The organism is Grimontia sp. THUN1695, assembly GCF_059704325.2.
The window spans coordinates 1,384,114-1,441,784 of record NZ_AP046577.1 but is presented as its reverse complement, the minus strand read 5'-3'; the positions used below and the strand labels follow the sequence as shown (position 1 = coordinate 1,441,784).

Annotated in this window: 52 protein-coding genes and 1 pseudogene (2 of these 53 only partly in view); 39 read left to right on the top strand and 14 right to left on the bottom strand. The window is 49.3% G+C overall.

Features of this window, described 5'->3' with window-relative positions:
• Positions 1-1,339 carry the 5' end (the start) of a hybrid sensor histidine kinase/response regulator gene (locus AC6IB1_RS10060; RefSeq protein WP_497568916.1) on the bottom strand. Its footprint begins 1,544 nt before the window's first position, so the window shows 1,339 of its 2,883 coding nt (coding positions 1-1,339); its start codon is at positions 1,337-1,339; the stop codon falls past the left edge of the window.
• Entirely contained in the window at positions 1,332-2,603 is a 1,272-nt protein-coding gene (locus tag AC6IB1_RS10055) for an acyl-homoserine-lactone synthase (RefSeq protein WP_497568915.1), read from the bottom strand. The genes AC6IB1_RS10060 and AC6IB1_RS10055 overlap by 8 nt, the downstream gene beginning before the upstream one ends.
• A gap of 309 nt (positions 2,604-2,912) precedes the next feature.
• Here AC6IB1_RS10055 and AC6IB1_RS10050 point away from each other — a divergent pair, with 309 nt between their 5' ends.
• Positions 2,913-3,122 carry a hypothetical protein gene (locus tag AC6IB1_RS10050; RefSeq protein ID WP_497568914.1) on the top strand — a complete coding sequence of 70 codons (210 nt, stop codon included), beginning with the start codon at positions 2,913-2,915 and terminating at the stop codon, positions 3,120-3,122.
• A gap of 50 nt (positions 3,123-3,172) precedes the next feature.
• On the opposite strand, the gene AC6IB1_RS10045 is transcribed toward AC6IB1_RS10050, so the two are convergent.
• Both AC6IB1_RS10045 and AC6IB1_RS10040 read right to left on the bottom strand, forming a co-directional pair.
• Complete coding sequence (locus AC6IB1_RS10045) at positions 3,173-3,382, bottom strand: substrate-binding domain-containing protein (protein WP_497568913.1); 210 nt, start codon at positions 3,380-3,382, stop codon at positions 3,173-3,175.
• A 339-nt stretch (positions 3,383-3,721) separates the two neighbouring features.
• Positions 3,722-4,756 (bottom strand): AraC family transcriptional regulator, encoded by a 1,035-nt coding sequence (locus tag AC6IB1_RS10040; protein WP_497568912.1) that lies wholly within the window; start codon positions 4,754-4,756, stop codon positions 3,722-3,724.
• A 263-nt stretch (positions 4,757-5,019) separates the two neighbouring features.
• Here AC6IB1_RS10040 and AC6IB1_RS10035 point away from each other — a divergent pair, with 263 nt between their 5' ends.
• The 3 genes from AC6IB1_RS10035 to AC6IB1_RS10025 are packed head-to-tail and all read left to right on the top strand — an operon-like array spanning position 5,020 to position 10,488.
• Positions 5,020-8,121, top strand: a complete 3,102-nt coding sequence (locus AC6IB1_RS10035; protein WP_497568911.1) for an aldehyde dehydrogenase family protein — start codon at positions 5,020-5,022, stop codon at positions 8,119-8,121.
• Between the two features lie 11 nt (positions 8,122-8,132).
• Positions 8,133-9,812 carry a GMC family oxidoreductase gene (locus AC6IB1_RS10030; protein ID WP_497568910.1) on the top strand — a complete coding sequence of 560 codons (1,680 nt, stop codon included), beginning with the start codon at positions 8,133-8,135 and terminating at the stop codon, positions 9,810-9,812.
• Entirely contained in the window at positions 9,802-10,488 is a 687-nt protein-coding gene (locus AC6IB1_RS10025) for an OmpW/AlkL family protein (RefSeq protein WP_497568909.1), read from the top strand. The genes AC6IB1_RS10030 and AC6IB1_RS10025 overlap by 11 nt, the downstream gene beginning before the upstream one ends.
• 129 nt (positions 10,489-10,617) lie before the next feature.
• Here AC6IB1_RS10025 and AC6IB1_RS10020 read toward each other — a convergent pair whose 3' ends face one another.
• Positions 10,618-11,658: a substrate-binding domain-containing protein gene (locus tag AC6IB1_RS10020; protein WP_497568908.1), complete on the bottom strand. Its 1,041-nt coding sequence runs from the start codon at positions 11,656-11,658 to the stop codon at positions 10,618-10,620.
• 228 nt (positions 11,659-11,886) lie between these two features.
• Here AC6IB1_RS10020 and AC6IB1_RS10015 point away from each other — a divergent pair, with 228 nt between their 5' ends.
• The 9 genes from AC6IB1_RS10015 to ehuA all read left to right on the top strand — a co-directional run bounded on the left by AC6IB1_RS10015 (position 11,887) and on the right by ehuA (position 21,571).
• Positions 11,887-13,191, top strand: a complete 1,305-nt coding sequence (locus tag AC6IB1_RS10015; RefSeq protein ID WP_497568907.1) for a M24 family metallopeptidase — start codon at positions 11,887-11,889, stop codon at positions 13,189-13,191.
• A gap of 91 nt (positions 13,192-13,282) precedes the next feature.
• Positions 13,283-14,269, top strand: a complete 987-nt coding sequence (locus AC6IB1_RS10010; RefSeq protein ID WP_497568906.1) for a thiamine pyrophosphate-dependent dehydrogenase E1 component subunit alpha — start codon at positions 13,283-13,285, stop codon at positions 14,267-14,269.
• Entirely contained in the window at positions 14,257-15,240 is a 984-nt protein-coding gene (locus AC6IB1_RS10005; RefSeq protein ID WP_497568905.1) for an alpha-ketoacid dehydrogenase subunit beta, read from the top strand. The genes AC6IB1_RS10010 and AC6IB1_RS10005 overlap by 13 nt, the downstream gene beginning before the upstream one ends.
• Positions 15,237-16,697 carry an NAD-dependent succinate-semialdehyde dehydrogenase gene (locus AC6IB1_RS10000; RefSeq protein ID WP_497568904.1) on the top strand — a complete coding sequence of 487 codons (1,461 nt, stop codon included), beginning with the start codon at positions 15,237-15,239 and terminating at the stop codon, positions 16,695-16,697. The genes AC6IB1_RS10005 and AC6IB1_RS10000 overlap by 4 nt, the downstream gene beginning before the upstream one ends.
• 11 nt (positions 16,698-16,708) lie before the next feature.
• Positions 16,709-18,118 carry a dihydrolipoamide acetyltransferase family protein gene (locus AC6IB1_RS09995; protein ID WP_497568903.1) on the top strand — a complete coding sequence of 470 codons (1,410 nt, stop codon included), beginning with the start codon at positions 16,709-16,711 and terminating at the stop codon, positions 18,116-18,118.
• A gap of 397 nt (positions 18,119-18,515) precedes the next feature.
• Positions 18,516-19,349, top strand: coding sequence for an ectoine/hydroxyectoine ABC transporter substrate-binding protein EhuB (gene ehuB, locus AC6IB1_RS09990; RefSeq protein WP_497568902.1), 834 nt, complete (start codon positions 18,516-18,518; stop codon positions 19,347-19,349).
• 69 nt (positions 19,350-19,418) lie between these two features.
• Entirely contained in the window at positions 19,419-20,084 is a 666-nt protein-coding gene (ehuC, locus tag AC6IB1_RS09985) for an ectoine/hydroxyectoine ABC transporter permease subunit EhuC (protein ID WP_497568901.1), read from the top strand.
• A 3-nt stretch (positions 20,085-20,087) separates the two neighbouring features.
• On the top strand, positions 20,088-20,756 hold the full coding sequence (gene ehuD / locus AC6IB1_RS09980) for an ectoine/hydroxyectoine ABC transporter permease subunit EhuD (protein ID WP_497568900.1): 669 nt from the start codon (positions 20,088-20,090) through the stop codon (positions 20,754-20,756).
• Positions 20,757-20,785: 29 nt separating this feature from the next.
• Positions 20,786-21,571, top strand: a complete 786-nt coding sequence (ehuA, locus tag AC6IB1_RS09975) for an ectoine/hydroxyectoine ABC transporter ATP-binding protein EhuA (protein WP_503693180.1) — start codon at positions 20,786-20,788, stop codon at positions 21,569-21,571.
• A 62-nt stretch (positions 21,572-21,633) separates the two neighbouring features.
• Here ehuA and groL read toward each other — a convergent pair whose 3' ends face one another.
• On the bottom strand, positions 21,634-23,244 hold the full coding sequence (gene groL, locus AC6IB1_RS09970) for a chaperonin GroEL (protein ID WP_497568898.1): 1,611 nt from the start codon (positions 23,242-23,244) through the stop codon (positions 21,634-21,636).
• 433 nt (positions 23,245-23,677) lie between these two features.
• Here groL and AC6IB1_RS09965 point away from each other — a divergent pair, with 433 nt between their 5' ends.
• The 15 genes from AC6IB1_RS09965 (at position 23,678) to AC6IB1_RS09895 (ending at position 39,458) form a co-directional block, all read left to right on the top strand.
• Complete coding sequence (locus AC6IB1_RS09965) at positions 23,678-24,481, top strand: SDR family NAD(P)-dependent oxidoreductase (protein WP_497568897.1); 804 nt, start codon at positions 23,678-23,680, stop codon at positions 24,479-24,481.
• 72 nt (positions 24,482-24,553) lie between these two features.
• Positions 24,554-25,489, top strand: a complete 936-nt coding sequence (locus AC6IB1_RS09960) for a sugar ABC transporter substrate-binding protein (RefSeq protein WP_497568896.1) — start codon at positions 24,554-24,556, stop codon at positions 25,487-25,489.
• 113 nt (positions 25,490-25,602) lie between these two features.
• On the top strand, positions 25,603-26,610 hold the full coding sequence (locus AC6IB1_RS09955; protein WP_497568895.1) for an ABC transporter permease: 1,008 nt from the start codon (positions 25,603-25,605) through the stop codon (positions 26,608-26,610).
• A 23-nt stretch (positions 26,611-26,633) separates the two neighbouring features.
• Positions 26,634-27,584, top strand: coding sequence for an ABC transporter permease (locus AC6IB1_RS09950; protein ID WP_154124227.1), 951 nt, complete (start codon positions 26,634-26,636; stop codon positions 27,582-27,584).
• Between the two features lie 2 nt (positions 27,585-27,586).
• Positions 27,587-29,107 (top strand): sugar ABC transporter ATP-binding protein, encoded by a 1,521-nt coding sequence (locus tag AC6IB1_RS09945; RefSeq protein ID WP_503693160.1) that lies wholly within the window; start codon positions 27,587-27,589, stop codon positions 29,105-29,107.
• 27 nt (positions 29,108-29,134) lie between these two features.
• Entirely contained in the window at positions 29,135-30,043 is a 909-nt protein-coding gene (locus AC6IB1_RS09940) for an NAD(P)-dependent oxidoreductase (RefSeq protein ID WP_497568893.1), read from the top strand.
• Positions 30,043-30,747, top strand: coding sequence for a ThuA domain-containing protein (locus AC6IB1_RS09935; RefSeq protein WP_497568892.1), 705 nt, complete (start codon positions 30,043-30,045; stop codon positions 30,745-30,747). The genes AC6IB1_RS09940 and AC6IB1_RS09935 overlap by 1 nt, the downstream gene beginning before the upstream one ends.
• Before the next feature lie 158 nt (positions 30,748-30,905).
• Positions 30,906-31,808, top strand: a complete 903-nt coding sequence (locus tag AC6IB1_RS09930; protein ID WP_497568891.1) for a LysR substrate-binding domain-containing protein — start codon at positions 30,906-30,908, stop codon at positions 31,806-31,808.
• A gap of 378 nt (positions 31,809-32,186) precedes the next feature.
• Complete coding sequence (locus AC6IB1_RS09925; RefSeq protein ID WP_497568890.1) at positions 32,187-32,849, top strand: isochorismatase family protein; 663 nt, start codon at positions 32,187-32,189, stop codon at positions 32,847-32,849.
• A gap of 14 nt (positions 32,850-32,863) precedes the next feature.
• A complete protein-coding gene (locus AC6IB1_RS09920; RefSeq protein WP_497568889.1) occupies positions 32,864-33,730 on the top strand; it encodes an oxamate carbamoyltransferase subunit AllH family protein in 867 nt (288 codons plus the stop codon).
• Between the two features lie 26 nt (positions 33,731-33,756).
• Complete coding sequence (gene fdrA / locus AC6IB1_RS09915) at positions 33,757-35,301, top strand: acyl-CoA synthetase FdrA (protein ID WP_497568888.1); 1,545 nt, start codon at positions 33,757-33,759, stop codon at positions 35,299-35,301.
• A gap of 10 nt (positions 35,302-35,311) precedes the next feature.
• Positions 35,312-36,733, top strand: coding sequence for a YlbE family protein (locus AC6IB1_RS09910; protein ID WP_497568887.1), 1,422 nt, complete (start codon positions 35,312-35,314; stop codon positions 36,731-36,733).
• Positions 36,730-37,680 (top strand): carbamate kinase, encoded by a 951-nt coding sequence (arcC, locus tag AC6IB1_RS09905; protein WP_497568886.1) that lies wholly within the window; start codon positions 36,730-36,732, stop codon positions 37,678-37,680. Before AC6IB1_RS09910 ends, arcC begins: the two co-directional genes overlap by 4 nt.
• 51 nt (positions 37,681-37,731) lie before the next feature.
• Positions 37,732-38,118, top strand: a complete 387-nt coding sequence (locus tag AC6IB1_RS09900; RefSeq protein WP_497568885.1) for an allophanate hydrolase-related protein — start codon at positions 37,732-37,734, stop codon at positions 38,116-38,118.
• 89 nt (positions 38,119-38,207) lie between these two features.
• Positions 38,208-39,458 (top strand): cytosine permease, encoded by a 1,251-nt coding sequence (locus AC6IB1_RS09895; protein ID WP_497568884.1) that lies wholly within the window; start codon positions 38,208-38,210, stop codon positions 39,456-39,458.
• A gap of 89 nt (positions 39,459-39,547) precedes the next feature.
• Here the strand turns inward: AC6IB1_RS09895 and AC6IB1_RS09890 are convergent, their stop codons facing one another.
• Positions 39,548-40,303, bottom strand: a complete 756-nt coding sequence (locus AC6IB1_RS09890) for a DeoR family transcriptional regulator (protein WP_497569125.1) — start codon at positions 40,301-40,303, stop codon at positions 39,548-39,550.
• A gap of 270 nt (positions 40,304-40,573) precedes the next feature.
• Between AC6IB1_RS09890 and ltnD the strand changes: the two genes are divergently transcribed.
• From ltnD to AC6IB1_RS09865, 5 genes are all read left to right on the top strand, one after another.
• On the top strand, positions 40,574-41,479 hold the full coding sequence (gene ltnD, locus AC6IB1_RS09885; protein ID WP_497568883.1) for an L-threonate dehydrogenase: 906 nt from the start codon (positions 40,574-40,576) through the stop codon (positions 41,477-41,479).
• Between the two features lie 2 nt (positions 41,480-41,481).
• Positions 41,482-42,738, top strand: coding sequence for a 3-oxo-tetronate kinase (gene otnK, locus AC6IB1_RS09880; RefSeq protein ID WP_497568882.1), 1,257 nt, complete (start codon positions 41,482-41,484; stop codon positions 42,736-42,738).
• Positions 42,735-43,367: a 3-oxo-tetronate 4-phosphate decarboxylase gene (otnC, locus tag AC6IB1_RS09875; RefSeq protein ID WP_497568881.1), complete on the top strand. Its 633-nt coding sequence runs from the start codon at positions 42,735-42,737 to the stop codon at positions 43,365-43,367. Before otnK ends, otnC begins: the two co-directional genes overlap by 4 nt.
• Positions 43,367-44,143 (top strand): 2-oxo-tetronate isomerase, encoded by a 777-nt coding sequence (gene otnI / locus AC6IB1_RS09870; RefSeq protein ID WP_497568880.1) that lies wholly within the window; start codon positions 43,367-43,369, stop codon positions 44,141-44,143. Before otnC ends, otnI begins: the two co-directional genes overlap by 1 nt.
• Positions 44,144-44,239: 96 nt before the next feature.
• Positions 44,240-45,691, top strand: a complete 1,452-nt coding sequence (locus AC6IB1_RS09865; protein WP_497568879.1) for a GntP family permease — start codon at positions 44,240-44,242, stop codon at positions 45,689-45,691.
• A gap of 120 nt (positions 45,692-45,811) precedes the next feature.
• On the opposite strand, the gene napF is transcribed toward AC6IB1_RS09865, so the two are convergent.
• Positions 45,812-46,360, bottom strand: a complete 549-nt coding sequence (gene napF, locus AC6IB1_RS09860; RefSeq protein WP_497568878.1) for a ferredoxin-type protein NapF — start codon at positions 46,358-46,360, stop codon at positions 45,812-45,814.
• A 3-nt stretch (positions 46,361-46,363) separates the two neighbouring features.
• Positions 46,364-46,945 carry a molecular chaperone TorD family protein gene (locus AC6IB1_RS09855; RefSeq protein WP_497568877.1) on the bottom strand — a complete coding sequence of 194 codons (582 nt, stop codon included), beginning with the start codon at positions 46,943-46,945 and terminating at the stop codon, positions 46,364-46,366.
• A 301-nt stretch (positions 46,946-47,246) separates the two neighbouring features.
• Here AC6IB1_RS09855 and AC6IB1_RS09850 point away from each other — a divergent pair, with 301 nt between their 5' ends.
• Genes AC6IB1_RS09850 through AC6IB1_RS09840 form a run of 3 tightly spaced genes read left to right on the top strand, consistent with a single transcriptional unit; the run spans position 47,247 to position 51,163 of the window.
• Entirely contained in the window at positions 47,247-49,691 is a 2,445-nt protein-coding gene (locus AC6IB1_RS09850; RefSeq protein ID WP_497568876.1) for a DmsA/YnfE/YnfF family dimethyl sulfoxide reductase, read from the top strand.
• 10 nt (positions 49,692-49,701) lie between these two features.
• The gene (locus AC6IB1_RS09845; RefSeq protein WP_497568875.1) at positions 49,702-50,316 is read left to right on the top strand and encodes a DMSO/selenate family reductase complex B subunit; all 615 of its coding nucleotides are present in this window, start codon (positions 49,702-49,704) and stop codon (positions 50,314-50,316) included.
• A gap of 1 nt (position 50,317) precedes the next feature.
• Positions 50,318-51,163 carry a DmsC/YnfH family molybdoenzyme membrane anchor subunit gene (locus tag AC6IB1_RS09840; RefSeq protein WP_497568874.1) on the top strand — a complete coding sequence of 282 codons (846 nt, stop codon included), beginning with the start codon at positions 50,318-50,320 and terminating at the stop codon, positions 51,161-51,163.
• 93 nt (positions 51,164-51,256) lie between these two features.
• On the opposite strand, the gene AC6IB1_RS09835 is transcribed toward AC6IB1_RS09840, so the two are convergent.
• The 3 genes and pseudogenes from AC6IB1_RS09835 to AC6IB1_RS09825 form a co-directional block, all read right to left on the bottom strand.
• Positions 51,257-51,877 (bottom strand): response regulator, encoded by a 621-nt coding sequence (locus AC6IB1_RS09835; protein WP_497568873.1) that lies wholly within the window; start codon positions 51,875-51,877, stop codon positions 51,257-51,259.
• Between the two features lie 32 nt (positions 51,878-51,909).
• Positions 51,910-52,119, bottom strand: a pseudogene (locus tag AC6IB1_RS09830) (ATP-binding protein); the annotation flags it as partial.
• Between the two features lie 8 nt (positions 52,120-52,127).
• Complete coding sequence (locus AC6IB1_RS09825; protein ID WP_497568872.1) at positions 52,128-53,159, bottom strand: IS630 family transposase; 1,032 nt, start codon at positions 53,157-53,159, stop codon at positions 52,128-52,130.
• A 234-nt stretch (positions 53,160-53,393) separates the two neighbouring features.
• On the opposite strand from AC6IB1_RS09825, the gene AC6IB1_RS09820 reads away from it, so the two are divergent.
• Positions 53,394-53,960 carry a gamma-glutamylcyclotransferase gene (locus tag AC6IB1_RS09820; RefSeq protein WP_497568871.1) on the top strand — a complete coding sequence of 189 codons (567 nt, stop codon included), beginning with the start codon at positions 53,394-53,396 and terminating at the stop codon, positions 53,958-53,960.
• 80 nt (positions 53,961-54,040) lie between these two features.
• Here the strand turns inward: AC6IB1_RS09820 and AC6IB1_RS09815 are convergent, their stop codons facing one another.
• On the bottom strand, positions 54,041-55,036 hold the full coding sequence (locus tag AC6IB1_RS09815; protein ID WP_497568870.1) for an OmpA family protein: 996 nt from the start codon (positions 55,034-55,036) through the stop codon (positions 54,041-54,043).
• Between the two features lie 335 nt (positions 55,037-55,371).
• Positions 55,372-56,061: a DUF2786 domain-containing protein gene (locus tag AC6IB1_RS09810; RefSeq protein ID WP_497568869.1), complete on the bottom strand. Its 690-nt coding sequence runs from the start codon at positions 56,059-56,061 to the stop codon at positions 55,372-55,374.
• Positions 56,062-56,252: 191 nt separating this feature from the next.
• On the opposite strand from AC6IB1_RS09810, the gene AC6IB1_RS09805 reads away from it, so the two are divergent.
• Positions 56,253-57,158, top strand: a complete 906-nt coding sequence (locus AC6IB1_RS09805) for a DMT family transporter (RefSeq protein WP_497568868.1) — start codon at positions 56,253-56,255, stop codon at positions 57,156-57,158.
• 79 nt (positions 57,159-57,237) lie between these two features.
• Positions 57,238-57,671 carry the 5' end (the start) of a DNA polymerase II gene (locus tag AC6IB1_RS09800; RefSeq protein ID WP_497568867.1) on the top strand. It continues 1,924 nt past the right edge of the window, so only the first 434 of its 2,358 coding nucleotides appear in the window; it begins with the start codon at positions 57,238-57,240; its stop codon lies off the right edge, out of view.

Below are 57,671 nucleotides of genomic sequence, written 5' to 3'. Positions count from 1 at the left end.
ACAGACGCTGCAGACCCATGATTTCTTCACTGGAAAACAAGTCGTTTTCTTTTTCCTTAGACACCATATACAGGTGGGTGACTTCGTTTTTCTCATTGGTGATTGGCAGTACCAGCGATGTACCGGCTTTGACCATGGCACAGGCAACATCGTGAAGCGCTTGTTGTTCTTCCGATGTCTTGTGCTTGATTTCATACTCAAGCTCTTCCTTCACCAGAACGGAGCGGTCCCCATGGAAACAGGAGAGAAACAGGTTGTAGTCTGTGTTGCTGTTTACTTTCTGGATGCGGCCTGATTTGGCGTTTAATACGCGGTTTAACTGCACCACAGCTTGATCAGTAGAGTAACGGAACTCACCGATCAGGTTACAGATATTTTCTATCGGGTTGCCTTTTTCTTTATAGAGTAAACGGTTGACATGTTTGCGGATGAACTTGAGTGAACGGTTCCAAAACACGCCGGTGATCACTGTCCAAGTGACAACAACCAGGGTATCCATTTGGAAATGTTGTACCAGGCCCAGCATCAATATAGGCATGATATAAAGCGCCGCATTGAGCACAAAGCTCACCGTTAACATTCCGATAAAGCGGCCGCTATAAAATCGGTTATGCAGAAGTGCATAACCAACCAGTAAGGCTTCAATGATCGACAGCGCCGGCGGCACCCAGGCAGCGGCGAAGCTCTGTGTTATCAGCGGAATCAAAAAATGGGCAAGGAAAGTCGAAAGAATGAAGGCCACCATCCCCAGCACCATATAGTTGGCTTTGATCTGTTGGAGCTTAAGTTTACTTCGGCTTGAAAGCACAAAGTTAATCAGGGTGAGGATTAAAAGCAAAATCAACACACCGAAAAACAGCGCACTAAAAGGGCCAAAATGGATAACAAAATCACCAATGCCCCTGATATAGACCGCGTCTACGTTCAATCCGGGGATCAGGTTGGTAAGCAGTGTAATGGCAAAGGCAGTGGCAAATAGCATCCAGCGCCAGGGGCGGATTCTGAAACCAGCAGACTCTGACACTAACTGGCATGAGAAAAGGTAAGCAAAAGCAAACGCCAATCCGGAGAAAATATTGGCGAGTAAGGCCATATAAATGGCTGTTGTTTCGCCGAAATACACCAGTAAACCGGATTGGAAATAGGCATTGGATAAGATCCATGCTGAGATAAATACAGTGTAAAGGGTGTAGGGCAGGTATAAAGGCCGGGCGACGCCCGACTTGTTATTCGCCAACATACGGGCAAAGTTTGTTGCCCACATCGCGACAATACCGGCAATCGCGCTCAAAAAGACCGCGATATAGTTATTGGAGATAGTTTCTACTAGATCATGCATTGGTGGTGGCTCTCGCGAGTTTCCGCATGGAAATGACTCGCTTGTTGTAATCCCTGAAACTGTTTTCTTCGAAAGCCTGGCTCATCGGTCCGGTAAACACGATACCCTGATAAGTGGTTAAGGCCGTTCCAGCCACTTTTTGCTGGCACAGTGCGACGTATGGCAAAATGTGATTATTGTCGTTATTGATTGATTGATAAAAACCAATGATGGAGGGTTGTTCTACAATGGTGTACGCCACTTCTAAACCAATATCCGCGAGCTTCAGTGTTAAATATTTAAGCGTTAAATAGAGAACATAATTTAATTTTTCCCTCGGACCACTGATGGCCATCCGTATAATTTCACATACAGCTGGTTTTCTTATAACGGTGCGCAAAAGAGAGTAATCAAATTTCTCAACAGTCTCTGTGTTAATTTTATATTTCAGTCCTTTAGAAAAGATGCCAGACTTTTCCAACGTGTCGATTTTCTCATTTGATAAAGTCAGTGTCCAACTTTCCGTTTGGAAAAAAGGATCAAAAGTCAGCCAGTTATCGTGTTGCGAATAACGTTGAATAAGAGCTGAAGAAAGCAGTAATGGTGGATTTTCTCCCTTTTCTTGATAAAGGATGAAATGCTCGCCGGATGCCGAAATATTGAGGTAGTAAAGCATTTCATACCAATGTTGTTGTTTCACAAATGTTTCCAAATTAATTAGCACATTAGCTTGTGACAATGTCATTGGATAAGGCGAATAGCAGGTCATGAATAAACGCTCATCATTCCGTATGTCTGCAACGACCTCGTAACGGTAATTCTTCAGTGTGGTGTGCTGATCTCCCGATGCTGACTGTTGTTCACGGTATGCCTGCAGACATTGTCTTGCCTGTTCGTTGATCTGATAAGTTTTGAATTCCGCCCAGCACATCAGAATATCTCCATAATAAGCAATTGCAGTGCGCTCAATATAGAAGAACAGATCAGGAAGATTTGTGAGTGGCTTTACACCAGTAATGGATTCAGCAAAGGGTGAAGTAAGACGGGTATAAAGATTACCGCATGATTCTTCCGGTGGTTGCGCCTGTCTGATCTCATTGAGACGGTAAGAAATGATTTTTTCAAACAAATCAAAGCAGTGATTTTGATGCATGTATTCATCGATACACTGTAAAAACACACGTTTATTGGTTTCATTGGGTTGTACTGCGCTCAATGTTATCAAAATGTGTTGTTGTGAGTGGTGGAGATTAACTGGCATGTTATTAATATTGATGTCGTACATATTTAATTCCTCGACGTTGTTCAATACAGTCCAGATAAGTGTACGATCACTTTGATACAACAATGAGATGACTAACCAAAATGTCTATGTTTTTAAACTGTTGCCTACAATTTCATGAGAGATCGCGATTGTTGTCAGATGTAAGTTCATTTCTTCAGCTTCTTGGCAAACCCTTCTATTTGAATGCCCCCCGCTGTTGCTATTTTTTACAGACAAATGAATTGATCGGCATCGTCAGGGTTTTGATACACCCTGCCTGCGATTCTCTCACTACGTTAATGGTGTGTCCTATGTCTTGGGGGAGCAGCCATGAGTGAAAAAGATGCCTTTACCAAAGTGGTCGATATGCACCACGAAGGTAAAAATAAATTGGAAATTGCGAACGAATTGACCCATCAGGGGTGGGGCTTTTACGATGCTCTTGAATTCACTGAAAGTGTTTATGAGCACGAATCGCTGTCAGATCCGATAAGGATGGGCAGCTCGTTGGAAGAAATGCGAAAGCAACCCCCCTCTTGATATCTAAGCCCGGTTGGTTGGGAGAGCCAGTGTTCACTGGTTCCCTTTTATCACGGCTTTCCGGGCTTTGCCGTTGATTTACGCACCACAAGTTTGGGCTGGAGCAACACTTTACGGGGGAAGCTACTGTCACTCTCTTTACGGATTTGGCTGAGTAGCATGCGAACAGCCTGATCGCTAAGCTGGGATTGGGGGAGGGAAACGGTTGTCAGCGGAATGCGGAACCAGTCAAGGTATGGCATATCGTTAAAACCGGTCACAGAAATATCTCCGGCTCAAACCTAGCGAGATATCAGTGGGACCTGCAATGTAAGCGATCTTTCTGTGCCTCAGGCTGTAGAGGTGTTCAAACAGCGCATAGATACTTTCCGTACCTGATCTGACGCTTGTTTATCTACTTATTGTGTTAACAAGGACTTCAGCATTGATGATGGGGAGTCTGATATTGCTCGGTTAGTCTTCTTATGCCAGAGAACTATCTTCCAATGGAGTGAGACATAACCTTTATCCCGATGCTACAGAGTGTGTGCCGTGGCGTGATAAGAAAAAAGGGAGGCCAGAAAAGACCTGCTTAAAATCGGTTCCTTCCGAGCTTGCTGCTATTTTGCATCATTCCGGTATTCAATTGGAGTTTTACCTGTCCACTTTTTGAAGGCTTTGTAAAAATTTGCTGGCTCTGAAAAGCCCACCAGTGTTGAGATATCTTCGATTTTCATGCTGGTTTGTTGAAGGTATCTTACTGCCAGATTCTGTCGGGTGTTGTCCAGTACCTTCTGGTAAGTCTGCCCAGATTCAGAGAGCTTTCTATTTAGTGTTCTCAATGAGCAATGAAAGTGTGTTGCGACCTGTTCAGCGGTGGGAAACCTGCCGGGTGTTTGAAGTATGAACGCTTGAACCTGGGCGGCGATGTCATCGGTAGCCTGGAGGGCTGCCAACATGTTTTCGCAAGATTGCACGCACATAGTGACAGTGAGTTTATTGGCGCTGGGCAGGGCTTGCGGCAGTTCGCTGGCATAAAACTCCCATTGCAGCTTTGGGCTATCGAACTCAATATCACAATCAAACAAGTCGCGGTATTTGTCTGCGTAAACGGGGGCAGGGTAAGGAAATCGCATGCAATGATTACGTAACGGGCGCTGCAACATATCGCAGCAAAGTGCATATACGGAGCCAAACCAGTACTCACAATAAAAAGGAAGTAGGGCGTCTAGTGGCAGCACTTCCGTGCCCTCGAATGTGGCAATGTCGCCGTTCACAGAAAAGGATTTCTGTAGCACTGGCCCTGCAAGGCGAATGTAGTTAAAGCCCAGTTTTACCACTTCTTCAAACGTTTCGGCGCTCATCAGGGCATACCCCATAAACCCGAAGTCTGAAAAGTGGATGCTCTGGCTGGCGATGAGCCCAATGTCAGGGCTTGTGGCATGGTCGAGCGCGTTGCGATAGACGGTGAGTTTTTGATTGAAAGACGCTTTGGCTTCGGGTGACGTCAGATCCGGCATTTGTATGCCGCTACCCGCCAACAGGGCTTCAGGATTCACCCCTCGCTCTTCCATAACCTTCACCAGACGATAAATATCCTGCAAAGGGTGACATTTTCGATCCAAATCCTGCTCGTACTCTGCAACGATTAACATCTCTCGTTATCTCTCCGTCCGCTCAATCCCAAACAGCACACACTCTGCCTGTATCTAATTGTAACACTTAGCCGAAATCACAATGAAAAAGTGACTTCTTGTGTCTTGGGCCTGCCCAGCTTTGTTTTATCGCCGCCCTTGAACGCCCGCTTCAATTGTCCAAATCGGCCAGAAAGTTGACAGGTTTTAACATTTATTTCACATTCGAGGGGTGGTTTATTGATACGAGGTTATCGGAGTAAATTCAACCTAAGGCATCGAAGATGGAAAAAAGAGCCAGACAATATTCTGATCCGATTGCGTTGCAGTTTGGACGGTTAAGAGAGGGGTTTAAGCAATCTCCGTCGCCTTCCTTGACGGCGCGCAAACAGCATTTAACGTCATTGAAACAGCAACTGCAGCGTTATCAGGACGTGATTGCCACTGCCGCGAACAAAGACTTTGGCTGCCGTGCAGCGGCAGAGAGTAAGTTGATTGATGTGCTTGGCCCTGTGCTTGAAATCAATCATTTGCTGCACAAGCTAAAGCACTGGATGAAACCCAGCCGAAGAAGCACCGAACTCTTGTTTACTGGCAATCGCGCCAAGGTGGTCTATCAACCTAAAGGCGTTGTCGGGATTATCTGTCCTTGGAACTTCCCCCTCTACCTCTCTATCGGCCCCTTGGTCGCTGCATTGGGGGCGGGCAATCGGGCCATGGTAAAGATGCCGCCTAACTGCCCAGAAGTCACCCGTGTGTTACAACGAATGATCAGCGAGATATTCGAGCCTGACCATGTCGTTGTGATTTCAGGTGACCACCCCGACGCCATGCAGATTTCTACTCTGCCCTTCGACCACCTTATCTTCACTGGCTCGCCACAGTCCGGCCGCCAGATCATGGCCAATGCAGCGACCAATTTGGTGCCGGTTACCCTTGAGCTTGGTGGAAAATCCCCGGCCTTGATTGGACCAGATGCAGACCTCAATGATGCTGCAAAACGTGTGGCACACGGAAAGGCCTTTAATAGCGGCCAAGTGTGTCTGTCCCCGGACTATGCCTTAGTGCCAGACCACTCTATTAATCAGTTCATTGCTTTGGTGAAGAAACACTATCTCGCCATGCATCCCAACGCGATTGGTAGTCCTGATTGCACCGCGTTGATTGATGAAACCGCCAATCAACGGTTCTTGAATACGTTAGATGACGCTAAAAACAAAGGCGCAAACGTCACTGTTTGTGGTGACGTCGGCGAGAGTAGGCAGCATCCCTTGCATATCGTCAGTGCTGTGAATGAAGACATGACGTTAATGCAAACGGAGTTGTTCAGTCCAATTTTGCCTGTGCTGGGTTACCGTTCAGTTGATGAGGCTTTGGCCATCATCAATGCCCGCCCGCGCCCCCTGGCAATTTATCTTTTCAGTCACGACAGAGCCTTGCAGCAGAAAGTGTTGAGCGACACGCACTCAGGCGGAGTGACTATCAATGACTGGGGCTGGCATGCCTTTAACCATGATTTACCGTTTGGCGGCATTGGCAATTCGGGAATGGGCTCTTACCACGGTGTGGAAGGTTTCAGGTCGTTGTCTCATGCCAAAGCCGTGTTTCATAGAAACCGTTTTTATCCTATCGGATTGTTCTATCCCCCTTACGGCACGCTGCTGCAAAAAGCCGTGATGCGCTTTTTTTTGAAACAGCCCGACACCGCGCTGGCGATGCCAATTACTGAGGAGCTGAGTGAGCATATGAAAAGTGAAAACATGAAAAGTGACGAAATGACCACTTGCCAAGACATCACGGAACCGAGCCTGGTGGCCGCGTTGGAACGTTTTTCTATGGAAACACCTGACAAAGTGGCGGTGGTGTGCGGCGAGAAACAACTGACCTATAAACAACTTGACCAGTTTGCCAACAAAGTGGCGAATACGTTGAGAGAGGAAGGTATTAAAGCCGGGGACAACGTGGCACTGAGTTGTCCCAATGTGCCTTACTTTCCCATCATCTATTTCGGTATTTTGAAGGCCGGTGGCGTGGTCGTGCCATTAAACGTACTGCTGAAAGAAAATGAAATTACCTATCACCTGCAAGACAGTGAAGCCAGAGCTTACTTTTGCTTTGAAGGCACTGATCAACTGCCGATGGGAAATGCAGGGGCTTCAGCCTTCTCCAATGTAGCGTCGTGCCGGAAGATGTGGCTGATGCCTGCAGGCGACAAACTTGGGTTAGATCTCAACGCCTATCAGCGCCAGGATGACATCCACGATTTTTCATCACTATTGATTCATGGCTCAGACGCGCCCCTTGAACATCATATTGTCCCGCAAGACACCGCCGCCATTCTCTACACATCGGGTACAACGGGTAAGCCAAAGGGCGCTCAGCTGTCTCATAACAATATGTACAGTAATGCGCGTGTGGCGGTGGGGCTTTCTTGGCTAAGTGCTGATGATACGTCTCTCATCACCTTGCCTCTGTTCCATTCGTTCGGTCAAACCGCACAAATGAATGCCTGCATATTGGTCGGCGCGAGCATGGTACTCGTCCCGCGTTTTGCGCCTGATATGGTGTTGCAGTTAATGAAAAGTCACCGCGTGACCGTGTTTGCAGGTGTGCCCACCATGTATATCGGTCTTCTGAATTATCTGAGAGAACACAATGTAGGCCTTGAAGGTATTAAGGGCGTTCTGAAAATGGCCATGTCAGGTGGCTCATCCCTGCCTGTCGCCATACTGACCCAGTTTGACCAAACCTTTAACGTACCTTTGTTAGAAGGCTACGGCCTCTCTGAAACCAGCCCAATTGCCTCTTTCAACCATGTTGACAGCGACAAGCTGCCAGGTAGCGTGGGACAGCCAGTAAGCGGCGTGGAAATGAAGGTGGTTGATGCTGAGAGAAAACCTGTTGCTGTGGGTGAGTTGGGGGAGATAGCAATCCGTGGACCTAACGTGATGAAGGGGTACTACAACCGTCCCGAGGCGACGGCAGAGGTCATGGATAGTGAGGGCTGGTTCTACTCCGGTGATATCGGGAAAAAGGACGCGCGCAATAACTTTTTTATCGTCGACAGGAAAAAGGAACTCATTATACGCGGCGGAATGAATGTCTACCCTCGCGAAATTGAAGAGGTTCTTATTCGCCATGAAAAAGTGGCGATGGTCGCGGTGCTTGGAGTTCCCCACGATACCTATGGTGAAGAGGTGAAAGCTTTTGTCGTTTCCCATGACGGATTCGATGATGCGGACGCGCTCATTGCGTACTGTAAAAGCCAGTTAGCCGATTATAAATACCCCCGATATATCGAGTTTCGAACCCAGCTCCCCATGACAGCTACCGGTAAATTGTTGAAGCGGGAGCTCAAAGCCGAAACTGCAAACAGCAATCAGTGAAGGGATTCAAAATGAGTAAGCATTTCGATTATATCGTTGTGGGTGGAGGCTCGGCGGGTTGTGTGATGGCAAGCCGACTCTCTGAAGACCCCAGTGTCTCAGTGTGTTTGCTGGAAGCGGGAAAGGAGGATCGCAGTTCGCTTATCCATATCCCGGCAGGGGTAATTGGGCTAATGAATCCCCGCCATCCGGCCAACTGGGCGTTCGAAACTGTGCCACAGAAAGGCTTGAATGGACGCAAAGGTTATCAACCCAGAGGCAAAGTGCTGGGCGGCTCCAGTTCCATCAACGCCATGATGTATTGTCGTGGGCATAGGTGGGACTACGATCACTGGGCATCATTTGGCAATCCGGGATGGAGCTACAAAGAGGTACTGCCTTATTTCATTCGAGCCGAGCATAACGAACGGTTAAAGGACGAATATCATGGTCAAGGTGGGCCGCTAAATGTGGCAGATCTTAGAGCGCCGAGCGCGATTACCCATGCGTTTATCCGCGCGGCAGAAGAAATAGGCATTCCCTATAACCCAGATGTGAACGGCGCAGAGCAGTATGGCGTGATGCCAACACAGGTCACTCAAGTCAATGGTGAAAGAGGCAGTGCGGCAAAAGGGTATCTCTCACCGCACTTATCCCGCCCAAATCTGACGGTGGTCACTCAAGCACTAACACAGAAGGTGATCATCAAGGAGGGGCGAGCCGTTGGCGTGAAATACCGATGGAAAAATCAATCCCATGAAGTGGTCGCGAATCGAGAAGTCATTCTGAGCGCAGGCGCATTTGGATCGCCACACATTCTTATGCTGTCAGGTATTGGCCCCGCCAAGGCGCTAAAAGCGCATGGCATTCATGTGGAGCAGGATCTACCGGGCGTCGGTGAAAACCTGCAAGATCACATCGACTATGTGCTTTCCTACGAATCACCACATAAAAACATGGACACCCTGGGAATTTCTTGGCCGGCATTGAAAGGGTTGACCAAGGCCTTTTTCGAGTGGCGGCGAAGCCGACAGGGGTATCTCACCAGCAATTACGCCGAAGGTATCGGGTTTATCCGTTCCGAGCCGGATATTGATGTGCCTGATCTCGAGTTGGTGTTTGTCAAAGCATTGGTGGATGACCACGGTCGCAAACTGCATATGTCTCACGGGTTTAGCTGCCATGTCACCCTGCTGCGTCCGAAGAGCCGAGGTTGCGTCAAACTGGCGTCCAGTAACCCAGCCGATCCTCTGAAAATTGACTGCAACTTCTTCGATGACCCGGCAGACATGGCATTAATGATTAAAGGTTGGAAAAAACAGTATCAGCTGTTGAATGCCAAGGCCTTTGAGCCCTACCGCGGAAAAATGGTGTACCCAGTTGACCCCAATGACGATGGTGCTATCGAGGCTGACATCCGTGCTCGAGCAGACACCCAGTACCACCCTGTAGGCACCTGCAAAATGGGCCCGGCCGATGATGTGATGGCAGTGGTGGACCATGAGTTAAAGGTGCGTGGCATTGAAGGGCTGCGCGTGGTGGATGCCTCTGTGATGCCCACCTTGATCGGGGGTAATACAAATGCGCCAACCGTGATGATTGCAGAAAAGGCAGCCGATATGATCCGCGGCGTTGCGCCATTGACAACGGAAAGTCGGATACAAGAAAACAGCAAACACACTCAGAGTATCGAGGTGGAACATGAAAAATAAAGTGGCGTTATCGTTTATCCTTTCTTTACTTGGGTCCTACAGTCATTTCGCGATGGCTGGAAGTGCAGGTACCCAGATTGTAAAAGGCGGGTATGCTTATACTGCGTATCATTCCAAATCTGGCGAATTAAGCGGCGACTTGACGCCTGCGGGTGTCACCGCCAAAGCTGACAATCACGGCGTAGCGGCACTGACCTATGAGTATTTTATTACTGATAATTGGTCGTTGCAGTTTGCGGGCGGTTATCCTCCCACCGTTAAATTAATTGCAAAAGGTACCGGCTCCGCACTCGGTGAAGTTGGAGAAACCAAGGCCCTATTCCCAGCGCTTATAGGTCTCTATAACTATGATGTGAGTAAATCCGTCACCATTTACGGCGGTGCAGGGATTAACTACACCCACTATGTCGATAGCAAAACCTATGCGTCGTATGACAACGCATTTGGCGGCAGTAGCCGAGTAGATATCGACGACTCATTGGGGGGCGTGGTGAAAGTCGGGTTTAGCATCCATTTAGATGATAGCTGGCTGGTGGACTTTGCGTATTCAAAATACTGGATTGCAGCTGACGCTACCATAAAAACCGCGACCCCGGGTGTCGGTGATATTTCCCGCAGCATTGATTTGGATGTGGATCCCAGCATTTTCTCGGTGATGTTGGGATATAAGTTTTAACCCTGCCTTATACACTGTGATGCTCCCCCGAACTGGGGGAGCATGTTTTGGTGAATAGGGGACTGATCTGAATTAAGAAGGCAACGCCATCTTTTATACTCAATCATTAAAACGATGCGTCAACAGACCCTAGCGTCGCGGTTTTCCAGTGGATTTGCGGACGACTAATCGCGGTTGCAGCAATACTTTGCGGGGAAAGTTACTGTCGCTTTCCTTACGGATCTGACTGAGCAGCATTCTGACCGCCTGATCGCCAAGTTGGGACTGTGGCAATGACACTGTGGTAAGCGGAATACGGAACCAGTCAAGGTATGGCATATCGTTAAAACCGGTCACAGAAATATCTCCAGGCACCCGCTTGCCTGACGCTTCAATTGCTTCAATACAACCCAGTGCAACCAGGTCATTGGTTGCAACGACAGCCGTCACGTCACGTTCTGAACTCAACAGTATTTCCATGGCATTTCTGCCTGCCTGTTCGGTAAACGCTTCCGCCTGAATGACGGGGGCATCCGAAGCCGGAATATCAAACATATCCGCAATGGATAAAAATGCATGGCGGCGGCTCAAACCTGGGGAGATATCAGCAGGACCTGCAATGTGTGCGATCTTCCTGTGCCCCAGGCTGTAGAGGTGTTCAAACAGCACATAGATACCTTCCCGATCATCGACAAGTACCTGATCTGACGCTTGTTTATCTACTACACGGTTCACCTGCACCAAAGGTTTTCCCATCTCGATACAATAATCGACAGTAGGATCTTTGCGAAATGCAGACGCCAGAATGATGCCGTCGACATTCCTCGCGATCAAACGCTTTAACTCCTCAAGCGCAAGTTCTTGATTATTTTCGGTATAAGCGAGGGTGAGGGTATAGCCCAGTTTATTGGTGAGCTGCTGGATTTCATGTACCAGTGGTGGAAACATCGGGTTGAGAATGTCGGGAATCATCATACCAATGGTTTTCGTTGCACCGCATTTCAGGGCTGTTGCCATCGGATTTGCGGTGTAGCCCATTTCCCGGCTCTTTTTTTCCACGAGTTCAATCACACGATCAGAGACCAAATGCTGTTTTTCCGGACTCAGTGCACGTGAAACCGTGGATGGGCTGACACCCAATGCCGCCGCTACATCCTTGACAGTAATACGTTTGTTTTTATTTTTACTCAAAGTCAATACCCAAATTAACAGCCATTCCTGTGCAACATATTCCGACTACATTGTTTTAACATTGCATCAACGTTTGCATTGACAGCTAACTTACTATGTGCTGCAATCGTTTGCAAGCTGGTGGTTTTTTGTGCTTGGTGCCTGTCCTGCTTTCTGGCATTCACAATCAACCACTTATTATTTGCTTATTTAGTGCAAACGTTTGCAAAAAATGGAGTGGTAATAACTATGAGCATTGTGAAACCAACAGAGCCGGAAATCATTCGGGAATCAGATATTGAGCCAGGCTGGGACTGGTCAAAGCGCATTCCTGCACCGGGAAAAATGAGTGTCGACTTTGAACAGCGCGTAGATTTCAATCGTTTGCACCGATACCGAGTGGCGCGTGCCAGGGAAGCATTGAAAAACTCAGGTCTGGGGGCGGTGCTGTGTTTCGATAACAACAACATTCGTTATTTGACCAGTACAGTTATCGGAGAATGGGCGCGAGACAAAATTGCGCGTTATTCCTTGTTTACCGGCAACTCTGACCCGTATCTGTGGGATTTTGGTTCGGCAGCGAAACACCATCAGTTATACCAGGGGTTAATTGAGCCAGAGCATTTTAAAGCGGGCATGCTGGGTTTACGTGGCTCAGTGGCAAAAGAAGCCGGACTTTTCAAAAATGCTGCGAAAGACATCAAAGCACTGTTGGTCGAAGAAGGGGTGGCAGACATGCCGCTTGGCATCGATGTGTGCGAGCCACCGATGTTAGAAGCCCTGCAAGCGGAAGGCATTGAAGTGCGTGACTGCCAGCAAGTGATGTTGGAAGCTCGCCAAATCAAATCCATGGATGAGGTTGTGCTGCTAAACATGGCCGCCACCATGGTCGATGGTGCGTACCACCAGTTGGCTGAAAACCTCAAACCGGGCAAACGTGAAAACGAAAGCGTGGCTGATGCCAACAAGTTCCTTTATGACAATGGTTCAGACGACGTTGAAGCGATTAACGCGGTGTCGGGTGAACGTGGCAGTCCGCACCCCCACAACTTTACTGATCGCATGTATCGCCCTGGCGACCAGGCTTTCTTCGACATCATTCATTCCTTTATGGGTTACCGCACCTGTTACTACCGCACCCTGAACGTGGGCAGTGCCAGTCAGGCACAGCAAGACGCTTACAAGCAGGCGCGCGAATGGATTGATGCGGCGATTGACCTTATTCGTCCAGGTATGACCACAGACAAGATCGCCGCAGTCTGGCCAAAAGCAGAGCAGTTTGGTTTCGCCAGTGAAATGGAAGCCTTCGGTCTGCAATTTGGTCATGGCCTTGGCTTGGCTTTGCATGAGCGTCCAATCATCAGCCGACTGGTATCGATGGAAAACCCATTCGAACTACAAGAAGGCATGGTGTTCGCCCTTGAAACCTATTGCCCATCCGCAGATGGCAATGGCGCGGCGCGTATTGAAGAGGAAGTGGTCGTAACAGCCGACGGTTGCGAGATCATCACGCTGTTCCCGGCTCAGGAACTCTTTATCGCTAACAAATATTGATTTGGCTGCGGATTACCACGAAGCAAAGAAAAGCGCGAAAGGTCAGACGTACCTTTTAGCGCATTCAGGAAATATTCAAAAGGAACAGACTATGTCGGAAACCAGTCTGGAGACACGGCTGTCGCTCTACCGCACCATGTTGCGGGCGAGGGGGTTTGAGCAGCGCGCCTCCGATCTCTTTCTCCAAAACCTGGTAAAAGGAACCAATCACCTGGCCATGGGACAGGAAGCCGTTGCGGCGGCTTTTGGTGTCGCCATGCAGCAAGGTGATTACACCTATTGTACCTACCGTGGGCATACCCACACTCTGGTACGTGGCGCAGACATGACAGCACTGCTTGGTGAACTGATGGGCCGCGAGTGCGGCATTCTCAGTGGCAAAGGCGGTTCTATGCACCTGACCAGTGTTGAGCATGGTGCCATGGGTTCGTATGCCATCATCGGTGCCCAACTCTGTATTGCCAACGGCAGTGCATGGAAAAGCCAGTACAAAGGCACCGGTGAAGTGACCGTGGTCTTTTTCGGCGATGGTACCACCAATATTGGCGCCTTCCATGAAGCGCTGAATTTTGCTGTAGTGTGGAACCTGCCCGTGGTTTTCGTGTGCGAAAACAACCTTTATATGGAATACACCCCGATTGGTGCAGTTACTGCTGTTGAGCATCCCGCCGCAGACCGTGCCAGTGCTTATGGTCTTGACTCCATCATTGTCGATGGCAACGACGCCGATGCCATGTTTGACGTGGCGACAGCAGCCATTGAGAAAGCCAGAAATGGCGGTGGCCCTTCACTGATTGAAGCGAAAACCTACCGCCACCAGGGACACTCACGTGCCGATCCGGGCAAATACCGTCCGGCTGAAGAAGTTAAACGCTGGCTGGCGTATGACCCCATTCCCCTGTACCGCAGCCGACTTGCAGAGCAAGGGGTGGAAGACAGCGTGCTGACAAATATCGAAAGTGAAGTGGATGCGGAGATCAATCAAGCAACGGAAGCAGCAAAAGCGTCTCCGGCGCCTGATGTATCACTGTGTTTTAAAGACGTCTGGGCCAATGGAGGATGGGAATGGCGCAACTAATGAGTTACCGCGAGGCAGTTGCAGCGGGCATCGCCCAAGAGCTGCGTCGCGATGAAGATGTGGTTTTCCTTGGTGAAGACGTCGCGGCCGCCGGTGGGGTATTTAAAGCTACGGTCGGTTTGTTTGAAGAATTCGGTCCTGACCGTGTCCGGGATACACCGATTTCAGAGCAGGCAATCCTTGGTGCCGCCATGGGCGCAGCCATGACAGGGTTAAAGCCGATAGCAGAGATCATGTTCTCCGATTTCCTGGCCGTCTGCTGGGATATGGTAGCGAATGAAATGGCAAAGGCCCGCTACATGACCGATGGTCAGGTAACCGTCCCCCTTGTGATACGCACCGCCAATGGTGCCGGTTCCCGCTTTGGTGCCCAGCACTCACAGAGCCTTGAGAACTGGGCGATGATGATCCCGGGGATCAAGGTCGTTGCCCCTTCCAATCCGGCCGATGCCAAAGGTTTACTGGCGGCGGCAGTACGTGACCCAGACCCGGTGATCGTGTTCGAGCATAAATCCCTTTATGCGATGAAAGGGGAAGTGCCGGATGGCGAGCATGTAGTGGAGCTGGGTAAGGCCAACATGATCCGCAAAGGGAAAGACGTGACTATCGTCGCGCTGGCAGCGATGGTGCCGCGCGCCCTGAAAGCCGCCGAAATCCTTGCTGATGAAGCGGGAATTGATTGCTCGGTGATTGATTTGCGCACCCTTGTGCCGCTTGATACCAAAACCATTCTGGACGATGTGGCAAACACCTCAAGGTTGGTCACTGTCGAAGAAAACCCGCAGCTATGTGGCTGGGGCTCAGAGATTGTGTCGATTATCAGCAAAGAATGTTTTTTTGAGCTTGACGCACCGCCAACACGGATTACCACGCCACACATCCCACTGCCTGCAGCAGATAATCTGGAAGATCATGTTATTCCTTCGGTTGAGCGTATTGTGGCGGAAGTGTGGGAGGCGGTGAAAGTATGAAGGTGCATGATGTAACTCTCCCTACCGGGTTAAAAATCGGGGCGGAGTGGCGCTGTAGCGACCGCGCCGATATTCCGGTTTTTAATCCGGCTGATGCATCCTTGTTGGTACATGTTGCCGGCGCCGATGAACAGGACACCAAAGACGCCATTGATGCGGCAGAGCGCGGGTTTAATATCTGGCGTAAAACGTCTCCCCGTGAACGGGCTGAAGTTCTGCGCCGTGCGTTTCACCTGATGCAAGAGCGCAAAGAAACCATTGCACACATTATCACGCTGGAAGAGGGCAAAACTCTCAATGAAGCGCGTGGTGAAGTGAACTATGCGTCGGAGTTTTTCCGTTGGTTTGCCGATCAGGCAGTGCAGATGAATGGCGCCTTATCGCCGGCTCCGAACGGTGACAAAGCCATCATGGTGACTCACCATCCGGTGGGCATTGCCTATCTGGTGACCCCTTGGAACTTCCCGGCGGCCATGGCAACCCGCAAGATTGCCCCCGCGTTGGCGGCAGGGTGCTCCGTGATACTGAAACCGGCAACAGAAACGCCGTTGACTGCACTGTATGTGGCAGCGCTGCTTGAGGAAGCCGGTGTACCGGCAGATGCCGTTTCCGTGCTGCCTTCAAAAAGCGCGAGAACAGTGTCTGAAGTGATGTTTGCTGATCCGCGGGTGCGCAAAGTCTCGTTTACCGGTTCTACCGAAGTAGGGCGTGTGCTGCTGCACAATGCGGCAGAGCGTGTAGTGAACAGCTCCATGGAGCTTGGCGGCAATGCGCCACTTCTGGTGTTGGATGACGCAGATTTTGATACCGCGGTGGAACAGACGCTGGTGGCCAAAATCCGTAATGCGGGTGAATCCTGCATTGCTGCCAACCGCATTTTTGTTGCCCGTTCGCTTTATCCTGCATTCAGTGAAGCACTGGCGGGTAAAATGGCGGCACTCAAAATGGGTGATGGCCGGGTAGAAGGCGTGGACATCGGCCCTATGGTTAACAAAGATACCCAACAGAAAGTCGCATCGCTGGTGGATGATGCCATCGCGAAAGGGGCCAATCTCCTGACTGGGGGCAAGTTGCCTGAGGGAAATGGCTACTTCTATCCACCGACGGTATTAAATGACATTCCTGATGATGCAGAAATTCTGCACACGGAAATCTTTGGCCCGGTGGCAGTGATCATCCCCTTTGATGATGAAGAGGCGGTCATTGCTGAAGCCAACAACACCATTTTTGGTCTGGCGGCTTATGTGATGTCTTCAGACACGGTGCATGCGGTCTCCGTGGCTAAGCGACTGGAAGCAGGTGTTGTGGGCATCAACAAAGGCGTGATCTCCGATCCGGCAGCCCCGTTTGGTGGCATGAAGCAGAGCGGCTTAGGCCGTGAAGGTGGATATGTGGGTATCGAAGAGTTTACTGAAACCCAGTATATCGGCCTTGATTGGCCGGGTTCCCCACAATAACGGAGGCAAATATGGATATTATTATGCCCCAATTGGGGGAAACCGTCGCGGAAGGTGAAATCCTCGCCTGGCATAAAGCCGAGGGTGACAGCATCAAGAAAGGCGACGTGCTGTTTGAAATTTCCACCGATAAGGTGGCGATGGAAGTGCCAGCAATGGAAGAAGGTGTGCTGACCAGAATCGTCGCCCAGGTGGGTGAGGTGATTGCCGTGGGCGAACCTGTTGGTGAAATGGCAGTGGAAGGTGAAGAGGCGAAAGTCGCCGAGCCTGCCAAAGACATCATCGAACAACAGACCACCGTTGCAGAACCTTCAAAACCAGCTGCGATTCGCTCTTTCTCACAGCAAGGTCATGGGTTGCTGTCGCCCGCGGTGAAACACCTGATCCGCCAGCACGATCTGGACTTGTCTGAGATTGAAGGAACGGGCAGCAATGGCCGAATCACCAAACGTGATGTGCAGGCGTTTGTGGCACAGCAACATCAAGGTGAAACGGCTGCGATTGACGATGAAGCCATGGCGTTTATGTCACCCTCTGTCAGGAGGCTGGTGACGGAGCATGATGTCGATGTCAATCAAATCGAAGGTTCAGGCAAACATGGCCGCATAACCAAAGAAGATGTGCTGGGTTATCTGGAGGGTGGTGAAACAGTAGTGACCAAACATGTGACAACGTCACATATTGCGAAAACAGAACCACAACCTGTTTCGATCACCGGTCAAGACGTGCCGTTTTCATTCATGCGTAAGCAGATTGCCCGTCAGATGTCGTCGTCGAAAGACAACGCTGTTCACGTCGCGCAGGGAATGGAAATCTCGTTTGATGAAGTGGAAGCGGTGCGCCAGCAACACAAAGCAGATTTCAAACAGAAATACGGTGTCAGCCTGACGCCGCTGGCGTTTATCGCCCGGGCGGTGGTTAAGGCGTTGCAGGAGTTCCCTCACCTCAACGGTCAGGTCAGTGGTGAGAAACTGGTGCTCAGTGCCCCGGTGCATCTGGGCATTGCTGTCGATTTGAATCACAAAGGGCTGGTCGTGCCTGTGATTAAAGATGCTGACACCATGAATGTCTCTGGTCTGGCAAGGAAAATCGCTGAACTGGCGAAAAAAGCCCGGGAAAACCGGTTGACGCCTGACGAAATGAGCGGCGCCACCTACACCTTGTCCAATAATGGTGGTGCGGGAACTATGTTCACAACACCGATTATCAATCACCCGGAAATCGCCATTCTTTCTATTGATGGCATCAGTCGCAAGCCTGTTGTCGTCAATGTGAATGGAAGGGAAAGTCTGGGGATTGGCAGCGTTGGTATGGTGGTTCAATCTTTTGATCATCGTGCCGTCGATGGCGCCTATTCGGGCGCATTTTTGCAGAGAGTAAAATCTCTCCTAGAGTCCCACGGATGGCAAGCAGAGCTATAAGATGATGCTTTAGCAAACTTGTCTTTTTGGCCCGGCACCCGGTCTGTCGGGTCTTTTTTGATGTATTGAAGCGGCGTAATTTGCCGGTTTCAATAAGTACGTAAAGTGCCGTTTCCTCTCCATTTTCTCTATCCTCATCAAAGCAAAAGCCAGTGCAGTTTAGCGTCAATTCATACCAGGCTTTGCACGATGTATTCATTAGATAACAAATTAATGGTGTATCACCTTTTCTGTGCTTTAGTTGGGGTAGTTGTGATCTTGATTGCATTGATAGGGTTTTAGCTGCGTAAAAAGGCATTGTTCTTTGAGTTTGATGTTTAGACCTGTAATTATTATGGTGGCATTATTGGTCGCAATACATTTAAGTGATGCGACACTGAAAAGGAGAATTCAAACTATGCTTAAGCGAATTTCCACAGCGCTATCTTTACTGGCAATGATCGCGGGTACTGCAGCAGCAGGGCCTCTTCAAGAGCGTATTGACGACGGAAAAACTATCCGGATCGGTTTTGCCAACGAAGTGCCTTGGGCCTATCCTGGCGATAATAACACGCCTTTGGGCTTCGCGAATGCGCACACTATCGGCGTGTTAAACGCAATGGGCTATACCAATATTGAGCCGGTTGTTACTGAATGGGGTGGCCTGATCCCGGGTCTGAAGGCTGGACGTTTCGATCTTATTACTGGTGGGATGTATATCCTGAATAGCCGCTGCAACAATATTGAATTCTCAGAACCTATGGGACAATTTGGCGATGCATTCATTGTTCAAAAAGGAAACCCGAAAGGTATCCAAAACTATCAGGATGTGAAAAACAAAAATGCACGTTTGGTGACCGGTGCAGGGTATAACTCTGTTGAAGCCGCCAAAAAAGAAGGGGTGCCAGATTCACAAGTGATGCAAGTACCTGGGCCTACTGAAATACTGGCTGCTGTCCGTGTCGGCAGGGCGGATGCGGGTGCTGTTACCTATTTCACTGCACTGAACCTTGCAAAACAATCAAACGGAGCAGTAGAAGTGACTGACCCTTCTGCACTGCCAGAATGGACGCTCAATTATGTCGGTATTGGTTTCCGTCCTGAGGATAGCGATTTCCTGAAAGCGTTTAACAAAGCGCAGGCGGCGTATATTGGTAGTGAAGAAATGTTGGAAAGCGTGAAAGAGTATGGCTATACCCAATCACAACTTCCCGGTGATGTGACCACTGCATGGGCTTGTGAGAACCGCTAATTGTTAGTTTAAGAGCAGGGCAATAGCCCTGTTTTCTTCCTTTCTGTTCTCACTGCTATGGGTGTAGTAATGACCTTCACTGAATTTATTTCGACGTACAGTGGGCGTTTCATTGACGGTACCCTCGTCACGGTAATGCAAACGGCCCTCGCGACTGTACTGACTGTATTCCTCGCATTTTCTTTTGGTTTAATGAAGCTTTCTCCAAACCGTCTGGTACGGGGTTTTGCCATTTGTTATATCGAGTTATTCCGAGGCACATCGCTGCTGGTTCAGCTTTTCTGGGTGTTTTATGTCTTACCTCTGTTTGGTTTAACACTGGATGCGTTTACAGCAGGTTTTGTCACCGTGGGGCTTAACCTTGGGAGTTACGGTGCTGAATTGGTTCGGGGTGGGATACAGGCTGTTCCCCGTGGCCAATGGGAAGCGGCCAAGGCACTTAACATGTCAGACCACAAACGCATGATCCGAATCATCCTTCCTCAGGCGTTACTTACCATGCTGCCTGCGTGGGGTAACCTTCTGATTGAATTGTTAAAAGGTACCGCGCTTGTGGCGCTGATCTCTGTGTCTGATTTAATGTTTGAGGCGAAGCAAATCAATGGCACTACCTTTCTTTCAGCCCAAGCTTTCGGCACTGCACTGATCATTTATTACATTCTGGCGCGGTTTATTATCACGCCGGGCATGCGCTTACTTGAATCCTATATGACCAAAAAAATGGGGATGGAATAACTCATGTTTGACTGGCAATGGTCGGTGGTCTGGGAAGTATTGCCTCGGCTTATCGCTGCGACAGGAAACACATTGATTGCTGCAGGTGCAGGCTATGCCGTGGCTGTGGTGCTTGGACTGGTGTTTATGTTGCTGCAACGCACGCCGAGTGCGGTATTCAACAGAATCGTGCGGGAAGTGGTGGAATTTATACGTTCGACGCCTTTGATCCTGCAGATTTTCTTTGTGTTTTATGTTGGGCCGCAAGTCGGGCTGTTTTTGGATCCTTGGACAGCAGGTCTGATTGCGATTGGTTTGCATTATGCTTCATACCTTTCCGAGGTTTATCGCGGCGGGCTGGAAAGCGTTTCCCAGGGACAATGGGAAGCCGCTAAAGCGCTTAACATGTCAACCTACAAAACTTACTCCCGTATCATCCTGCCACAGGCACTGCCGCCTTCCTTAGCGGGGATGGGAAATTATCTGGTGGGTATTTTCAAAGATACGCCAATGCTTTCTGTCATTGGCGTGGCCGAGTTGATGCACACTGCAAATGCGATTGGTTCAGAAAGCTATAGGTTCCTTGAGCCGTTCACGTTAGTCGGTGTGATTTTCCTTCTTATTTCGTTGCCAACCAGCCTTTTGATGCGTGTAACGGAAAGAAAAGTCAGACAAAAAATGGGAATGATGTAATGAATGGATACCAATCCCTTCCGCTTTCTCTGGCCGGTGAAGAAACACCTATGGTCAGTTTTAAAAAAGTAACGAAGAAATATGGCGCTTTGACGGTGTTGGATAACCTTGACCTGGACATCAACAAAGGGGAGATGGTGAGCATTATTGGGCCATCTGGCTCTGGTAAAACCACAGTTCTGCGCATGTTAATGACGCTCGAAACCATCAATGACGGTGTGATTTATGTTGATGGCAAGCCGCTCACTCATATGGAGAAGAATGGGAAGTTGGAATGGGCCAATGAGCGCTACTTACGCGGAATGCGAAGCCAAATCGGTATGTGTTTCCAACACTTTAACCTTTTCCCTCACATGACAGCGCTGGAAAACTGCATGGAAGGGCCAGTGCAGGTTCTGGGTCTTTCTAAGACTGAAGCCAAGGAGCGTGCTGAGGAGCTATTGGAGTTGGTGGGCATGAAAGACAAATGTAACCAGCACCCGTCACGCCTTTCAGGGGGCCAGAAGCAACGTGTTGCCATTGCACGCGCACTGGCAATGCGCCCGAGTGTAATGTTGTTTGATGAGGTCACCTCGGCTCTCGATCCTGAAGTGATTGGTGAGGTGACCTCAGTGATTAAAGATCTGGTCTCTGAGCACAACCTGACGATGTTGATGGTGACACACCAGATGGGCTTTGCACGGGAGATTTCGGATCGGGTCTGCTTTTTCTATGGCGGCAAGATTGAAGAGCAGGGCACGCCGGAAGAATTGTTTGGCAATCCACAACAGCCGCGTACCCAGCAATTTCTGAGTGCGGTTAACGAAGCGATTTAATTGCCCTTGATGCTGACAAAAAGGCACTCCCACTGAGGATGTGCCTTTTGCTTTACTTAGGATCAGTGCTCGTGGTGATGTGAAGGCACATAATCCGGATCGGTGTCGCCCACCAGCGCTTCTGTGGTTAACATCAGCGCAGCAATAGAACTTGCCGTTTGCAGCGAAAGTCGGGTGACTTTTGCCGGATCAATCACCCCCATTTCAATCATGGAGCCGAATTCACCAATCGCTGCGTTATAACCAAACTCGGCTGGTTGGGCTTTGACTTTTTCCAGGTAAACCCCGGCATCCAAACCTGCATTACGGACGATCTGCTTAAACGGCGCTTGCATGGCATCGAGCGCAATATGAACCCCGGCTTTTTCGTCATCATTGCTGACATCCGGCAGCGAAAGGGTTTCACACACACGGATGAGTGCAATGCCGCCGCCAGGGACAATCCCTTCTTCGATAGCTGCACGAGTTGCATGCAAGGCATCTTCTACCCGTGCTTTTTTCTCTTTGACTTCGGTTTCTGTTGCCGCGCCAACTTCAATCAAGGCGATACCACCGGAAAGGCGTGCGCGGCGTTCAGTCATTTTCTGGATATCATATTCAGAGTCTGACGCTTCAATTTCGGCATTGATTTGGTCAATACGGTCGGCAATACGTGCTTCACCACCTAAGCCTTTTATCAGGGTGAATTGATCTTTGGTGAGCTCTACGCGCTCGGCCTGTCCGAAGTCCTGTTCTGTCATCTGGCTGACGTCGTTACCGGTTTCCGGTGATATCACGGTTGCCCCGGTCAAGGCTGCAATGTCATGCAGAATGGCTTGTCGGCGCGGACCAAATCCCGGTGTTCTGGTCGCTACCACATCAAGGGTTTTGCGCATATGGTTAACAACGAGTGTGGAAAGGGCTTCGCCTTCGACTTCTTCCGCCATGACAAAAAGAGGGCGTTTTTGTTTTGCTGCAATTTCCATGGCAGGCACCACCTGATCGAACTGGCTCAGTTTCCCGTCAACCAGCAAAATCAACGGCATGTTGTGTTCTACACGCATCTTGCCGCGAATGTTCACGAAATGGGGCGACAGGTAACCGCGATCGAACTGCATGCCTTTCACCACATGGAGCTCAGTGTGAAAGCCTTTGCCTTCTTCAATCGTGACGACACCATGCTCACCAACCGCGCGAATCGCTTCGGCAACGATCTTACCTATGCTGGCGTCGTTATTGGCGGAAATGGAGGCAACATGCTCGATATCTGCTTCTTGATTGCAGGGCAGGGCTTGTGCTTTCAGAGCTTCAACCGCCGCATCAATGGTTTTTTCAATGCCGTGCTTGATATCAATAATGTTGTAATTGGCGGCCTGGGCTTTAAATCCCTGATTGAGAATAGCTTGGGCAATAACCGTGGATGTCGTCGTACCATCACCGGCTTCGTCATTGGCTTTGGATGCGACTGCCCGAATCAGTGAAGCGCCCATTTCTTCAAGCTGTCCCTTGATTTCAACTTTTCTGGCGACCGACACACCATCTTTGGTAATGATGGGCGGCTGATCGAAATTACGCATCACGACATTTCGTCCTTTAGGGCCCAGCGTTACCTTTACTGCGTCGGCAAGCAAGTTGGCACCCACCAATAAACGCTTTCGTGCGTCTTCACCAAACTCTAAATGGTCCTGTTGCATTGCAATCCCTCGCTCCTGTGAGAAGTCATACCTGGAAGCACGTTTGCCTCACGCTCATGTAACTATAACGTTAACTCTTTTGCAAACGTTTGCAAATAAATTGCGGGTATTTTTGCAATAGATGAGCATTTTTTGCATTCAGATTTTTTTGCTTATTGTGATCGATCTTGTGATTTTTAACAGTGAACTAAGTATTCGACATTGATGAATCTCTATGTTTTTACTGTTAAATAACAAAAAGATAGATGATTGATGTTAAAAGTGCTACCAACGGATTATCAAAATTAATACATATTGGGAGGTTTTTGTTGCTAATTTCTTGTTCTATGCTCTCTGGGTAAATGTAAAAGTTAGGTTAATGCGAATTTATTGCAAACGTTTGCTGCTCGATTGAGTGGAGCAAAATAAGAAAAGCCAAGTTAAGGAGGACACCTTGGATACATCAAGACTGGCAACGAAACATGTATTGATCACTGGCGCAGCCCGCGGTATGGGTGCAGCGATTGCTGAAAACTTTGCTGAGCAGGGCGCAAAAGTGTGTGTGGCGGATGTGAATCTTGACGGCTGTGAAGAGGTTGTTGCACGCATCAAGGCCAAAGGTGGCGAAGCAATCGCAGTACAAATGGACGTCACTAAACGTGCAGATATTGCAGCGGGCGTTCAGGCAACCGTGGATGCCTTCGGCTCGATTAACGTTATGTTGAACAATGCGGGTATTAACAAACCGCTGATGTTTCTCGATATCACTGAAGAAAATTGGCAGAAAATCATGGATGTCAATGGACTTGGGTGCTTGATGGGGATGCAGGAGGCGGCTAAGCAGATGATCAAACAAGGACCACAGGATGAGCCTTACAAAATCATCAACGTCGGCTCGATTGTTTCCCGTATGGCGTTTGATGATGTTGTGCCTTATTCGTGCAGTAAGCATGCGGTGCTTGCCATGATCAATGGTGGAGCGAAAGCGTTGGCTCAACACAACATCACGGTTAATGGTTATGGTCCTGGCGTAGTACGTACAGAGCTTTGGGAACAACTCGACAAGGATCTGGTTGAAATTGGTAAGTTTGAAAAAGCGGGTGAGTCTATGGACACACTGGCCCGTGAAATGATTCTGCTGGGCCGTTACTCCTACCCCGAAGATGTCACAGGCACAGCCAGTTTCCTCGCCAGTAAGGACTCAGATTATATGACCGGTCAGCTCATTATGATTGATGGTGGCATGGTTATGCAGTAACCGTTTGGACGTGAATCCAGGCGAATCAAAAGCACTCTGATTGATGGGTGCACAAGCAATGGAGCGGTAAGGATGAAAACAGTCAGCAAAACCTTGTTAGGCCTGATGGTTGCAGCAAGCGCGACAACAGTTTATGCCAAGGATCTGGTAATCGGTATCACACAAAACAATGTCGGTGTCGATTCATACCAAACCACTTATGAAAAAGCGTTTAAAGAAGCCGCAGCAAACACTGAGGGTGTGGATACTGTTGTGCTTGATGCCGGCGGTGATGTTGCACGCCAGATTGCGCAGATGCAGGATCTTATCCAACAGAAAGTCGATGTCATCATTATCTGGCCTACAAACGGTAAAGCCGTCGTTCCTGTTATCCGTAAAGCGAAGCAAGCTGGTATCCCAGTCGTTGTCACCAATTCCAATGTTGCTGATGAAGGCCAACAGTTTATTGCCTCTTTCTCTGGCCCAAACAACGTCAAGCAAGGTGCGTACTCTGCTGAAATGATGTGTGACGCGTTGGATAACAAAGGCCAAATCGTTCAGATCTCCGGCCAGCCCGGTTATACCACTGCTATCGAGCGTCAACAGGGTTTCGAGGTTCGTCTGGCAGAAGTCTGTCCAGATGTGACAATTCTGGAAACCCAACCGGGTGACTGGAACCGTGAAAAATCCCAACGTGTAATGGAAAATTTCCTGACCAAATACGACAAGATAGACGGTGTGTATTCTGGTGATGACAACATGGGTGTGGGGGCGTTGAACGCAGCAAAAGCAGCAGGGCGTAAAGGGATTGCCTTTATTGGTGCGACCAATTTTGCGGTGGGATATGAAGCCATGGGACGCGGCGAATACTGGGGTTCGGTTTACCAATCTCCTGTCGATGACGCAAAAAATGCACTGGCAACGGCGATCGCCATTGCAAACGGTGAAGATGTGCCAAAGCTGAACTACTTTGATACGCCAAAAATCACTCAGGACAATATGTCCCAGTTCACTAAACCTGTGTTCTAAACCTTGAGTCCCCCTGTTTTTCAGGGGGACTTTCTTTCTTCTGGGCTTTGCTTTTCAGGAAAGTGACTCGCAGGGATTGCGATCAATTCTTCAGCAACAAATGGGATGTTTTTATGACCTCAAACGCGCAGACAAACACAGAAAAAAAAGGTGGCGGGGATGCGTCTTTTTCGCTGAAAACCTTGATGGCTCGCCACGGTATTCTTGTCGCGTTTTTCGTGTTTCTTATTGTGTTTTCTCTTTCTTCTGACCGTTTTTTAAGTACTGATAACTTTATGACGGTTGTCCGTCAGGTATCGATTATCGGCACGATTGCACTTGGTGTGACCATCGTTGTTATTGGCGGCAACCTCGATTTGTCTGTTGGCTCGTTACTGTCATTTTCAACGGTATTGGTGGTGGACTTACATGACAAAGTCGGGCCTGGGCAGGCCATTTTGCTGATGTTTCTGTTCACCTTGTTGGTGGGTGTGGTCAATGGCTTTTTAGTGGGTTACCTGAGACTGAATTCACTGATAGTGACATTAGGCATGCTCTCGGCAATACAGGGACTGACCCTGATATACACCGGTGGCCAGAACGTTGATATTGCCAATCAGGAAGAGACCTGGTTTGCGATCTTTGGCCGTGGGTTTATTGGCCCTATAGCCGTGCCGATAATTATTTTTGCGGTACTGGCGATTATTTATGAATTACTGCTTAAACGTACGGCTTATGGCCGCAAAATCTTTGCCGTCGGGGGGAATCCTATTGCAACAGCCTACTCCGGAATCCGCCGTAACAAACTGATATTCAGCACCTATTTACTTTCTGCGTTCTCTACAGGGTGTGCGGCGTTGATACTGGGCTCCCGCGTGATGGGTTCGCAAAACAACGTTGGTCAAGGCTATGAATTGTTGGTGTTAGCCGGGGTAATACTTGGCGGAACCAGTTTGCTTGGAGGCTCAGGCAGCATTACCAAAACTGTAGTCGGGGTACTGATCCTTGGCTTTATCCAAAACGGTTTGTTGCTCTTGGGCTTTCCTTATTACGCGCAATGGCTTGTGACATGGGCGGTGATCATCCTGGCAGTATGGCTGGATGTTGGCACCAAACGTGGCAGCTTCTTCACCAAATTCTGACGGAAAGCCAAGGAGATTAGTACATGGATAAGATTTTGCGCTTTCTTAAAACACAACCTATATGGATATTCGTTGCGTTTTGTATTGTGTTGTTCAGCTTTTCATCAGAGTACTTTTTCGATATTGCGAACTTCAAAAACATCCTGATCCAAACGTCAACCATCGGTTTTATCGCACTGGGCATGACGGTAGTGATGATCAACGGCAACATAGACCTTTCTGTGGGGGCAGTAGTTGCATTGTCGGCAAGCCTTGCCATTGATTTGCAAGGTTCTATCGGCATTCCGGCGGCAGTTATCATTGCGCTTGCTTCCGGTATTTTGCTGGGAATGTTGAACGGTGCCATTGTCTGGAAAACCGGCGTAGACGCCTTTATTGTGACGTTGGGCGCGATGATCGGCATCCGCGGTCTGGTATTTGTTTACACCGGTGAGCAATCTTTCTATGCCTCGGATTTTGCGTATTCCGATTTTGGTTCGAGTTCAGTACTTGGGTTTCCGACACTGGCGATCCTGTTTCTTATCGCCACGTTGCTGATGCACCTGATGATGAAATATACCGTGCATGGCCGTAATTGTTACGCTGTGGGAGGAAACCGCAAATCGTCCATTGATGCCGGGATTCGGGTTGGCCCGCACATGATGATTAATTTCATGTTGGTAGGGTTCTTTGCCGCGCTGGCGGGCGTGACGCTTTCTACACAAATGGGCGCCTCCACACCTAACCTTGGCCGTGATTTTGAGCTTTGGACCATTACCGCTGTAGTGCTCGGCGGCACCCGCCTGACCGGTGGCGCAGGCAGCATTCTTGGTACGCTGGGTGGCGTGCTGGCTATTGGTATTCTGAGAAACGGTCTCAACCTGATGCAAGTGCCAGCCTTCTATGTGCTGGTGATCATGGGCTCTATCCTGATCCTTGTACTCTTTATCGACAAGAAAGTTAACCAGACCGGGCAGGGAGGCGTTTCCGCATGAGTATGGCAATGAATTTAGAAGCCAATGTTGCACCAACGCTCGCGTTAAAAAATATCCGCAAAGTATTTCCCGGCGTAGTGGCACTGAATGGGGTCAGCTTTGATATCCGTGCCGGTGAGGTACATGCCTTGCTTGGGGAGAATGGGGCAGGGAAATCGACTCTGATGAAGGTGATGTCAGGCATCTACCAGCCTGATGGCGGTGAGATTCTGGTTGATGGCAAGGTCGTCAAGCTCAGAACTCCGATGGATGCCAAACACCAGGGCATATTGATGATCCACCAGGAGTTGTCACTGGTAGAGGACATGACCGTTGCTGAGAACATCTTCCTTGGCATGATGCCAACTAAACTGTTTGGTGTGGTTGACCATAGCGCTTTGCGTGAAAAAGCGGCATCTATTCTCAAGCGTCTTAACTGCGATTTTGGTCCTGATGATCCAGTGTCATCACTCACGATTGCCAAAAAATACATGGTCGAAATTGCCCGTGCCTTGGTATTCACCCCGAAAATCGTGATTTTCGATGAGCCGACCGCCTCATTGACCGACTATGAAAAAGTGGTGTTATTTGAAGTGATTAAAGAGCTTCAAAGCCAAGGCGTTGGCATTGCTTACATTTCACACCGGATGGAAGAAATCTTTGCGATTTCCGATCGCCTGTCGGTGCTTCGTGATGGTGAATACCGTGGCACCCTGATAACCAAAGATACCAATGAACCGGAAGTGACTGCCTTGATGATCGGGCGAGAACTTGAGCAAAACGTAGTGGAAATGGCCAAAGGTGGAGAGACGCGGCTGGAAGTCAAAGGGCTCACACTGGCCAGGCATTATGAAGACATTTCCTTTTCTATCAAAGAAGGGGAAGTGCTTGGTATGTACGGTCTGGTAGGGGCTGGGCGAACAGAAATTGCAGAAACCCTGTTTGGGCTCAGACAACCTGACTCTGGCGTGGTGAAGTTTGACGGTAAAGAAACCGTGATCGGTGACAGCCAGCACGCCGTCGAGCTGGGGATTGCGTTGGTTCCCGAGAACCGTAAAGAGCAGGGGTTGGTGCTGGCGATGTCATGCCAGGATAACATCACTATGGCACAGCTTGACCGGGTATCTGTGATTGGTTGGTTGCTTGAAGGCAAAGAGAGCCAAGTCTACAAAAAATACGCAGATCAGTTGTCAATCAAAGCGCCAGACGGCAGTTATCCGGTCGGCAACCTCAGCGGAGGCAACCAACAGAAGGTTGTTATCGGCAAATGGTTATCGACCCATCCGAAAATCCTCATTCTGGATGAGCCAACCCGTGGCATTGATGTCGGATCCAAATCTGAAATACACAGTCTGATCCGCGAGCTTGCCCGCTCAGGATTGGCCGTGTTAGTGATCTCGTCTGAAATGCCGGAAATTCTCAGCGTGAGTGATCGTATTCTCGCACTCTATGAAGGGAAGATCATGGAAGAGTTTACGGCAGAAACCGTGACCGAAAACCGGCTGGTCACCGCCATCACGGGACAAAAAAGCACAGCCGACTGATCCCCTAAACACTGGAAAGGGCACACTATGCATATCGGCTTTATTGGACTTGGCCGGATGGGATGGCTGATGGCCGCGAATCTGGCAAAAGCAGGCATTACGCTGACGGTCTGGAACCGCAGTCAGGATAAATCTTCAACCTTGGTTGATACCTATCCTGACGTAAATGTCGCTGAAAACCCAGCGCAAATGGCCCGTGATTGCGACCTGGTATTTACCATGATCGCGGATGATGAAGCGGCGAGAGACGTTTACTTCAATCCGGACAGTGGCTTGATTACACCTTCCAGACACCGGGCAACGCATTGGGTAGAAATGAGCACCATCAGCCCGGCATTGTCGGAAGATATTGCGTCAGTCGCCAATTCTTACGGTGTGGTGTACGTCGATGCGCCAGTGTCTGGCAGCTTGAATGCGGCAGAAGCCGGTGAGCTGGTTTTTATGTTCGGTACATCGGGAGAGGTTACGCCGGATGTCCATCACTGCTTTTCTCTGATGGGGAAAGCCCAGTTTCACATGGGAGAGGCAGGAAGAGGTCATGCAGCCAAGCTGCTCATCAACAGTGTGATTCACAGCCAGAATCAGATTGTGGGTGAAATTCTGGCTTTGGCTGCATCTTGCAACATAGACCGTGCGGCACTGCTCACCCTATTGGGTGAGGGTGCGGCAGGGTCGCCAATGATCCGTTTTCGTACGCCGCTTTATCTCAACCAATCCGATGATGTCACTTTTGCGTTAGCTCTGGCGCGAAAAGACATGGCGCTGACACTACAAATGGCGAATAGCCTTGGGTGGTCACTGGCGCAAATTCATACCAATTTCCAACAACTTAAGGCCGCAGATAATGCTGGGTTTGGAGAGATGGATATGGCTGCAATAGCAACTTATATCGCGGCGAACAATGGCAGCAACACTGGGAAGCATGAGGAGCAGTGATGGCAAAGAAAGCAGCGTTATTTGTCGGGGGATGGGAAGGGCACACACCAACGGTGTTTTGTGACTGGGCAACGGCGTTACTTGAAGAAGAAGGCTTCGACGTTATTGCCTACGACACGTTCAACCCTTTGCTGGACGCAGACATTACTGCCAGTCTGGACTTAATTGTGCCCATTTGGTCGAGCGCACGGAGCAGTCATCAGGATGAATTTGGCAATATTACCCGCGAACAGGAACAAGGTTTGCTGGATGCGGTTGCCAGCGGCTGTGGTATTGCAGGGTGGCATGGGCATATGGGCGATGCTTTCCGTGATCACCCTACCTATCACTTTATGATTGGCGGCCAGTTTGTCGCGCATCCCCCCGGATGGCCGGACAACCCCATCCCGTCTGACGACTTTGTTGACTACAGGGTGACCTTTACCAAAAACGATGACTCGTTTATGGAAGGGCTGGAAGATTTCGATATTCATGGTGAGCAATACTACATGCTGGTAGACCCAGGCAATGACGTACTGGCGACCACCACATTCAGTGGCGAACACCTTCATTGGATTGATGGCACCGTAATGCCAGTTGCCTGGCGTCGCCGCTGGGATCAGGGCAGGGTGTTTTACTGCTCAATAGGTCACACCGTTGATGAGCTAAAACACCCGATGGTCGATACCTTGATGCGCAAAGGGTTTAACTGGGCGGCGCGTTAAACGTACAAACGGTGTTGCTTGGAAAGCGTGAATACTTTAACTGCTTGCAGATTGTACTGGGCCCTGTCGAGGGTATAGAACTGATGAGATGAACACGGTTCTCCCCCGGTTATCTTCCTGTATACTCACGCAGTTGACGTTTTTAGAGCGCTTGTAGCATGCCATTATCCAAGGAATCCCTCAAAACCATTCATTTGATAGCAAACTGCGGAAGCTTTGCGGTTGCATCTGAGCAACTTAACCGTGTGCCATCAGCAGTCAGTTATACCGTCAAGAGGTTGGAACAAGAGCTGGGCTTTGCATTGTTTGATCGCTCCGGGAGGCAGGTGAAACTCACACCAGCAGGCCACTACTTTATTGAGCAGAGCCGTTGGATGCTTGATTCCTTTGAAGAGCTGGTGCGAAATAGCTCAATGATCAGCAGTGGCGTTGATATTTCTTTTGATATCGCGATCAACAACATTATCAACCGGGCAGGAATCATCGATTTAGTCCGTGAGCTGAACCACCATTTTCCCGCTACTCAAATCAGCGTGAAAACGGAAGTATATAACGGTTGCTGGGACGCACTTTACTCCCGGCGCGCAGATTTGGTTATTGGTGCACCTCATTCTGCGCCAAAACTTGAAGGAATTGTGCATCATGCTATTGGCAAAGTGGAATGGGATTTTATTGTAGGCCAACAGCATCCATTAGCCGGACATGTGGGTATTTTAACCACTGAAGAACTGCGCCAGTGTCCTGTTATTGTTGTCAAAGACACCTCTCAACACATTTCCCCCCAAGACTCATGGTCATTGACCGGGCAGCAAGTTATCTATGCACCTGAGCTCACTACCGCGATTCAGATGATTGAAGAAGGTATTGGCATTGGTTATGTCCCACATCATCGAATCAAGACAAAGCTTGACGAAGGGCGGGTGATCAAGAAAGCCATCATAGAGCACAAACAGCCTACACAGCTGTTTTATGCATGGCATGCGCAGCGGGAAAGCCCTGTACTTAACTGGTGCGTGGACTACTTGATTGCAAATGAACACAAATTTAACTGGCACGCGTGAGGATAAACCTTTCAAAAACGCTTCTCTTGCACCTCCTCTCTCATCTGCGGTTCAGGCATTTGTCTGGGCCGCAAATCGAACGATATCCAGATCTCATTTTTCGCAACTTATTGCGGCGTATTTTTGATGCCATTCATCAAATTTCCTCAATGGTGTGCCTTTTGGTTGTGAAACTGCTTTTTTAAACCGCCTTGATTGTATGCGATGTGAACAGAATCAACCTTGCTCGACGACTCGTCAAAAAAATTGATTTTCCAGCAGGAATTTACTCACTTTTTTTGTGGAGAACCGGATTCTACTATCAGTGTTAAGTGTTAAAGCACGCAATAAAAACACCAATTGCTATTCCAATAATCAACGAAATACAAAGGTAACATGATGAAAAAGATGTTTAATGCTGAGCCATTTGCGCTTGAATTTGACCCTGCTACTACTGCGTTGGTAATGATTGATATGCAACGTGACTTTGTTGAACCAGGAGGCTTTGGCGAAGCACTTGGCAATGATGTTTCGTTGGTTCGTACCGCGATTGAGCCATGCATGGAAGTGTTAAAGGCTGCCCGTGAAGCCGGTTTGACTATTATTCATACACGTGAAGGCCATCGTTCTGATCTTACTGATTGTCCGGCAGCAAAACTGACCCGTGGTGGTAAAACCTTTATCGGTGAGATGGGGCCAAAAGGCCGTATCCTTATCCGCGGTGAGGAAGGCCATGACATCATTCCTGAGCTATACCCCATAGCGGGTGAGCCAGTGATTGATAAGCCAGGAAAAGGTGCTTTTTACCAAACAGACCTGCACCTCATCTTGCAAAACCGTGGCATCAAAACCCTGATTGTTTGCGGTGTGACAACAGAAGTATGTGTAACGACCACTGTCCGTGAAGCGAATGACCGTGGATACGAATGTATTGTTCCTGAAGATTGCGTAGGTTCTTACTTCCCAGAGTTTCAAAAGTACGCACTGGAAATGATTAAAGCGCAGGGAGGGATATTCGGTTGGGTTTCCCACTCAAAAGATATTCTTGACGCAATCAAGTAATAGCAGGATGGGTGATGATATTCGCGACATGTAAAGGTCAGCGATGTCCCCCCCACAACTTTGATGGCAGGGTACATAGTGTGTTTACCCGTGCCATCAACATAGTCACTGATGATGCGTGTTTTCCTTGGTTATCGCTGCTTGATACATCGTTACCAAAAACACCTTGTAGTTTGATGTTACCTTCAGATGCATTTGCAGCATTGCAATCGTGTCAGGCCGGAGATGATGTTTATTTTCGGGGGGGAATATTGCGGTTTAGCACTTTGAAGCATCACAGTATTGATGCACGAAGTGCAGCAGAGTGGTCAAAACCCGAAAAAATAGAAACGTTAAATTGGCAAAGATTTAAATGCAACGTTCAAATATTAAAGGGGTTACTTCTTCAGTTCTTGTGTTTGAAAAAAGGGACTGGAGTAACACGGTTAAATAATTGCAATTATTTTGATGAAATAGGATTTTCTGAATTTAACACTGTTGAATTAACTTCTCCCAAACTTGTTGACATCATCGTAGGTGGTATTGGGAAAGGAAAAGGTTTGACTCCCACCGGTGACGATATCATGTCAGGTTTACTGGCAATGCTTACTGGTGTAAAAGGCATTGCCGCTAATGCTGACAGATTGAGAGAAAGGATAGTTACGCAAGGCGCGACGCGTATTAACTACACAACAGACGTAAGTCGCCATTATTTGTCCCAAGCCTTTGACGGTGAATTTTCAGAGCCAGTAATGTGGCTGGTTTATTTTTTATTAACATCTTCAGATAAAGACGAAATAAGCAATCAATTTAAAAAGGTTTTTGAAATTGGCGCCACTTCAGGCGCGGATATTGTTTCAGGTATTTTACTTGGTGCAGTTTATCTTCTGAATTCTCGATAATATTTTTCCTTAAAAATGGTTTTTCTATGGCTATAAAATATAAAGCATTTGAAAACATGTATCAGGACTCGGTGTCCCTGATGCAACTTTCCGCACAGCTTAATCAACTGGACGGAATTGAAGACGCGTCGGTCGTAATGGGAACTGAAGCGAATTTATCCCGAATGGCAGATGCGGGTTTTGGCTCTGACTTCAATGCCAAACCGAATGATCTGGTTATCGCCGTCAAAGGTGATGAAGACGCCTGTGAAACAGCGATAGCGCTGGCGCATGAAAAACTCACGGCTCGTGGCGGCGAGCAGAGCCAAGGTACTGACTTCCAGCAACCGCTGACCAGTTTCGGGCTTTGCTTGGAACAACACCCGGACGCCAATCTGGCCCTTATTTCCGTCCCCGGTGACTATGCGGCTGCAGAAGCCATTAAGGCGTTGAATTTTGGCCTTAATGTGATGATGTTCAGTGACAATGTATCCCTGGCTGACGAGCGAAAAGTTAAACAACTGGCAGAGCAGAAAGGACTTATGGTGATGGGGCCAGATTGTGGTACGGCGATCATCAATGGTATTCCACTTGGCTTTGCTAACGTGGTTCGTCGGGGTGAAATCGGTATTGTGGCGGCGTCCGGTACTGGGTTACAAGAAGCAACCTGCCGCGTGCATCAACTTGGGGAAGGTATTTCCCAGGCATTGGGCACTGGTGGACACGACCTCCATCAAGACGTCGGCGGTATCTCAATGCTTACCGGTTTACGGGCACTGATTGAGGATGATCAAACCAAGGTCATCGTATTGATTTCCAAGCCGCCTGCTGAAGAGATTGCAGCGCGTATTCTGGATGTCGCACAAGCGACGGATAAACCAGTGGTTGTGCACTTCCTCGGTGCGGATAACCAAACCATCGCCCGCAACGGTATTTTCCCCGCTGATACCCTGGCGCACTCTGCAGAAGTTGCTGTTGCGCTATTGAATGGTGACACGCCAGAAAAGGCCGCTGAACTTACCGACGAGCAAGCTGCTTTTGTTGATGAAAAAGCGGCGAAGCTGAGCGCAAAACAGCGTTATGTACGCGGTGTCTATGCGGGCGGCACCTTTTGCTTTGAAGCGCAATTGATTTGCCAGAAAGCAGGTATTGAAGGCTATTCGAATACCCCGGTTAAAGGATATCAACCCCTTGAGGATGTATGGCGTAGCCGGGAGAACACCATTGTTGACTTGGGAGACGATGCGTTTACCCAAGGTCGGCCCCATCCGATGATAGATCCTACCTTGCGTAACCAACGCCTGCTACAGGATGCGCGTGATCCACAAACTGCCGTAGTGCTGTTTGATGTAGTGCTCGGCTACGGCGCTTCTGAGCAGCCCCTGACTGAACTGTTGAAGGTGTTGGAGCAGTTAAAACAAGAACAATCGCAACTGCCACTTTTTGTGGCCCATGTTTGTGGCACAGATGCTGATCCTCAATCACGTGAAATGATCATACAGGCGTTAAAAGAACAGGGTGTGATGGTTGCTGACTGCAATGCTCAGGCTGCGCAATTTGCTGCGCGTATTGTCAATCAACAGAATCAGTAGGGTAACCAGAATGAGAGCGCTTTTTAATCAAAAACTGACCGTTCTGAACGCGGGTTTAAACAGCTTTGCCATCAATATTGAACGTGCTGGTGGAAGCGTGGTTGCTATGAACTGGCAACCGCCTGCGAGCGGTGATCGACAAGGTGCGATGGCTCTGGCAGACCTGACCAACCACATTGATATCGAGCAAGCAAACCAAGTGGCGATGAGCCGGTATCTGGCTGCGCAACCAACGTTGGTGGATGTCTTACTGGCGGGTGACGCAATCCCTGCATTGGCAGACCGCAAGCTGATCCTCCATGCAGGTCCACCGATTGCCTGGAAAGACATGTGTGGTCCGGTTCAGGGGGCAATCCTTGGTGCCATTGTCTATGAACGCTGGGCGGATGATATAGAACAGGCGCAGGCGATGATTGACACTGGCGAGGTTGAGTTCGAGCCGTGTCACCATTACGACGCTGTTGGCCCTATGGCCGGTATCATCAGCCGCTCTATGCCAGTCTGGGTTGTAGAAAACCAGACCGAAGAAGGTGTACAACGCGTATTCAGCAACTTCAACGAAGGCCTCGGGAAAGTGCTGCGCTTCGGTGCCAACAACCAGGATGTTATTGCTCGCTTGGACTGGATGGGTACAGAACTGGCTGACGCAATGAAAGCCGCAGTCCGTGAAATGGGGGGCGTAGAGCTTAAACCCATCATGGCGCAAGCGCTGCATATGGGTGATGAAGTACACAACCGGAATGCGGCAGCAACAGGTTTGCTATTAAAACAACTGATCCCTGCATTGTTGTCAACAACGTTGCCACAGCCTTTGTTGCAGCGCGTGATCCGTTTTATCACGGGCAATGATCACTTTTTCCTGAACCTCTCTATGGCTGCATGCAAAAGCATGCTTAAAGCGGCAGAAGGGGTCGAAAACAGTACCATGGTGACTGTCATGGCTCGCAACGGCGTGAATTTCGGAATCCAGTTGTCAGGCCTTGGTAACCAGTGGTTCCAGGCGCCTGCCAACCCCGTCGATGGTCTATTTTTCCCTGGTTTTGGCGTTGAAGATGCTGCAGCGGATCTGGGAGACAGTGCCATCACTGAAACCGCAGGGGTAGGGGGCTTTGCCATGGCTTCATCACCCGCCATTGTCAAATTTGTTGGCGGTACGCCAAGTGATGCGACCAACAACAGCCGTGCTATGCAAGCGATAACACTTGGCGGGAATCCCGCATTTACTTTGCCTGCACTGAACTTTGCGCCAACAGCTGCTGGTATTGATGCCCGCAAAGTGGTGGATACCGGTGTATTGCCGATTATCAACACCGGTATTGCCCATAAAAAGGCAGGTGTTGGCCAGATTGGTGCTGGGATTACAACCGCACCGATGACCTGTTTTGTTGATGCTGTGTGTGCCCTGCATGCACGCCGGGAGAAAACCCAATGAGCAAGCGTCCTTTGGCGGTTATCGCGTTTGGTGGTAACGCCCTGATTGATGACAATGACCACTGTTCCATTCATGACCAATACCGCACGGTAGAAAACAATGTGGGCTACTTGGTTGACCTTATTGAGCGGGGCTGGGACTTGGTCATTACTCACGGAAATGGTCCCCAGGTGGGGTTTATCCTGCGCCGCTCAGAACTTGCGGAACATGAAGTTTCTCCTGTCCCTGTCGATTATGCAGTGGGCGATACCCAAGGCGCGATCGGTTACATGTTCCAAAAAGCGCTGGGGAACGAGCTTGCCCGCCGTGGCATAAACCGCCCGGTAGTTTCTATGGTCACCCAGACACGCGTAGACAAAGGTGATCCTGCGTTTGCAAAACCCAACAAACCTATTGGCTCTTTTATGAGCCAGGAGGCCGCCGAGAAAAATGCTGCCGAGCTTGGCTGGAGCATTATGGAAGACTCTGGTCGTGGCTGGCGGCGTTGCGTGGCAAGCCCGACACCACATGAAATTGTAGAACTCTCCAGCATCGAAGCGTTGGTGAATTCTGGAGCTTTGGTGATTGCGTGCGGCGGTGGCGGCATTCCCGTTGAGCGTGATGAAGAGGGCAATCTGCACGGTGTAGAAGCCGTTATCGATAAAGACGTTGCTTCAGCATTGCTAGCTACCAGGCTCGGCGCTGATATGTTGATCATCCCGACCGGAGTCGAAAAGGTTGCGATCAATTTTGGTGAGCCAGACCAACAGTGGCTGGATGAACTAACGCCGGAAGATGCTCAGCGACTTTGTGATGAAGGGCAGTTTGGTGAAGGTTCAATGAAACCAAAAGTTCAGGCGCTGTTGGCGTTTGTTGCTGCTAACCCGAAAGGCGCAGGGCTGATCACTCAGGCCAACAGACTGTTGTCTGCGCTGGATGGCAATACAGGCACCTGGATTCGCCATTAATCCTATCCGTTTTTAACAGCCCAGAATGAGCTGGGCTTTTTGGAGAATACGATGTCAAACCGAACCTTACTTGCAGTAAACGGCACCCTGATGCGTGGACTGAAGCTCAACCCAAACCTGACGAATGTGGGGGCAGAGTTTGTCCGCGAAGATAAAACAGACAATCACTATCGACTGTGGTCCATCAATGACGACCATCCAGCAATGATCCGCACGACAGAAGAAAACAACTCGGTGGATCTGGAAATCTGGTCGTTGCCAAAAGACGCATTCGCAAGCGTGCTGAGCAACGAGCCTGCGGGACTTTGCATCGGCAAAGTGAAACTGGCAGATGGTAGCGAAGTGCTTGGTGTATTGGGTGAGCCTTGTCTGGTTGAAGGGCAGAAAGAGATTACTGAAACCGGTGGCTGGCGCAATTACATCGCCATGCTGAGCTGACGATTCCCTGTTCCGGTCGTCTCGTTGCTTCCCTACTTTCACGAGATGGCCGGACAGAATAATAAAAATCGAAACAAAAGGATTGACCGATGAGTAACAACAGAAAAAGCGCAGATGCGCCAAGCACAGCTTCAGGCTGGCAAGTCGCCATGATACTCCTGGGTATTCTGGTCACCCCGGTATTGTTGGCTTCGTCCAGTTTAGGCAGTCAGCTGGAACTGGGTAACGCTGCGATGGTGATTGCCGTAGGCAGCATCATTCTTACCTTCCTTGCCGTTATCAACATCTCTATTGGTGAACAAGCCCGACTCCCTACTTACGGCATTGTCAAATTCTCGTTTGGTTCAAAAGGTGCCATTGCCATTAACGTGCTGATGGCGATTAGCCTCTTTGGCTGGATTGCAGTCACCGCAAATATGTTTGGTCATAGTGTGCAGGATGTGATCTCGTGGTTTGGTCTCGATATTCCGGTTCCGGTACTTGTTGCCGTTGGGTGTGTCATTTTCGTTGCCTCTACCGCGTTTGGCTTCGAGGCGCTTGGAAAAGTGTCAAAAGTTGCCGTGCCAGTGATTGTGTTTTTAATGTTTGTGATTTTGTTCGTAGCAACCGGTGCGGGTGTGCAGGCAGTTGAAAAAATTGAATCGCTTTCTTTTGGTGCTGCAGTTTCGTCAGTGGTGGGAACCATTATTGTGTTGGTCGCTACCTCACCGGATTTTGGCAGCTTTGTTCACAACAGAAAGCACGCAATGATAGCGGGGATACTGACATTCGGACTTGCATACCCTGTGCTGTTCTTTGTTGGGGCTGTGCCAAGCTCGCTCACATCTGAAGATTCACTATTGGCAGCCATGGCAGTGATCGGAACCACATTACCCGCTGCGATTTTACTGGTGTTCGCCTGCATTACAGGTAACGCAGGGAATATGTTCCAGGGAACGCTGGTTGTCTCAACTTTGTTGAGCAAAGTTACAAAATGGAAGATCACTGTTGCTTTGGGTGTGCTGGCTGCAATCGTCGGCAGTATGGATATCATGGCGTGGTTTATTCCTTTCCTGCTGTTCCTTGGTATTGCGACACCACCTGTTGCAGGTATCTACATTGCTGACTTCTTCATGCATCGCCGCCAGGGGTACGATGAGTCTACACTCGATCAGGATGCTGCCATTAAACCGATGACGTTTGTTGCATGGGGAATAGGTTCATTGGTTGGTTTTGCGACAGTCAATGGAATGCTGACGCTGACAGGGATCCCGTCACTGGACTCTATTCTGATTGCATCATTGTGTTATTTCCTGCTGTGCCGAAACAAAATGTCAGCGTGTGCTGAAAAAGCCCACTAATCATTAATCTGCACTAAGACATCAATAAAAAGGCCTTTCCGGGATTCGGGAAGGCCTTTTTCGCACGTTTTACATCTCAGTATGAGCTATCAGTAAAGCACGCTGATCCCTTTTTCCTTGAGGTCTTTTACCGTTCCTTCTGGGAAGTGCCTGTCTGTCACTATGGTGTTGAATTTCTCGAGGTTTAAGGCGTGAAAAGTACCAATCTTTCCGTATTTGGACGAGTCTGAGACCAACACAAGCTGTTGCGCGGCGTTGGCGACAGCCTGTTTTACCGTGACTTTCGGTTCGCTGGGGGTGGAGATGCCTTTCAGGTTCCAGGAAGAGGTTGAGATAAAGGCAATATCAATGTTCATTCCCGCCAGAAATTCCGCCACTTTACTGCCGACAGATGATTGGTTATCCCGGTCGACACGGCCGCCGGTATGGTAAATTTCGTTGCTGCCGTGCTGCATCAGGTGATTGGCTATCACAAAATCATTGGTGATGATCAGCAGATCGCTGCGGTGTGAAATCGCGTGGGCAATTTCCAGCGTGGTGGTGCCTGCGTCCAGATAGACGGTGGAATGTTCAGGGATCAGGGTGCTGGCAAGCTGGCCAATACCCCGTTTTTCATCCGCGTGCTGAGTAGCTTTTGCGTCATGCGGTGCTTCACGGTGAATGAGCTGGGTCAACTGCACCCCGCCTGACACCGACAGTACCTTTCCTTGTTGCTCGAGCTTGGCGATGTCACGGCGAATTGTCATGTGAGAAACGCCGATGCGCTCAACCAACTCATTAATACTGATTACTTCCTGCTTTGACAGCATCGCCAGAATCATTTTTTGTCTTTCTGCTGGGATCATGCTTGTTCTCGTTGCCAACTTTGTTTCCATCATAACAGCAGTGAACATGATGTGTGAATATTTGAGTATTACTGTGAAAGCCAGAGGGGAACGTTCCTTCAAAACTTGCATTCCGGTCGATAAATAACCTTAAGTTGAAGAGGTTTTATCTTTTGAGTTCGAAGTGAGAGAAGAATCACGGACACGAGGTTATGGATTCACAGATAATCACATCATATAACAAATATTAACACATTGCGCTTGGCGCATCACAGAATGTGAGAGTAGATGATGAACCAGAATACAGTGAAATCCGTGGCAGTGATCGGATTAGGCTCAATGGGTATGGGCGCCGCTAAGTCGTGCATTCGCGCCGGTCTTGATGTTTACGGTGTCGATCTTAATCCTGCGGCACTTGAAACCCTCAAAAATGCCGGCGCCAAAGACGTCGCGACAGATGCAAACCAGTTCGCCAGTGAACTGGACGCAGTGTTAATTCTTGTGATTAACGCCAAGCAGGTTAAGTCCGTGCTGTTTGATTCGGGATTGGCGGCAAACATGAAACCGCAAACGGCCGTTATGGTCTCGGCCACGATTTCAGCGCAGGATGCCAAAGAGATTGAAGCGGGCCTGAAAGCCCATGATCTGGTGATGCTGGATGCACCGGTTTCCGGCGGCGCTGTAAAAGCGGAAGCGGGTGAGATGACCATCATGGCGTCTGGCTCACCGCAGGCGTTTGAGATGTTGAAGCCGGTGTTGGATGCCACGGCGGGCAAGGTTTACAACATCGGCGAAGAAATTGGTCTTGGTGCGACCGTGAAAATTATTCACCAACTGCTGGCGGGTGTACATATCGCAGCCGGTGCAGAAGCGATGGCGCTGGCAGCACGTGCCAACATCCCGCTGGATCTGATGTATGACGTTGTTACCAACGCCGCAGGCAATTCCTGGATGTTTGAAAACCGCATGAAGCATGTCGTGGATGGCGACTACTCGCCGAAATCCATGGTCGATATTTTCGTGAAAGACCTCAACCTGGTTGCGGACACCGCACAGGATTTGCGCTTCCCACTGCCATTGGCAAGCACTGCACTCAATATGTTCACGTCAGCCAGCAATTCAGGCTACGGCAAAGAAGATGACAGCGCCGTGATCAAGATTTTTGACGGCATCAAACTGCCAGGCGTGGAGAAGTAATCATGTTGTTAGGTGTAATTGCAGACGATTTTACCGGCGCTACCGACATCTCAGGCTTTCTGGTTGAAAACGGTATGCGCACCGTGCAGCTTAACGGTGTGCCTGCCAAAGATACCCAAGTTGATGCTGATGCTGTGGTGATCAGCCTGAAATCCCGCTCTTGCCCAGCCGGGGAAGCAGTAGCCGACTCCCTCGCGGCGCTTTCCTGGCTGCAAGATCAGGGTTGCCAGCAGTTTTACTTTAAATACTGCTCAACCTTCGACAGTACCGCCAAAGGCAATATTGGTCCGGTAACTGACGCGCTGCTGGATGCATTGGGTGAAAAATTCACCATTGTATGCCCGGCGCTGCCGGTTAACGGCCGTACCGTATTCAACGGTCACCTGTTTGTGCTTGGTGAACCACTCAATGAATCCGGTATGAGTAATCATCCGGTAACGCCAATGACGGATTCCAGCCTTGTACGCCTGATGAAAGCACAATCAAAAGGCGAAGTGGGTCTGGTGAATTACCAGACCATCGAAATGGGCAGCGAACAGATCCGCGCCAAATTTGACGAGTTACAAGCGCAAGGCTGCCGTTATGCCGTGGTAGATGCATTTAACGCAGACCACCTGCAAACGCTGGGTGAAGCGGTGAAATCGCTCAAGCTGGTGACCGGCGGTTCGGGCCTTGCGGCAGGGATTGCGAAAAACTGGGTCACCCACCTTGCCGACCAGAGCGAAGCCAAATCCGCAGGGCGTCCAGCCAAAGCCCAAACCGTGATCCTGTCTGGGTCCTGTTCAGTGATGACCAACAAGCAAGTTGCGTCTTATCAGGGTAAAGCGCCGCACTTTGCGGTGGATGTTGAGGCATGCCTGACTGATGACACATACAGCCAGCAGGTGAGCAAATGGGTATGTGGCCAGCTAGAAAACGACTACGCGCCAATGGTTTTTGCAACCGCAGAGCCGGAAAAACTCAACGCCATCCAAACTCAGTACGGCGCGGAAGCTTCAAGTCATGCTGTAGAGAAATTCTTCAGTGAACTGGCTTACAAGCTCAAAGAACATGGCGTGAAAAACTTCATTGTGGCCGGTGGCGAAACATCCGGCACTGTAACACAGAGCCTTGGCGTTAAAGGCTTCCATATTGGGCCACAGATTGCGCCGGGCGTGCCGTGGGTGAAATCACTGGATGGCGATCTGTCACTGGCCCTGAAATCCGGCAACTTTGGCGATGAAACCTTCTTTGAAAAAGCGCAGGAGTTCTTTTTATGAGTGAACAGGCACTGCGGGAACAAATGGTCTCATTGGCCCGATCAATGTTTGAGCGCGGTTATGCCACAGGCGGGGCAGGGAACCTTTCCGTCAAATTACCCAACGGTCACTTTCTTGCTACGCCGACCGGATCGTCCTTCGGGCGTTTAGTGGCGGAAGAGCTGTCGGTGGTTGATATCGACGGTAACCAGATTTCCGGCAAGAAAGCCTCAAAAGAAATTGCATTCCATCTGGCGATTTACCGCAACAAGCCAACGTGTAATGCCATCGTCCACTTGCATTCCACGTATTTGACCGCGCTGTCATGCCTGGAAAATCTGGACATGAACAACGCCATCAAGCCGTTTACGCCTTATTACGTGATGCGGGTAGGTGAGCTGCCGGTGATCCCTTATCTCCGTCCGGGACATCCACAAATTGCTGAAGAGCTTGCAAAACGCGCCAGCGATTACCGCGCTTTCCTGCTCGCCAACCACGGACCCGTGATTACCGGTACTGATTTAACGGATGCGGTCGATAACGCCGAAGAGCTGGAAGAAACCGCCAAGCTGATGTTTTTACTCAAAGATAAACCTGTTCGTTACCTGACTGACGACGAAGTGACAGATCTTCAAAGGAGAGGAAAATAATGGCCCGATTTGCAGCAAACCTCACCATGCTGTTCAACGAAGTGGATTTTCTGGCGCGTTTTGAAAAAGCCCACCAGTCAGGGTTCAAAGCGGTGGAGTTCCTGTTCCCTTATGCCTTTGAACCTCAGGTTCTGGCAGACAAGCTCCAACAGTTTGGTCTTGAACAGGCGCTGTTCAACATGCCGCCGGGAGATTGGGACGCCGGCGAGCGTGGCATGGCAGCAATCCCCGGTCGTGAAGAAGAATTCCGTCAAAGTGTGGATGTGGCTCTGACGTATGCTAAGGCACTGAACTGTAAAAAGGTTCACGCGATGTCTGGCCTGCGGGACAGTAATTTCAGCTACCAGAAGCACGTTGAAACGTTTCTGGGGAATATCCGTTACGCCGCTGATAAGTTCGCAGAACACGGCATTGAGTTGATGATTGAACCGCTGAATTCCCGTGATGTACCGGGGTACTTCGTGGCGCACCAGCGTGAAGCCGTCGAACTTATTGAGCAAGTCAACCGCCCCAACGTGAAGCTGCAGTTTGACGTTTACCATGCCCAAATCATGGATGGCGACATCACTGTGATGATCTGTGAGCTGGCTGATTATATCGGGCACGTGCAAATCGCCTCTGTACCTGACAGGCATGAACCGTCAGAAGGTGAAATTCATTATCCGCACGTGTTTAACCAACTCGACAAAGCCGGATACAACGGGTGGATTGGCTGCGAATACAAGCCAAGGAATACCACCGAAGAAGGCTTGGGATGGCTGAAACCTTATCTTTGATTTTACAACTAGAACAAAAATATGCCTCAACCCCTTTGTTTTGGGGTTGAAGGCACGGTTCGTGTAGAAACAAAAATCTGAATGGAAGGACAAATAATGGACGCAGCGTTAATAGGAATTATCGTGGGGATCATCGCCATGATGGGGATGATTATAAAAACCCGCATTCCAGTAGCTCTCGCTATGGTATTGGCAAGCATTATCATGGGGTTGTTTGCCGGTATGGCACCGACAGAGTTGATTAATGCAATTCAATCTGGCTTTGGTGGTGTACTGGGTGGCATCGGCCTTATCATCGCGTTTGGCGTGATCATGGGCGCATGTTTCGAGCGCTCTGGTGCGGCAGTGCGTATGGCGAAAACCTTCGTGAAACTTTGCGGTAGAGGCCGTGAAGATATCGCGCTTGGTTTCACCGGGGTGCTGGTAGCTATCCCGGTATTTTGTGACTCTGCGTACATCATTCTTCACTCGCTTGTTCGCGCAATTTCACGCAACACCGGTAAATCAGCCGTGGGTTTGGGTGTCACACTGGCACTAGGTCTTTTGATCACTCACGCACTGGTGCCGCCAACGCCTGGTCCGGTTGCTGTTGCGGGTATCCTTGATGTCGATCTGGGTGTATACATGTTGTGGGGCCTGATGGTATCTGTCCCTATGATGTTGTTGTCACTGATTTACATCCGCAAAGTAGCAAAGGATTACTACCGCATTCCAAATGGCCAGCAGTGGATCACCTCACACGCTGACTGGGCGAATCTGGAAAAAGTGAAAGAAGCCGATGAGAGCAAGCTGCCAAGTAACTTCCTGTCATTTGGTCCCATCCTTATCCCGATTGTGCTGATTCTGGCTAATACTCTGGTTGGTAAAGGCGATTCTGTTATCCATACCTTGCTGTCACTGATTGGTAACCCTGTTGTGGCTGTCGGTATCGGTGTGCTGTTGGCCCTGTATGGCCTGACTCGCCACATTGACCGCAAAGACATGATCGGTTCAATGGATGATTCGCTGGCAACCACTGGTCTTATCCTTGTTGTTACCGGTTGTGGTGGTGCGATGGGTGCGGTACTGAAAGCCTCGGGCGCGGGTCCACAAGTGGCTGAAGCCATCGCGAGCAGCGGTATTCCGCCTCTGTTGGTGCCATTGGCGATTGCGTCACTGTTGCGCCTTATTCAGGGTTCAGCGACGGCTTCAATGATGGTAGCTGCGACCATGACACTGCCGCTGGTGGAAACACTGGGTCTGGATCCTGTGTTTGTAGCGCTGGCATGTGCAGTCGGTCCGGTTGGCTTCTCTCACCTGAACGATTCGTACTTCCACATTATCAGCCGCACACTGGGTATTACTGAGTTGGGTGACCAGCTGAATATCTGGACAGTCACCTCAACCATTGCGTGGGCAATCGGTGCGAGTATTGTCATGGCACTGAACCTGATCTTCGGTCAGGGTGGTACTCTGGTTGACCCAGCGATTCCATTTATCGTGCTGGCAGTAATCATGCTTTGGGTTAAATCCCGCGATAAACAAAATACCGTCGCGCAGGCCAGCTAACGGCGATTCGCAACCTTTCCCTGGCAGCTCGGGGAAAGGTTGATGGCGAAATAAGAGAGTTATCCACGCCGGGGAAATGCAACGTGCAGATCCTCAGCCAACGTGGGTAGCTCTTTTCTTTTATGCGGGTGTGTTTTTTTGAAGTGAAATCGCGCCGATATAACAACCCAGTTTACATTCGCCGCAACCGTTGCAGTTTGCAGAGACCGTAGGGAGTTGGTTGGCGATTACTGTGATAGCCCCTTGTGGGCAGGCATCGGCGCATTCATCGCACGTGCCGAGTGAACGGGCATTGCAACTGTGTGAAAATACAGGCCGCCAGCCGGTGTCTTTCGGGGCGTTGGGTTGCAAAGCACCGGTTTCACAGGCCAAGGCACAAGCGTTGCAGAAGGTGCAGTGGTTAAGGCTAAGATCCAGTTCAGGCCCATTTCTGTCCATTTGCAAAATCTGTTGCGGACAGGCATCCACGCAGTCTCCACACTGGTTGCAAAGCCGTGTAAACAATGCTTCTTCGATAGCACCTATCGGTCTGCCCGCATTGATTCGTGGGGTGTTTTCCGCTTCTGCCGCGTCTTTTGCTCGGCGGCTGATTGCGCGGAAAAAATCCCGGCGGCTGGTGGTTTGTTCTGTCAGCCTCTCAGCAAGGGGTATGGTTTTGTCATCAGGCAAGGCTCAAACCCTTTCCCAGTAAATACGGCGGTTGGCCGGTTCAATATTGCTTTCCTCAGCAACCATCTTTAACCAGTTTTCAGTAAACAGTGCGAGGTTTTGATAAAACGCCGTTTGTGCGTGTTTCTGCATTTCTTCCAGCATCACATAAGCGAAGGGCAGCAGGTGGGTTTGCAGTAACACCCTAGCGTTATATTCGTCACCGTTTTCCCACAGCACCGAGAGCAGCATTAGCATCAGGCCGATATGATCTTCTGGCTCACGAACACCTGTGTCGCAATGTAACCCCAGCGCATTGAGGAAGGCGCGATATTCCAGTGTCGATGCACCAAACAGGGCATTCTCATCATCCAGATACGCTGAACCCCAAGGTGGGCAAGGCATATCGCCACTGCCTTGTAACAAGGTAAAAAAGTCAGTTTCAAGATCATCAGGGCTGTTTTGGCGGGCGCTACCTGCCAGCGCATTGAGTAATTCGTGCTGTTGTTGGCCGAATTCGCGAATGATTGCTGCCACCGTTTCTGATGCAGGAGAAGTGTAAAACAGGGTGCCAAGCAAGCGGGCCAGGGGAGCTTCAGTTTGCATAATCATTGAATGAAATGGATTTGTACGCAGTTTAGCGAGTTTGTCTTGCACACGCTTTGCGCCGCATCAAACAATAATTCATACCCTCGTTTTTTTATTTGATAGTAATAATGATTGTCATTTAATTAATTTTTAGCACAAAATTCTGATTTTGTGATTTTAGTGCCACTTTAGAATTAGGCATTTATTGGTTACTGATTTTATTGATTTGTCACAATGTTATTAAGGGTATTCAGGAGGATGTTGGTGGATGGACGACGACAAAAGTGTTGTCGCTGAATAAACCAAGAGAATGTCGTCAATGAAAAAAAAGATTAACGCGTTACTGGCGGGTGGCTTGTCGCGGCGAGAGTTTGTGAAGTCTTCTTCTGCTCTGGGTGGCCTTGCTGCTACTGCAGGAGCAGTTTCACTGCCGTTTAAATCCCACCCTGTTGCAGCCGCCACGTCTGCAGCTAAAGACGAGAAAGTGGTATGGAGCGCATGCACGGTCAACTGCGGCAGCCGTTGCCCGCTGCGCATGCACGTGGTTGATGGTGAAATCAAATGGGTCGAAACCGATAACACAGGTAACGACGAATACGGAAACCATCAGGTCCGTGCCTGTTTGCGGGGCCGTTCGATGCGCCGCCGTGTGTATAACCCTGATCGCCTTAAATACCCGATGAAGCGCGTGGGCGCACGTGGTGAGGGTAAGTTTAAGCGCATCACATGGGACGAGGCATACGACGAGATAGCCAATAACCTCAAACGCATCATCAAAGAGTATGGCAATGAGGCGATTTACCTTAATTATGGTACCGGCACCCTGGGCGGCACAGTCACCAAATCCTGGCCGCCGGGCAGCACGTTGATTGCTCGCCTGATGAACCTGACAGGCGGTTATCTCAACCATTACGGTGACTACTCAACCGCACAAATTGCAGTGGGTCTTCATTACACCTACGGTGGCTGGGCTTACGGCAACTCATTCTCCGATTTGGAGAACACTAAACTTATTGTCCAGTTTGGTAACAACCCGGCAGAAACACGCATGTCGGGTGGTGGCCTGATCCATCACATGATGGAAAGCAAAGCACGCTCCAACGCCCGCATGATTGTTGTTGACCCACGATACACCGATACTGCCGGTGGCCGTGAAGATCAGTGGGTGCCAATCCGCCCGGGTACAGATACCGCGCTGGTATCGGCAATGGCATACGTCATGATCACCGAAAATCTGGTCGATCAGGCGTTCCTTGATACTTACTGCGTAGGGTACGACGAGAAAACCTTGCCAGCATCTGCGCCACCTAAGAGCGATTACAAGTCGTATATTCTGGGTGACGGGCCGGACGGTATGGCGAAAACGCCAGAATGGGCGTCACCGATCACCGGTATTCCTGCTGATCAAATCATCAAGCTTGCCCGTGAGATTGGTTCAACCAAACCCTGTGCCATCATTCAGGGCTGGGGCCTGCAACGTACGGCTGCCGGAGAAATTGCATCCCGTGCGATTGCCATGCTTGCGCTGCTGACCGGCAACGTAGGTATTCACGGTGGTGGTACAGGCGCGCGCGAATCTGACTACAACATTCCGTTTGTCCGTTTCCCGACACTGAAAAACCCGGTGAAAGCATCTATTCCTATGTTTCTGTGGACCGATGCGATTGTCCGTGGTCCGGAAATGACAGCAACACGGGATGGGATCCGGGGTGTCGATAAGCTCAGCGTGCCTATCAAGTTCATCTGGAACTACGCAGGTAACTGCCTGATCAACCAACATTCAGACATCAACAAAACCCATGAAATCCTGCAGGATGACAAGGCATGCGAGATGATCGTGGTGATCGACAACCATATGACGTCTTCTGCGAAATACGCTGACATTGTGTTGCCGGACCTGACGACCTCAGAGCAGGCTGATTTCTGTATGGACGGCAAGGCCGCGAACATGCCGTACTTTATCTTTGCGGATAAAGCGATAGAGCCACAGTTTGAAGCCAAAGGCATCTATGAAATGTGCGCTGAAATTGCGAAACGCATGGGAGTGGGAGAGGCGTTCACTGAAGGGCGCGATCAAGAAGGCTGGCTGCGTCATCTGTATGCACAGACGCGCGAGATTGACCCGTCACTGCCAGATTTCGAGACCATGCGTAAACAGGGGATTTATAAGCGCCGTGACCCGAACGGTCACTTCGTCGCATACAAAGCTTTCCGTGAAGATCCGGTCAACAATCCGCTGAGCACGCCTTCCGGCAAAATTGAAATTTACTCTGAAGCGTTGGCAAAAATTGCTGAAACATGGGAGCTGAAGGATGACGAAGTGATCCATCCGTTGCCGATATATGTGTCGACCTTCGAAGGGTGGGATGACAGCAAGCGCGGCACTTATCCGCTTCAACTGACCGGCTTCCACTACAAAGCGCGCACCCACTCCACCTATGGCAACGTCGATATCATCAAAGAAGCGGCACGTCAGGAAGTGTGGATCAACCCGATTGATGCGGCAGAGCGTGGCATTGAAAACGGCGACTTAGTGCGCATCTTCAATGACCGCGGTGAAGTACACATTCCTGCCAAAGTCACGCCGCGTATCATGCCGGGTGTCACTGCATTGGGTGAGGGCGGCTGGTATGCGCCGGGTAAAAATAAGGTCGACAAAGGTGGTTGTATCAACGTACTGACTACGCACCGTCCAAGCCCGTTGGCAAAAGGCAACCCACAACACACCAACCTGGTGGAAGTGCAACTGGTGAAAAAGGCATAAAGGGTAAACCATGAAACAATACGGTTTTTATATTGATTCAAGTAAGTGCACCGGTTGTAAAACCTGTCAGTTGTCGTGCAAAGACAACAAAGATCTGGGGGTCGGTGTGAATTATAGGCGGGTATATGAATACGCCGGGGGTAACTGGGTAAAAGACGGTGAAACCTGGCGTCAGGATGTGTTCGCGTATTACGTCTCCATGGCGTGCAACCATTGCAGTGACCCCGCCTGTACTAAAGTTTGTCCAAGTGGCGCGATGCACAAACGTGAAGATGGCTTTGTCGTGGTAGATACCGATACCTGTATCGGCTGTCAGTATTGCTCCATGGCGTGTCCTTACGGTGCACCCCAGTACAACGCAGAAAAAGGCCATATGACCAAGTGTGACGGTTGCTACGAGCGTGTCGCAGAAGGGTTGCAGCCGGTATGTGTTGAATCTTGCCCGTTACGTGCGCTGGAGTTTGGTCCAATAGATGAGCTGCGTGCCAAATACGGCACCTTGGCTGAAGTGGCACCCTTGCCATCTGCCGCATTGACGCGACCTAACATTGTTATCAAACCGAACCGCCATGCCCGTCCGAGTGGTGATACCACCGGCTATCTGGCGAATCCGAAGGAGGTTTAATATGGCATGGCATGAATGGCCATTGGTGGTTTTCACCGTGTTTGCCCAAACGGCAGTCGGGGCGTTTATTGTTCTAAGCGTATTGCTGCTGTCGAAGCAATTTTGTCCGAGCGGCGAAGCGCGTCTGCATAAATCTATGTTTGGTCTATGGGCCATCATGGGGTTGGGCTTTATTGCGTCAACCATGCATTTGGGGTCGCCCCACCGCGCGTTTAACGCCCTGAACATGGTAGGCAGTTCGTGGCTTTCCAATGAAATTGCCAGCGGCAGTGTGTTCTTTGCATTGGGTGGTTTGTTCTGGCTGCTTTCTGTGTTGGATAAAGGCAGTGACGGTATTCGTAAATTGCTTCAACTTGGCGCGATCGCCGTGGGGGCTTTTTTCATGTACGCCATGATCATGGTTTACATGATTGATACGGTGCCAAGCTGGTATACCGGCCTGACGCCAATGGCGTTTTTACTGACCATGGCAGTCAGTGGGCTTGCGCTGGCGCATCTGTTGCTGGTAGTGGCAAAACATGAGCTCACAACGGCTGACAAAGCATTGCCGGTGCTGGGGCTACTGGCAGCGATGGGTGTGATGATTGCGGTTGCAATGTTAATGGCACACCTTGGCGGTATCACCACCAGTGTGACCTCTGGTCTTGCGGTGGTCCCTGACATGGCGACAACACAGCTGATCCGCCTTGGCCTGCTGGCAACGGGTATGGGTATCTGGCTGGTTCCTCTGCTGATGAAGCAACAGCCAGCTTTGCCTGTCATAGTGCTGGCGTTTGCCCTGATTTTGGTGTCAGAACTGGTTGGTCGTGGGCTGTTCTACGGCATGCATTTTACAGCCGGTGTTTAGGTAAATCCCGCCTATTTCATAGGCGTTAAAACCCAACAGCGCCCCGGTGTTCAGCCGGGGCGTTTTTTTGTGTGAGGGGAAGGGTTGGTGTGTTTAAGTGCCTTGATTGGCAGCCCTGATTTTGCCATATACGTATGCAAGCTCCGCGACGGTTTTGGCAGCGAATTTTTTGAGTAAACTCGCCCGGTGTACCTCCACAGTTCGCATCGCAATGCAAAGCTCATCGGCAATGCGGATATTCCGTTTCCCGGCAATGATGAGCTGTAAAATGTCTTTCTCCCGTGATGTCAGCGACGCATAGGCCGACTGTGCGGCGGCAGTATCTAGATTTGCTGCAGACTGTTTCTGGCCCTGAATGATGGCTTCGGCCAATGCTTCACCTTTTACGGGCTTTTGGAAAAAGTGGACTGCACCGGTTTGTAATGCCTCAACCGCCATCGGGATGTCACCATGGCCGGTCAGGTAAATGACCGCAAGAGGGCTTTTCGCTTCAGTTAAAATGTGGTGCACTTGCTGGCCCCTCAATATTGGCATCCTGCTATCAAGGACAACGCAGCCTGCTTTTTGAAGGTCAACGTTATTGAGAAAATCCTGTCCATCAACAAACGTTGTGACATTGAATTGATACCCTTCAAGCATGAAAGCGAGTGAGTCGCGTACAGACTCGTCATCATCAACGACGTAGACAGGTAACAGCTTGGTTTTGTCGTTCATCATTCATTCCAGGTGATTGTCATTGCCGTGTGTTATTGTTTGCTTGTTTGTTGATAGGGCAGGGACAATTCTACGGCGCATCCATGTGGTAATATGGATTGGATAGTCATGTTGCCATTGTGCATTTCAAGCACATCCCTACATATTGCCAACCCCAGCCCCAATCCTTCTTGTTTGGTGCTGACAAACGCCTGAGTTGGGTTGCTGTGCTTTAAGCCCGTCCCATTATCAATAATGCGGATATACCCATTCAACTTGAAGATGCAGGATTGAGCACTTGAAAATTATCATTTATACGAGACGCTAAAGAGCCTGCGATTTGTGGAAGGATCACAGTGAAAAATCGGCCAATAGCCGCTTCAAAATCCCGTTTACTTTTGAAGTAGACATTGTTCCTTACCTGCTCGTTCATCACTTTCCAAAGCCGTTCTATCGGATTGAGGTTGGGACTGTAGGGCAGTAAATAGTGAAGCTCGATATTCAGCACAAAGGCGGCGTCTTTTACTAAGTCGCTTCGGTGATACCCTGCACCATCCAGAATGAGGTGGAGCTTATGCGTCAGTGGGTAGCTTTCTCTCAGCTTGCACAAAAACCTAACGATGTTTTCGCTGTTGATGCTCTCGTAATTATCGATAACAGTGCGGCCAATCTCAGAGAGATTTAATGCCCCCACAATGTTGAGGCGACTGCGGCTTCCCGTGGTTTCAATCGCTTTGTCCTGCCCAGTACGTATCCAGCCATGAGAGAGTTTGGTGGCCTGAGTGGGATGAACCGCATCCATGAACAGGATAGTTTCCTCTTTGCCGCAGCTCGACTTAAGTGCCTTGTAGGCTTCGACAAATTCTTGCTGTTTAGCCTCATCAAACCTGTGAGGGACACCTTTAGGCTTTTTATAGCTAAAACCGTGGTGATGCAGCCACTTGTTCATGCCAGCGACGGTATAGCAGACGCCGAATTGCGCCAGAACATAGGCAGCAATCTGGTGAGTATGGTGATAGGTCACCTCTGTTAAGTGCTCGATGAGCGCCATCGTCTGTGAAGCCGATAAGCGACTGCTGGACCCACCATTTTCAGGTTTGAGTTTCTCGGACTGCGCGTAATCGTGAAGGTGACGGAGAACGGTGGTTTCGTGAATACGCAAGGCTTGAGAAATCATGGCAGTACTCCAACCTTCAGAAGCAAGCAGTACCGCTTTAATACGGTCACGCACTCGACCATCACGCGTTTTATCGTGCTGGTTTTCGAGTTCATGTTTTTGCTTGTAGGTCAGAGTCACTTTCATGGGGCGTAGCATGATCCTCATACCGATGAAAATCAAGCATCTTCAATGATCACGGGTATACATAAAGAAATCCAACAAGGATAAAGAAGATGCAACGGGTTTTGGACGTGACCGCGATGAAAATGACATCCGGCTTTGAACGATCATCACTTTCAATGGAACAAGGTTGACAATAACACGTTTTGTTTGGATTAATCGCAAAGGTATTAAGCCAGAGATTTCAGTTAATTTATTATGTATATATTCGGATATGGAAGTTTGATTAATGACGCATCTCGGCGTTTAACCGGTGAAACGGGTAGGACTGTACCTGCTGTGGTTTCCGGTTTGCAAAGACATTGGGGGCACACGGGTTCACCGGTGATGTCCCACTTGGTTGTCAGGGAAGGGGAAGGACAGTGCAATGGCGTATTAATCCACATTGAAGATGATGCGTTAGAGATTTTTGATATCCGCGAAGCAGGCTATCAGCGTGTGCCGCTGGATTCTGAACGCATTCAGGTGCTTGAAGATGGGTTTGTGGTTGAAGGGCCGGTTTATGTCTATGTAATCGATAAGGTGGTCGCGCCTTGCTACGCGCATCCGATAGCCCAAAGTTATGTCGACACGGTTTTGGCTGGGTGCCTGAGATATTCTGCTGATTTTGCAGAGTGCTTTATTTCATCGACATTAGGTTGGCACTTCCCGCGTATTAACGACAGGCACCAGCCGGTTTACCAGCGTGTAGCGGGTGTTGAGGACAGTGATCGTGTGCTGATTGACAATATGTTGCAGTGCTGCCCCAGACCCTTAGAACGATAGTGTTTCCAGATCAGCAGGTTTTCTTTCCTGAAACAAAAAGCCACGCAACCGCGTGGCTTTGTTCATGAATTCAGGGCTGATTACTCTTCGTAAACAAACTCTGGAGATTCAATTTCAACGCGGCGATTTTTTGCACGACCCTCTTTTGTCTTGTTAGAGGCAATTGGGCTGGTTTCGCCTTTGCCAATAATAGTCAGGCGCTCAGCACTAATACCATTTGAGATGAAGTAGTTAGCCACAGATTGAGCACGCTGTTCAGACAGTTTTTGGTTGAACGCTTCTGAGCCTACGCTATCGGTGTGACCAATAATAGTTGCTGTTGCCTCATCAAAGTCTTGCAGACGTTTGAGCATTGGTCCCAGTTGTTGCGATGCGTTTGGAGACAGTTCTGCCTTGCCAAATGCGAACAGTTCAACGTTGTCCGCTTCAGAGAATACGTACTTCTTCTGCTCTTCAATGACTTCTTCAACCATCACCACTTTTTCAACAACTCTTGGTCTTGGCGCGGGCTTAGCTTGACGACCCAAGTGGAAGGTAACGCCAGCGGTGATCAAGTGATTGTCAGCATTAAAGTACTCTTTGTTCATGTCCGGGATGTATTGGTATTCAAGGCGAACATTGACCAGGTCATTTGCACGGTGGTCAACCCCCAGTGCTGCCATAACGGAATAATCATCTACATCACCCGTTCCGGCTTTGCTGCTCCAGTCCCACCATGCAACACCGAGTTTACCGTAGATATCGGTAAGCTCTGTTACACTGACATTGAACTTAGGTGCCAGTGTCAGGGCGGTCAGATCGCCAGCACCCGCGTTGGCACCTTGGAATGCGGTATTAAAGCGTCCCAAATAGTCATAGGTGGATTCGATAGAAAATTTATTACCGAGATCGTAACCAAGAATCAAACCACCGGCAACGTCGTCATTGTCGCCACAATTACCAGTCGTACAGGCATCATTCAGCGTTGAAACACCAAGACGACCACCCAGGTAGAAATTAGCATCATTTTGGGCGAACACATTTGCCGTTGGACTTAAGGCCACCATGAGTCCAAGGCTTGTCACTGCTTTTTTCATTTTGCTTTCTCCATTCCTTCTAGATAGAGAGGGTTTGGAAGGTAGACTTAGGTATTTTTCAATGAGTCACCATCCTTGAGTTTGCTTTTCGCAAATCTTCTCAATCACCAACAAAAGTGATGATTTAATAAGCTAGGCTAGGTATTGATGCCTTGCAATACAATAGAAAAACGGAAAAATCAGGCTTTTTTAATACAACAATGTTCGAAAAAATGTGCTTTTGGGGTGGGGGTTTAATAAAGTCAATACGTTATATGATGGCGATTATAAATATGCGCAATATTTCTAAATATAGAACAGGTATTCTCAAAAATAAAAAAGCGTAAAAAAAGCGCCTAACAAAGGCGCTTTACTTCTTGAGCTCCGGATACCGGGCGATTGACGGAAATTTGTTTCCCCTTTCGCATTCCTTTTTCATAGTCATCGGTAATATGTTTCATTGCTTCTTTTAATTGTTGTTTGAAGGTTTCGCGGTCGATGTTTTCAAATTGCTTGTCAATATAATCTTTGATTTTCTTATCGGCATCGCCATCAGGTGCAATATTTGGCAATTTAGCTAAGGCTCCTTCAAGCCATCCCATCGTGAAAGACTGAACCCTTCGTCCCAGCTCAGCTTGAGGCGTGCCAGTCCCCTGAAAGCTGTTACGGAATTGACCAATGTGTTCATTCATTTCGCGGTATACAATATCAAATGCAAAAGCTGCGAAAATAGCCCGATCGGCATCGCCAATAAATTCGGCCTTTTTCAAGCCTTTATAATTTGTCAGTACGCATTCAACACCAAACCGCGTATTAATACCACGGATGATTTTTAGAATAGCATCACTGATGGAAGAAGGTAGCAAGGTGTCAGACGTGGTTTTACCCATGCTAATGAAATCAATGTCGTCTTGGTCAAGTCCATATTTTTTCATTAACCGCTGGGCCATTTTAATGGCTTGTGCCGCTTCATTGATGTTAGCGGAGTTGCTCAACTCGAGACACTTGGCAATTTTTTTGAGGGCTTTGCGTTTTGCTTCAGACATTCACGTCACCACTGAAAAAACTGGGGCGGTATTTTACCCTCTATGCCACGTTTTACCAAATTTAAAAAATTGCCTGGTTATGTGAACGGAAAAAGTTCGATACAGATGAATACAGATTTTTTCAACGTTATGAAAGCACTTTAGCAAAGAAGCGGTCAGATTAGGCACGTAAAAAAACAAGGAAGGTGATCATGGCACGCTTGACAAAGGTAAACCCCAAAAATGTATTGATGGCAGTGATTGCAATGGTTTTTTTTGCTGCTAATTCAATCCTTTGTCGGATGGCGTTGGCTGAAGGTGATATCGATCCAGCTTCATTTACGTCAATCAGGCTGGTGTCAGGGGCTTTGGTGTTGTTTGTGTTGGCGGGGTTGGCCCACAAACGTGAAGGTGAACACAATGCATGTTCACTCCTTCGCCAGCCTACAGAGCATTGGTTGGCTGCCGCGATGTTGTTTCTGTATGCCGCAACGTTTTCTTTTGCCTATCTCTATCTGGATACCGGTATGGGCGCTCTCATCCTGTTTGCTTTCGTACAGTTGACGATGTTTGCCTATAGCCACTACAAAGAAGGGGGTGCCAGTGGCGTGGAATATATCGGTGCGTTAGTGGCGATTGCCGGTTTGGGCTACATGGTGTCTCCAGGTATGAATGCCCCGGATGTATGGGGAGCAGGATTGATGGCAATTTCAGGCATAGCCTGGGGGATTTACAGCGTATTGGGTAAAGAGATGAAGGTTCCTCAACTGCCTGCAAACTGTATCAACTTCCGGTTGAGTATTTTCTTTGTTGTGCCGTTTTTTCTGTTGAACATCCCAATGAACAGCATTACGTCGGAGGGTATTTGGTTGGCGGTGGCATCCGGTGCAGGGGCATCTGCCATCGGTTATGCAATCTGGTATGGCGTGGTTCAACGCTTTAAAGCGACGCAAGCGGGGGTGATGCAGTTGTCAGTGCCTATTATCGCTGCGCTAGGGGGATATATGCTGATGGATGAAACATTGACGTTGCGAATGGTGATCTCTGCAACAGTCATCTTGTCAGGGATTGTCGTGACATTTCTTGGCAAACAAATCAAACAGTCATCTCCTGTTTGATTTAAAGAACTTGATAGTAACGCGATTCTGTTGATGGTTGGGGTATACTGCCAGTGAGATTGCTATTATTGAGGCTAACTTGCAGTATCAAGATGGTTTTTTAATCAGTCGCCACAGCCGTGACCTTGGCGAACAGACTGAGCTGACACTCTGGGTTTTAACTGACCAAGGGCCAGCAAAACTGATCATCACCGGTGAAAAGCCGGTGTTTTTTGTGGCAGACCCGCAGGTCAATCAGGCGAAAGCGGTGCTCAATGCCGCAGGGGTTGGTTTCACCTGTCGTGAACTCACCTTAAAAGATTTTTCTCTTCATTCTGTTTCCGGTTTTTATTTCAACACCATTCAGGCTGCTAACCGAGCCAGTCGCCTGTTGCAAATGCAAGAGATAGATCCGCTTGAATCCGATGTGCGTCTGGCTGATCGCTATCTAATGGAACGGTTTATTTGTGGTGGATTGACGTTTGCCGGGCGAGCAATAGCCAAGCGGGGGTATATAGAGTACCGGGATGTAAA

Excerpts from the sequence above, each read along its gene's own strand:
- otnI (WP_497568880.1), top strand. The coding sequence starts at position 43,367 with ATGGCCCGATTTGCAGCAAACCTCACCATGCTGTTCAACGAAGTGGAT.
- AC6IB1_RS09810 (WP_497568869.1), bottom strand. The coding sequence starts at position 56,061 with ATGTCTGAAGCAAAACGCAAAGCCCTCAAAAAAATTGCCAAGTGTCTC.
- ehuC (WP_497568901.1), top strand. The coding sequence starts at position 19,419 with ATGACCTTCACTGAATTTATTTCGACGTACAGTGGGCGTTTCATTGAC.
- AC6IB1_RS10015 (WP_497568907.1), top strand. The coding sequence starts at position 11,887 with ATGAGCATTGTGAAACCAACAGAGCCGGAAATCATTCGGGAATCAGAT.
- AC6IB1_RS09840 (WP_497568874.1), top strand. The coding sequence starts at position 50,318 with ATGGCATGGCATGAATGGCCATTGGTGGTTTTCACCGTGTTTGCCCAA.
- AC6IB1_RS09865 (WP_497568879.1), top strand. The coding sequence starts at position 44,240 with ATGGACGCAGCGTTAATAGGAATTATCGTGGGGATCATCGCCATGATG.
- AC6IB1_RS10055 (WP_497568915.1), bottom strand. The coding sequence starts at position 2,603 with ATGTACGACATCAATATTAATAACATGCCAGTTAATCTCCACCACTCA.
- ehuB (WP_497568902.1), top strand. The coding sequence starts at position 18,516 with ATGCTTAAGCGAATTTCCACAGCGCTATCTTTACTGGCAATGATCGCG.
- otnK (WP_497568882.1), top strand. The coding sequence starts at position 41,482 with ATGTTGTTAGGTGTAATTGCAGACGATTTTACCGGCGCTACCGACATC.
- AC6IB1_RS09820 (WP_497568871.1), top strand. The coding sequence starts at position 53,394 with ATGTATATATTCGGATATGGAAGTTTGATTAATGACGCATCTCGGCGT.
- AC6IB1_RS10035 (WP_497568911.1), top strand. The coding sequence starts at position 5,020 with ATGGAAAAAAGAGCCAGACAATATTCTGATCCGATTGCGTTGCAGTTT.
- AC6IB1_RS09835 (WP_497568873.1), bottom strand. The coding sequence starts at position 51,877 with ATGAACGACAAAACCAAGCTGTTACCTGTCTACGTCGTTGATGATGAC.
- AC6IB1_RS09930 (WP_497568891.1), top strand. The coding sequence starts at position 30,906 with ATGCCATTATCCAAGGAATCCCTCAAAACCATTCATTTGATAGCAAAC.
- fdrA (WP_497568888.1), top strand. The coding sequence starts at position 33,757 with ATGGCTATAAAATATAAAGCATTTGAAAACATGTATCAGGACTCGGTG.
- AC6IB1_RS09850 (WP_497568876.1), top strand. The coding sequence starts at position 47,247 with ATGAAAAAAAAGATTAACGCGTTACTGGCGGGTGGCTTGTCGCGGCGA.
- AC6IB1_RS09805 (WP_497568868.1), top strand. The coding sequence starts at position 56,253 with ATGGCACGCTTGACAAAGGTAAACCCCAAAAATGTATTGATGGCAGTG.
- AC6IB1_RS09895 (WP_497568884.1), top strand. The coding sequence starts at position 38,208 with ATGAGTAACAACAGAAAAAGCGCAGATGCGCCAAGCACAGCTTCAGGC.
- arcC (WP_497568886.1), top strand. The coding sequence starts at position 36,730 with ATGAGCAAGCGTCCTTTGGCGGTTATCGCGTTTGGTGGTAACGCCCTG.
- groL (WP_497568898.1), bottom strand. The coding sequence starts at position 23,244 with ATGCAACAGGACCATTTAGAGTTTGGTGAAGACGCACGAAAGCGTTTA.
- AC6IB1_RS10025 (WP_497568909.1), top strand. The coding sequence starts at position 9,802 with ATGAAAAATAAAGTGGCGTTATCGTTTATCCTTTCTTTACTTGGGTCC.
- otnC (WP_497568881.1), top strand. The coding sequence starts at position 42,735 with ATGAGTGAACAGGCACTGCGGGAACAAATGGTCTCATTGGCCCGATCA.
- AC6IB1_RS09935 (WP_497568892.1), top strand. The coding sequence starts at position 30,043 with ATGGCAAAGAAAGCAGCGTTATTTGTCGGGGGATGGGAAGGGCACACA.
- AC6IB1_RS09925 (WP_497568890.1), top strand. The coding sequence starts at position 32,187 with ATGAAAAAGATGTTTAATGCTGAGCCATTTGCGCTTGAATTTGACCCT.
- AC6IB1_RS10005 (WP_497568905.1), top strand. The coding sequence starts at position 14,257 with ATGGCGCAACTAATGAGTTACCGCGAGGCAGTTGCAGCGGGCATCGCC.
- AC6IB1_RS09940 (WP_497568893.1), top strand. The coding sequence starts at position 29,135 with ATGCATATCGGCTTTATTGGACTTGGCCGGATGGGATGGCTGATGGCC.
- AC6IB1_RS09955 (WP_497568895.1), top strand. The coding sequence starts at position 25,603 with ATGACCTCAAACGCGCAGACAAACACAGAAAAAAAAGGTGGCGGGGAT.
- ltnD (WP_497568883.1), top strand. The coding sequence starts at position 40,574 with ATGAACCAGAATACAGTGAAATCCGTGGCAGTGATCGGATTAGGCTCA.
- AC6IB1_RS10050 (WP_497568914.1), top strand. The coding sequence starts at position 2,913 with ATGAGTGAAAAAGATGCCTTTACCAAAGTGGTCGATATGCACCACGAA.
- AC6IB1_RS09960 (WP_497568896.1), top strand. The coding sequence starts at position 24,554 with ATGAAAACAGTCAGCAAAACCTTGTTAGGCCTGATGGTTGCAGCAAGC.
- AC6IB1_RS10030 (WP_497568910.1), top strand. The coding sequence starts at position 8,133 with ATGAGTAAGCATTTCGATTATATCGTTGTGGGTGGAGGCTCGGCGGGT.
- AC6IB1_RS09995 (WP_497568903.1), top strand. The coding sequence starts at position 16,709 with ATGGATATTATTATGCCCCAATTGGGGGAAACCGTCGCGGAAGGTGAA.
- AC6IB1_RS09920 (WP_497568889.1), top strand. The coding sequence starts at position 32,864 with ATGATATTCGCGACATGTAAAGGTCAGCGATGTCCCCCCCACAACTTT.
- ehuD (WP_497568900.1), top strand. The coding sequence starts at position 20,088 with ATGTTTGACTGGCAATGGTCGGTGGTCTGGGAAGTATTGCCTCGGCTT.
- AC6IB1_RS09845 (WP_497568875.1), top strand. The coding sequence starts at position 49,702 with ATGAAACAATACGGTTTTTATATTGATTCAAGTAAGTGCACCGGTTGT.
- AC6IB1_RS09855 (WP_497568877.1), bottom strand. The coding sequence starts at position 46,945 with ATGCAAACTGAAGCTCCCCTGGCCCGCTTGCTTGGCACCCTGTTTTAC.
- AC6IB1_RS09945 (WP_503693160.1), top strand. The coding sequence starts at position 27,587 with ATGGCAATGAATTTAGAAGCCAATGTTGCACCAACGCTCGCGTTAAAA.
- AC6IB1_RS10010 (WP_497568906.1), top strand. The coding sequence starts at position 13,283 with ATGTCGGAAACCAGTCTGGAGACACGGCTGTCGCTCTACCGCACCATG.
- AC6IB1_RS09900 (WP_497568885.1), top strand. The coding sequence starts at position 37,732 with ATGTCAAACCGAACCTTACTTGCAGTAAACGGCACCCTGATGCGTGGA.
- AC6IB1_RS09910 (WP_497568887.1), top strand. The coding sequence starts at position 35,312 with ATGAGAGCGCTTTTTAATCAAAAACTGACCGTTCTGAACGCGGGTTTA.
- AC6IB1_RS09815 (WP_497568870.1), bottom strand. The coding sequence starts at position 55,036 with ATGAAAAAAGCAGTGACAAGCCTTGGACTCATGGTGGCCTTAAGTCCA.
- AC6IB1_RS09825 (WP_497568872.1), bottom strand. The coding sequence starts at position 53,159 with ATGAAAGTGACTCTGACCTACAAGCAAAAACATGAACTCGAAAACCAG.
- AC6IB1_RS09890 (WP_497569125.1), bottom strand. The coding sequence starts at position 40,303 with ATGATCCCAGCAGAAAGACAAAAAATGATTCTGGCGATGCTGTCAAAG.
- AC6IB1_RS09950 (WP_154124227.1), top strand. The coding sequence starts at position 26,634 with ATGGATAAGATTTTGCGCTTTCTTAAAACACAACCTATATGGATATTC.
- AC6IB1_RS10040 (WP_497568912.1), bottom strand. The coding sequence starts at position 4,756 with ATGTTAATCGTTGCAGAGTACGAGCAGGATTTGGATCGAAAATGTCAC.
- AC6IB1_RS10000 (WP_497568904.1), top strand. The coding sequence starts at position 15,237 with ATGAAGGTGCATGATGTAACTCTCCCTACCGGGTTAAAAATCGGGGCG.